This window comes from Mizugakiibacter sp. (assembly GCF_039680435.1).
GTDB lineage: Bacteria > Pseudomonadota > Gammaproteobacteria > Xanthomonadales > Rhodanobacteraceae > Mizugakiibacter.
Genome location: NZ_JBDKSX010000093.1, coordinates 1 through 55,621, shown reverse-complemented (window position 1 = coordinate 55,621; position 55,621 = coordinate 1). Strand labels below are relative to the sequence as shown.

The 55,621-nt window shown below is 71.1% G+C and carries 56 protein-coding genes (1 of these 56 cut by a window edge); 24 read left to right on the top strand and 32 right to left on the bottom strand.

Features of this window, described 5'->3' with window-relative positions; all coding sequences use genetic code 11:
* The 4 genes from ABFC67_RS10160 to ABFC67_RS10145 form a co-directional block, all read left to right on the top strand.
* A protein-coding gene (locus ABFC67_RS10160) for a transporter (RefSeq protein ID WP_346737911.1) crosses the window boundary here: on the top strand, positions 1-164 show its 3' portion. 814 nt of this gene lie to the left of the window's left edge; the window shows 164 of its 978 coding nt (coding positions 815-978); its start codon lies off the left edge, out of view; its stop codon occupies positions 162-164.
* 544 nt (positions 165-708) lie between these two features.
* Entirely contained in the window at positions 709-1,548 is an 840-nt protein-coding gene (locus ABFC67_RS10155; protein WP_346737910.1) for a DUF2092 domain-containing protein, read from the top strand.
* Positions 1,549-1,566: 18 nt separating this feature from the next.
* On the top strand, positions 1,567-1,947 hold the full coding sequence (locus ABFC67_RS10150) for a hypothetical protein (protein ID WP_346737909.1): 381 nt from the start codon (positions 1,567-1,569) through the stop codon (positions 1,945-1,947).
* A 389-nt stretch (positions 1,948-2,336) separates the two neighbouring features.
* Positions 2,337-4,541 (top strand): patatin-like phospholipase family protein, encoded by a 2,205-nt coding sequence (locus ABFC67_RS10145; RefSeq protein ID WP_346737908.1) that lies wholly within the window; start codon positions 2,337-2,339, stop codon positions 4,539-4,541.
* An 89-nt stretch (positions 4,542-4,630) separates the two neighbouring features.
* Here the strand turns inward: ABFC67_RS10145 and ABFC67_RS10140 are convergent, their stop codons facing one another.
* The 6 genes from ABFC67_RS10140 to ABFC67_RS10115 form a co-directional block, all read right to left on the bottom strand.
* Complete coding sequence (locus ABFC67_RS10140; protein WP_346737907.1) at positions 4,631-5,734, bottom strand: hypothetical protein; 1,104 nt, start codon at positions 5,732-5,734, stop codon at positions 4,631-4,633.
* A 570-nt stretch (positions 5,735-6,304) separates the two neighbouring features.
* Positions 6,305-6,967 carry a ribonuclease T gene (rnt, locus tag ABFC67_RS10135; protein ID WP_346737905.1) on the bottom strand — a complete coding sequence of 221 codons (663 nt, stop codon included), beginning with the start codon at positions 6,965-6,967 and terminating at the stop codon, positions 6,305-6,307.
* A gap of 85 nt (positions 6,968-7,052) precedes the next feature.
* Complete coding sequence (locus ABFC67_RS10130; protein ID WP_346737904.1) at positions 7,053-7,724, bottom strand: DoxX family protein; 672 nt, start codon at positions 7,722-7,724, stop codon at positions 7,053-7,055.
* Positions 7,725-7,738: 14 nt separating this feature from the next.
* Entirely contained in the window at positions 7,739-8,506 is a 768-nt protein-coding gene (locus ABFC67_RS10125) for a putative DNA-binding domain-containing protein (protein ID WP_346737903.1), read from the bottom strand.
* The gene (locus ABFC67_RS10120) at positions 8,490-9,344 is read right to left on the bottom strand and encodes a DUF692 domain-containing protein (RefSeq protein WP_346737902.1); all 855 of its coding nucleotides are present in this window, start codon (positions 9,342-9,344) and stop codon (positions 8,490-8,492) included. The genes ABFC67_RS10125 and ABFC67_RS10120 overlap by 17 nt, the downstream gene beginning before the upstream one ends.
* 8 nt (positions 9,345-9,352) lie before the next feature.
* Positions 9,353-9,745, bottom strand: coding sequence for a hypothetical protein (locus ABFC67_RS10115; protein WP_346737901.1), 393 nt, complete (start codon positions 9,743-9,745; stop codon positions 9,353-9,355).
* 421 nt (positions 9,746-10,166) lie between these two features.
* Between ABFC67_RS10115 and ABFC67_RS10110 the strand changes: the two genes are divergently transcribed.
* Entirely contained in the window at positions 10,167-11,174 is a 1,008-nt protein-coding gene (locus tag ABFC67_RS10110) for a porin (protein WP_346737900.1), read from the top strand.
* A gap of 126 nt (positions 11,175-11,300) precedes the next feature.
* Here the strand turns inward: ABFC67_RS10110 and nth are convergent, their stop codons facing one another.
* Both nth and ABFC67_RS10100 read right to left on the bottom strand, forming a co-directional pair.
* Positions 11,301-11,936, bottom strand: a complete 636-nt coding sequence (gene nth, locus ABFC67_RS10105; protein WP_346737899.1) for an endonuclease III — start codon at positions 11,934-11,936, stop codon at positions 11,301-11,303.
* The gene (locus tag ABFC67_RS10100; RefSeq protein ID WP_346737898.1) at positions 11,933-12,613 is read right to left on the bottom strand and encodes an Rnf-Nqr domain containing protein; all 681 of its coding nucleotides are present in this window, start codon (positions 12,611-12,613) and stop codon (positions 11,933-11,935) included. The genes nth and ABFC67_RS10100 overlap by 4 nt, the downstream gene beginning before the upstream one ends.
* Positions 12,614-12,758: 145 nt before the next feature.
* Between ABFC67_RS10100 and ABFC67_RS10095 the strand changes: the two genes are divergently transcribed.
* On the top strand, positions 12,759-13,055 hold the full coding sequence (locus ABFC67_RS10095) for a DUF3175 domain-containing protein (protein WP_346737897.1): 297 nt from the start codon (positions 12,759-12,761) through the stop codon (positions 13,053-13,055).
* A gap of 156 nt (positions 13,056-13,211) precedes the next feature.
* On the opposite strand, the gene rsxG is transcribed toward ABFC67_RS10095, so the two are convergent.
* From rsxG to rsxC, 3 genes are read right to left on the bottom strand one after another with little or no spacing between them, the layout of a single operon-like run.
* Entirely contained in the window at positions 13,212-13,838 is a 627-nt protein-coding gene (rsxG, locus tag ABFC67_RS10090; protein WP_346737896.1) for an electron transport complex subunit RsxG, read from the bottom strand.
* Entirely contained in the window at positions 13,831-14,868 is a 1,038-nt protein-coding gene (locus ABFC67_RS10085) for an RnfABCDGE type electron transport complex subunit D (protein ID WP_346737895.1), read from the bottom strand. Before ABFC67_RS10085 ends, rsxG begins: the two co-directional genes overlap by 8 nt.
* Entirely contained in the window at positions 14,865-16,418 is a 1,554-nt protein-coding gene (gene rsxC, locus ABFC67_RS10080) for an electron transport complex subunit RsxC (protein WP_346737894.1), read from the bottom strand. The genes ABFC67_RS10085 and rsxC overlap by 4 nt, the downstream gene beginning before the upstream one ends.
* Before the next feature lie 60 nt (positions 16,419-16,478).
* Here rsxC and ABFC67_RS10075 point away from each other — a divergent pair, with 60 nt between their 5' ends.
* Entirely contained in the window at positions 16,479-16,835 is a 357-nt protein-coding gene (locus ABFC67_RS10075; protein ID WP_346737893.1) for a hypothetical protein, read from the top strand.
* On the opposite strand, the gene rsxB is transcribed toward ABFC67_RS10075, so the two are convergent.
* On the bottom strand, positions 16,817-17,371 hold the full coding sequence (gene rsxB, locus ABFC67_RS10070; protein WP_346737892.1) for an electron transport complex subunit RsxB: 555 nt from the start codon (positions 17,369-17,371) through the stop codon (positions 16,817-16,819). The two genes, ABFC67_RS10075 and rsxB, sit on opposite strands and share 19 nt — an antisense overlap.
* Positions 17,371-17,949 carry an Rnf-Nqr domain containing protein gene (locus ABFC67_RS10065; RefSeq protein WP_346737891.1) on the bottom strand — a complete coding sequence of 193 codons (579 nt, stop codon included), beginning with the start codon at positions 17,947-17,949 and terminating at the stop codon, positions 17,371-17,373. Before ABFC67_RS10065 ends, rsxB begins: the two co-directional genes overlap by 1 nt.
* A gap of 146 nt (positions 17,950-18,095) precedes the next feature.
* Between ABFC67_RS10065 and ABFC67_RS10060 the strand changes: the two genes are divergently transcribed.
* Positions 18,096-18,698, top strand: coding sequence for an ATP-dependent Clp protease proteolytic subunit (locus tag ABFC67_RS10060; RefSeq protein ID WP_346737889.1), 603 nt, complete (start codon positions 18,096-18,098; stop codon positions 18,696-18,698).
* Between the two features lie 137 nt (positions 18,699-18,835).
* Here the strand turns inward: ABFC67_RS10060 and ABFC67_RS10055 are convergent, their stop codons facing one another.
* The 3 genes from ABFC67_RS10055 to ABFC67_RS10045 form a co-directional block, all read right to left on the bottom strand.
* Positions 18,836-20,770: a S9 family peptidase gene (locus tag ABFC67_RS10055; protein ID WP_346737888.1), complete on the bottom strand. Its 1,935-nt coding sequence runs from the start codon at positions 20,768-20,770 to the stop codon at positions 18,836-18,838.
* Between the two features lie 182 nt (positions 20,771-20,952).
* Positions 20,953-23,109, bottom strand: coding sequence for a methionine--tRNA ligase (gene metG, locus ABFC67_RS10050; RefSeq protein WP_346737887.1), 2,157 nt, complete (start codon positions 23,107-23,109; stop codon positions 20,953-20,955).
* 192 nt (positions 23,110-23,301) lie between these two features.
* The gene (locus ABFC67_RS10045) at positions 23,302-23,748 is read right to left on the bottom strand and encodes a DUF2147 domain-containing protein (RefSeq protein ID WP_346737886.1); all 447 of its coding nucleotides are present in this window, start codon (positions 23,746-23,748) and stop codon (positions 23,302-23,304) included.
* A 132-nt stretch (positions 23,749-23,880) separates the two neighbouring features.
* Here ABFC67_RS10045 and apbC point away from each other — a divergent pair, with 132 nt between their 5' ends.
* The 3 genes from apbC to ABFC67_RS10030 all read left to right on the top strand — a co-directional run bounded on the left by apbC (position 23,881) and on the right by ABFC67_RS10030 (position 26,259).
* Positions 23,881-24,972 (top strand): iron-sulfur cluster carrier protein ApbC, encoded by a 1,092-nt coding sequence (gene apbC / locus ABFC67_RS10040; protein WP_346737885.1) that lies wholly within the window; start codon positions 23,881-23,883, stop codon positions 24,970-24,972.
* Positions 24,973-25,169: 197 nt separating this feature from the next.
* Positions 25,170-25,736, top strand: a complete 567-nt coding sequence (dcd, locus tag ABFC67_RS10035) for a dCTP deaminase (RefSeq protein ID WP_346737884.1) — start codon at positions 25,170-25,172, stop codon at positions 25,734-25,736.
* A 112-nt stretch (positions 25,737-25,848) separates the two neighbouring features.
* Positions 25,849-26,259: a hypothetical protein gene (locus ABFC67_RS10030; RefSeq protein ID WP_346737883.1), complete on the top strand. Its 411-nt coding sequence runs from the start codon at positions 25,849-25,851 to the stop codon at positions 26,257-26,259.
* A gap of 63 nt (positions 26,260-26,322) precedes the next feature.
* Here ABFC67_RS10030 and pcp read toward each other — a convergent pair whose 3' ends face one another.
* From pcp to ABFC67_RS09985, 9 genes are read right to left on the bottom strand one after another with little or no spacing between them, the layout of a single operon-like run.
* Positions 26,323-26,979, bottom strand: coding sequence for a pyroglutamyl-peptidase I (gene pcp, locus ABFC67_RS10025; RefSeq protein ID WP_346737882.1), 657 nt, complete (start codon positions 26,977-26,979; stop codon positions 26,323-26,325).
* Complete coding sequence (locus ABFC67_RS10020) at positions 26,976-27,941, bottom strand: DUF979 family protein (protein ID WP_346737880.1); 966 nt, start codon at positions 27,939-27,941, stop codon at positions 26,976-26,978. Before ABFC67_RS10020 ends, pcp begins: the two co-directional genes overlap by 4 nt.
* The gene (locus ABFC67_RS10015; protein ID WP_346737879.1) at positions 27,928-28,629 is read right to left on the bottom strand and encodes a DUF969 domain-containing protein; all 702 of its coding nucleotides are present in this window, start codon (positions 28,627-28,629) and stop codon (positions 27,928-27,930) included. The genes ABFC67_RS10020 and ABFC67_RS10015 overlap by 14 nt, the downstream gene beginning before the upstream one ends.
* On the bottom strand, positions 28,626-29,393 hold the full coding sequence (locus ABFC67_RS10010; RefSeq protein WP_346737878.1) for a 5-oxoprolinase subunit PxpA: 768 nt from the start codon (positions 29,391-29,393) through the stop codon (positions 28,626-28,628). The genes ABFC67_RS10015 and ABFC67_RS10010 overlap by 4 nt, the downstream gene beginning before the upstream one ends.
* A gap of 28 nt (positions 29,394-29,421) precedes the next feature.
* The gene (locus ABFC67_RS10005) at positions 29,422-30,450 is read right to left on the bottom strand and encodes a biotin-dependent carboxyltransferase family protein (RefSeq protein WP_346737877.1); all 1,029 of its coding nucleotides are present in this window, start codon (positions 30,448-30,450) and stop codon (positions 29,422-29,424) included.
* Positions 30,447-31,172, bottom strand: coding sequence for a 5-oxoprolinase subunit PxpB (gene pxpB, locus ABFC67_RS10000; protein ID WP_346737876.1), 726 nt, complete (start codon positions 31,170-31,172; stop codon positions 30,447-30,449). The genes ABFC67_RS10005 and pxpB overlap by 4 nt, the downstream gene beginning before the upstream one ends.
* A gap of 8 nt (positions 31,173-31,180) precedes the next feature.
* Positions 31,181-31,591 carry an HIT family protein gene (locus ABFC67_RS09995; RefSeq protein ID WP_346737875.1) on the bottom strand — a complete coding sequence of 137 codons (411 nt, stop codon included), beginning with the start codon at positions 31,589-31,591 and terminating at the stop codon, positions 31,181-31,183.
* On the bottom strand, positions 31,588-32,259 hold the full coding sequence (locus ABFC67_RS09990; RefSeq protein ID WP_346737874.1) for a dienelactone hydrolase family protein: 672 nt from the start codon (positions 32,257-32,259) through the stop codon (positions 31,588-31,590). The genes ABFC67_RS09995 and ABFC67_RS09990 overlap by 4 nt, the downstream gene beginning before the upstream one ends.
* 52 nt (positions 32,260-32,311) lie before the next feature.
* The gene (locus ABFC67_RS09985) at positions 32,312-34,426 is read right to left on the bottom strand and encodes a diguanylate cyclase (RefSeq protein WP_346737873.1); all 2,115 of its coding nucleotides are present in this window, start codon (positions 34,424-34,426) and stop codon (positions 32,312-32,314) included.
* Positions 34,427-34,556: 130 nt separating this feature from the next.
* Here ABFC67_RS09985 and rimO point away from each other — a divergent pair, with 130 nt between their 5' ends.
* Entirely contained in the window at positions 34,557-35,876 is a 1,320-nt protein-coding gene (gene rimO, locus ABFC67_RS09980; RefSeq protein ID WP_346737872.1) for a 30S ribosomal protein S12 methylthiotransferase RimO, read from the top strand.
* A 26-nt stretch (positions 35,877-35,902) separates the two neighbouring features.
* Positions 35,903-36,454, top strand: a complete 552-nt coding sequence (locus tag ABFC67_RS09975) for a phosphoglycerate mutase family protein (RefSeq protein ID WP_346737871.1) — start codon at positions 35,903-35,905, stop codon at positions 36,452-36,454.
* On the opposite strand, the gene greB is transcribed toward ABFC67_RS09975, so the two are convergent.
* From greB to ABFC67_RS09955, 4 genes are all read right to left on the bottom strand, one after another.
* Positions 36,433-36,945, bottom strand: a complete 513-nt coding sequence (gene greB, locus ABFC67_RS09970; RefSeq protein ID WP_346737870.1) for a transcription elongation factor GreB — start codon at positions 36,943-36,945, stop codon at positions 36,433-36,435. The two genes, ABFC67_RS09975 and greB, sit on opposite strands and share 22 nt — an antisense overlap.
* 84 nt (positions 36,946-37,029) lie before the next feature.
* Positions 37,030-37,452, bottom strand: coding sequence for a hypothetical protein (locus tag ABFC67_RS09965; protein ID WP_346737869.1), 423 nt, complete (start codon positions 37,450-37,452; stop codon positions 37,030-37,032).
* 192 nt (positions 37,453-37,644) lie between these two features.
* The gene (locus tag ABFC67_RS09960) at positions 37,645-38,898 is read right to left on the bottom strand and encodes a hypothetical protein (RefSeq protein WP_346737868.1); all 1,254 of its coding nucleotides are present in this window, start codon (positions 38,896-38,898) and stop codon (positions 37,645-37,647) included.
* Between the two features lie 16 nt (positions 38,899-38,914).
* Positions 38,915-40,411 (bottom strand): helicase HerA-like domain-containing protein, encoded by a 1,497-nt coding sequence (locus ABFC67_RS09955; protein WP_346737867.1) that lies wholly within the window; start codon positions 40,409-40,411, stop codon positions 38,915-38,917.
* 109 nt (positions 40,412-40,520) lie between these two features.
* Here ABFC67_RS09955 and ABFC67_RS09950 point away from each other — a divergent pair, with 109 nt between their 5' ends.
* Positions 40,521-42,011 (top strand): transglycosylase SLT domain-containing protein, encoded by a 1,491-nt coding sequence (locus ABFC67_RS09950; protein WP_346737866.1) that lies wholly within the window; start codon positions 40,521-40,523, stop codon positions 42,009-42,011.
* Positions 42,012-42,178: 167 nt separating this feature from the next.
* Here the strand turns inward: ABFC67_RS09950 and ABFC67_RS09945 are convergent, their stop codons facing one another.
* The 3 genes from ABFC67_RS09945 to ABFC67_RS09935 form a co-directional block, all read right to left on the bottom strand.
* Positions 42,179-42,622, bottom strand: coding sequence for a hypothetical protein (locus ABFC67_RS09945; protein ID WP_346737865.1), 444 nt, complete (start codon positions 42,620-42,622; stop codon positions 42,179-42,181).
* Between the two features lie 172 nt (positions 42,623-42,794).
* A complete protein-coding gene (gene asd, locus ABFC67_RS09940) occupies positions 42,795-43,634 on the bottom strand; it encodes an archaetidylserine decarboxylase (RefSeq protein ID WP_346737864.1) in 840 nt (279 codons plus the stop codon).
* Position 43,635: 1 nt separating this feature from the next.
* The gene (locus tag ABFC67_RS09935; RefSeq protein WP_346737863.1) at positions 43,636-44,280 is read right to left on the bottom strand and encodes an SCO family protein; all 645 of its coding nucleotides are present in this window, start codon (positions 44,278-44,280) and stop codon (positions 43,636-43,638) included.
* A 63-nt stretch (positions 44,281-44,343) separates the two neighbouring features.
* On the opposite strand from ABFC67_RS09935, the gene prmB reads away from it, so the two are divergent.
* From prmB to accD, 10 genes are all read left to right on the top strand, one after another.
* Positions 44,344-45,270: a 50S ribosomal protein L3 N(5)-glutamine methyltransferase gene (gene prmB / locus ABFC67_RS09930; RefSeq protein WP_346737862.1), complete on the top strand. Its 927-nt coding sequence runs from the start codon at positions 44,344-44,346 to the stop codon at positions 45,268-45,270.
* A gap of 14 nt (positions 45,271-45,284) precedes the next feature.
* Positions 45,285-45,836: a GNAT family protein gene (locus ABFC67_RS09925; protein ID WP_346737861.1), complete on the top strand. Its 552-nt coding sequence runs from the start codon at positions 45,285-45,287 to the stop codon at positions 45,834-45,836.
* Between the two features lie 56 nt (positions 45,837-45,892).
* On the top strand, positions 45,893-46,981 hold the full coding sequence (aroC, locus tag ABFC67_RS09920; RefSeq protein ID WP_346737860.1) for a chorismate synthase: 1,089 nt from the start codon (positions 45,893-45,895) through the stop codon (positions 46,979-46,981).
* A 146-nt stretch (positions 46,982-47,127) separates the two neighbouring features.
* On the top strand, positions 47,128-48,156 hold the full coding sequence (locus ABFC67_RS09915) for an aspartate-semialdehyde dehydrogenase (protein ID WP_346737859.1): 1,029 nt from the start codon (positions 47,128-47,130) through the stop codon (positions 48,154-48,156).
* Between the two features lie 84 nt (positions 48,157-48,240).
* Positions 48,241-50,688 (top strand): FimV/HubP family polar landmark protein, encoded by a 2,448-nt coding sequence (locus ABFC67_RS09910; protein WP_346737858.1) that lies wholly within the window; start codon positions 48,241-48,243, stop codon positions 50,686-50,688.
* A 127-nt stretch (positions 50,689-50,815) separates the two neighbouring features.
* A complete protein-coding gene (gene truA / locus ABFC67_RS09905) occupies positions 50,816-51,583 on the top strand; it encodes a tRNA pseudouridine(38-40) synthase TruA (RefSeq protein WP_346737857.1) in 768 nt (255 codons plus the stop codon).
* A gap of 7 nt (positions 51,584-51,590) precedes the next feature.
* Positions 51,591-52,235: a phosphoribosylanthranilate isomerase gene (locus ABFC67_RS09900; RefSeq protein ID WP_346737856.1), complete on the top strand. Its 645-nt coding sequence runs from the start codon at positions 51,591-51,593 to the stop codon at positions 52,233-52,235.
* Entirely contained in the window at positions 52,222-53,433 is a 1,212-nt protein-coding gene (gene trpB, locus ABFC67_RS09895) for a tryptophan synthase subunit beta (RefSeq protein ID WP_346737935.1), read from the top strand. Before ABFC67_RS09900 ends, trpB begins: the two co-directional genes overlap by 14 nt.
* Positions 53,434-53,620: 187 nt before the next feature.
* Entirely contained in the window at positions 53,621-54,436 is an 816-nt protein-coding gene (gene trpA / locus ABFC67_RS09890) for a tryptophan synthase subunit alpha (protein WP_346737855.1), read from the top strand.
* 70 nt (positions 54,437-54,506) lie between these two features.
* Positions 54,507-55,373 (top strand): acetyl-CoA carboxylase, carboxyltransferase subunit beta, encoded by an 867-nt coding sequence (gene accD, locus ABFC67_RS09885; RefSeq protein WP_346737934.1) that lies wholly within the window; start codon positions 54,507-54,509, stop codon positions 55,371-55,373.
* The last annotated feature ends 248 nt before the right edge of the window (positions 55,374-55,621 follow it).

Below are 55,621 nucleotides of genomic sequence, written 5' to 3'. Positions count from 1 at the left end.
CGCTCGGATACCAGGTCAACGACAACTTGAATCTGACCTTCGGCTACAAATCGACGGTGAACGACAGCGCGCCTGACGACCTGCGCATGGACGGCTTCATGATTTCGCTCGTGTACGGATGGCATCCGATCATCGAGGGTGCAAAACGGCTCGAGGGCGAATAGGAGTGACGTAGAGATTCACGATAGCCACGTTGACGTTCGAGCATGTCGTCGCCGACCGACGTGACCCGGGTGTAGCTGCCTTCGGTCAACTGCTTGACAACTTCCTCGCGCACGAGAGCCGACGATCTTTCCTTGATCCGTTGCGAGTCGCTCGCGCTGATCCGCATCGTCGCAGCCTTGGGTCCACCCATTGGGTTCGGGTGTCCGAGGCTCTGCCGCGGCGACGCATGCGTACGTGGACGCGCAGGCAAGCCACCTGACAATCGACAGCGTCTGCTTGGTGCTCCTCCGGTCCTCCGGGGCGACGAACTGAAATCCGCCCGGTGCCCGCTGACGTGAGCTCCTGCACGGGTGCGCTCGAGCAGACGCGGATCTGCGGAAGGCGTCGTTCCTCGCTCCGGCGCGCGATGACGCGACGCTGGCGTGCGGTGGCACGCGACGACAGGTGGTGCCAAGGTCCAATAGCGCAACCCTGCAGCGTCCCCGATCATGGGCATCGTTCAATGCGTCAGCGCGTAGGTATTGCGGCAAGCGATCTGAGGCTTTGACCTGGCAGGTCGCGCCGGTGCAGTCGACCGGCGCCGATCCGACGTCTTTCGTTTCACTCCGGTTGCGAGGACTGCCCATGACACGCACGAATCCTCGAGTTCTATTCGCCGCCGCGACGCTTTTCGCCGCATGCATCCCGTGTGCAGTGTCTGCACCGCCGGCCAATGTCGATGCCAATGCCGACGAGATTCTGCGCTCGATGACGAATTACATGGCCGGACTCAAGCAGTTCAGCGTGCAGACGGAAAACACGATCGAGAGGGTGACGACCGAAGGGCAGACCATCCAGTTCGTGTCACCCGGGAAGGTCACGGTGTCGCGACCCGACAAGCTGTTGGCCGAACGGCGCGATAACGTCGCAGACCAGATCTTCTATTACGACGGCAAGTCGTTGACGCTCTACAACCCGGGCACGGGTTACTACGCGACCGCGAGCGTCCCCGGAACGATCGATGCGATGCTCGATTTTGCGCAGGAGAAGCTGGATGTGACGGCTCCTGCCGGCGACCTCATCGACTCCCGTTCCTACGACCTGCTCATGCAGGACGTCAAGTCGGGCATCTACGTCGGACTGGAGACCGTCGCAGGACAGCGGTGCCATCACCTCGCATACCGCGCCGGCGATGTCGACTGGCAGGTATGGGTCCACGATGGCGAGCGACCCTACCCGTGCCGCTACGTGATCACCTCGAAGGACATGGCCGGGGAACCGCAGTTCGCCGTGGAGATCACGAAGTTCGACCCTGCGCCCAGGATCGACAAGGCCATGTTCCACTTCGTCCCGCCGGCCAATGCGATAGCGGTCGAATTCCAGCCAACCAGTCAAGCGCGCTAACGTCGTGAGGAGCTGGCCATGAAGATTTCCGCCACCGCTTTAGTCGTTGGGTCGGCCATTGCACTGGCTGCGATGGACATGGTTTCGTCCGTGCATATCGGCATCATCAGCAGCGCGCATGCCGTCGTCGGCAGACCATTGACGCCAGTGAGCTACGCAGGTGTCGCACGACGCACCACACGGCGCGCGGTTGCGGCCACGAGCACGCATACCACCACGGTGATCGTGTCGACACCGCCGTCGACTACCGTGGTTGCCGTCGGCACGGTTGTTTACGTACTGCCGAAGGACTGCGCGCGAACCAAGATCGGCGGCGACAGCTATTACCATTGTGGTGCCACCTATTATCACGCCACATATCAAGGCAATGATCTGGTGTACGTCGTAGTGCAGCCGTAGCGCGAGATAGGGGTCGAAGGAAGCGCGTCGAAACGCCTGATTTCCACACGCCACGCCCTTGTGGCTATCTGACGCGCCGTGCACGCGCAGATGCTTCGATTTGTCGATTTTGCTTCGGACCTGATACACCTGTCTCGAGCAGACGCGCCATGTTGCGACTTCCTCCAGCGACGCGTCTGCCTGGCGATCCGGTGAAGGCTACCGGATCCCGCATCCGATCCGCCCCGGGTCCGACGGCTCTTCTTCCAAGGAAACCGGGTCCTGAATCGGCAGCCATTCCGCGTCTCCGCAGCCTCGCCAGATGGCTGCGGGAGCTGATGGCCTCGCCGAATCCATCGCCCGCTGCCCGCTCCGCTTCTCGATGCGGAAGAACTCGCTCGAGAACTCGGGTGCTCGAGATTCTTGTCATCGCGTTCTTCGTCGTGGGGGTTGCCGTCGAACGCGATTCATGGGCAGCGGATTGCATTGGTCTCGTGCTCGGTGGCGGCGGCGCACGTGGCGCCGCGCATATCGGTGTGCTCAAGGTGCTCGAACGCGAACATATTCCGATCTGCAAGATCGCCGGCACCAGCATGGGCGCGATCATCGGCGGCATGTACGCGTCGGGCTACAGTCCGGAGGACATCGAACGGATACTCGGCGAGATCGACTGGAAAGACGTGCTCGGCGACGATCCGCCGCGCGAGAAACTCAGCATGCGGCGCAAGAACCAGGATCTGGAATTCCTGCTCGGCTACGAGATCGGCTACCGCAACGGTCGTATCACGGCGCCGCAGGGATTGATCCAGGGCCAGAAACTGCTGGTGCTGTTGCGCGAAATCCTGGCGTCGACCTGGAAGATCGACAACTTCGACGATCTGCCGATACCGTTCCGTGCGGTCGCGGCGGACCTCGTGAGCGGACAACCGGTCGTCTGGAGCCAGGGCGATCTCGTGCTGGCGATACGTTCGAGCATGTCCGTGCCCGGCGCGTTCGCGCCGCTTACGGTGGACGACTACCTGCTGGTCGACGGCGGCATCTACGACAACGATCCTGTCGACGTCGCGCGCGCGATGGGTGCCAACCGCCTGATCGTCGTGGATGTCGGCACCCCGATCATGAAGCGCGAGGACTTGACGACGCCAGTGGCGATACTCAACCAGGTCGTCTCCACGCTCTCGCAGGACCGCATCAATCGCGAGCTCGCTTCGCTCGGGCCGCGCGATGTGCTGATCAGTCCGGAGCTCGGCGACTTCAGCGCGGCCGCGTTCGACAAGGCCGCCACTGTGATTCCGATCGGCGAGCGCGCAGCCGAAAAGGTGCTCGACCGCCTGCAGCCCTTCAAGGCCGACGCACGTACTTACGCCGAGTTCACCGCGCGCCATCGGCTGATCGCCTTTACGCCGCCGGTGGTCCGGTTCGTGAAGGTCGATTCCGCCAATGCCGGAGCGGTGCGACTCCTCGAGCGCGAGATGCGGGTTCTTGTCGGCAAGCCGCTGGACGCCACGCAAGTCGATCGCCTGATCGAGGCTGCATACGGCTCGGGCCGTTACCAGACCATCCGCTACCGGGTCGTGGATCGCGACGGCGAGGCGGGGCTGGAGATTACTGCCGTCGACAAACCCTGGGGGCCGAACGTCGCGGAGTTCGGATTCCAGCTGAGCAGCGATTTCAGCGGCAACAACGACTACCAGATCAAGACCGACGTGACGTTCCAGAATGTCAACGATGCGGGCGGCGAATTGCGCAATCGCTTGCGCCTGGGCGGAGTGAGCGGAATCGAATCGGAGTTCTACCAGCCATTCGGTCTCGGCGCGCGCTTCTTCGCGACCAGCCAGGTCGGCTACGCGGCGGAGAATATCCCGCGGTTCGACGGCACCGAGCAAATTGCCGATTATCGTCTGCGCCGGGCCGGGTTGAGAGTCGGAATCGGAATGTATCTGTCGAACAATCTCGCCGTGGCCGTCGGGCTGAAATATGGTCATGACTGGCTGGGCCGCCATATCGGCGCCACGGATGCGATTGCGGACTCCGATGCGGCGTTCGGCGCGGCTTCGGCCAAGGTCGAGTACGACACGCTGGACGACGCGATTTTCCCCGCGCATGGCATGCGCCTGGATTTCAATGCCGATTACTATCGCGATCAGCTCGGCAGCAGCGCGAACGCGGACTCCTACAAGATGGTGTGGGATGGCGTGCTCAGCGGCGGCGAAAACCACTTCCTGTTGGGCACGCGCCTGGCCAGTTCAACCAACTCGAGCGTCGTCGAGGTCAACGACGCGCTCGGCGGATTCTTGAACCTGTCGGGCTATCCGGAGCGCGGCATCGTCGCGCCGAATGTCGCATTCGGACGCGTCGTGTACTACCGCCAGCTCGGCGATCCGCAGGCATTGTTCACGGTGCCGGTGTACTTCGGTGCCAGCGTCGAAGGCGGCCACGTCTGGGGCCAGCAGCAGGCGACCAATCTGAATCTCGACGCGGTCGTGTACGCGGGCAGCATCTTTGCCGGGGTCAAGACGCCGTTCGGCCCGCTGTTCCTCGGCTATGGTCAGACGAGCAACGGGCATTCGTCGGTGTATCTGACCTTCGGCACGCTGATCCGGCCGCGATTCTGATTTCGTGCGTTGCGCCCACCTTGCGGCGGCAACCCGTGTCCGCGGGCATTCGGTCGCCGGGCATTTCCCGAGCCTTCAGGCCGGCGCCGCTACTGCGCCGGGATCGTGATCAGTGGGATGTTTTCGCTGCCGCCGGTTTCGGCCAGCGTGAAGCAGAAGACGATGGATGACATTGCGCGCTTCGTCCGCAGGTCGTCATCGTCGATCCAGAACCAGTGCTCGCGATACCTGACCGCGGCATAGGCCCTGGCCGGCTTCTGCGTGCCGCTGTGAATGCGCATCGCGTCAAGCTGGCCTTCGTTCCCTGGGCTCTGGATTGCCGGTGTAGCGCTGTGGTCCTTCAGGTGTGCTTCCGGTATCTCCACATAGCTTGCGAAGGCGTTCAGGATCTGCAGCATGGAACGGCTGGCGACTGCCAGTACGCCCGGCGACCCGCGCACGGGCGAATAGCTGAGCACGTATTTCGCCTGGTCTGGGAGGTTGAGCAGCTGGCGGATTTCAGCTTGCTTCTGGATTATGTCGGCGGGGACGTTGTCGCGCCTGAACAGGAGTACGGCCGTTTGGCCCTTGCCTTTTTCTCCCTCGACGCGCATGCCAACGGCGCCTGCAGCCTGCACCTCACGCAGCAACTCCAGCACGCGCAGGAACTCGGGGTCTGCTTCCCTCACCACGCCCGCCGCGGCCGACCGGTTGCGCACGCCGTTAAGCGACTCGACCGTCAGGGCCAGGATGAAATCCGCCGGGTAGCCGGATTGCAGCAGGGCAAAGATGTTCTTCGGATCGATCGGCGTAAGAAGACCGCGCATGAACTTCTCGCCGGTCAAGGGCGAATAGGTGATGGTGGGACGATCGGTATAGATCGCCAGCCCGTTTGCCGACAGATAGTTGCCCTGGACTGCCCGGTCCGAAGAAGCGACGCCGGTGATGTTGACGCCGGCCTGCAAGGAATATCCGGCGACGATCGAGGATACGTCGACGAACACCGGCAGATCCATGTAGCGCAGCTTGACGATATTCAGCAGCGTCTGTTCCTTCCACGACTCGGCGATGGCGGTGCTGTAGTCGAAACGATCCGCCACGACGGAACCCGGTCCCAGGTGCGCGCAACCAGCCACGGCGAGCGTGCCGAGCAGCGCTGCGGCGAAAACCCTCTGATTCCGGTTCGCATGCATCGTGTATTGCTTTTTTTCCACGCTGCTCGACTTCCGATCCATGCGAGCGGGGCCACGAACTGGATGATCTGCCTGTGTTCGGTGCTGGCGTGCGCTAGGACGCATAGTGGTGCACAAATCCGTGCACCGAGGGTAGCGATTGAGAGAGTCGGGCGGAATTGGACCAAGTGCCCATGTGTCACAGGGCGCGGATTCAACAACGAGGTGCAGCACTGACCCGCTGGAGCGGCCCAGGCGCAGTAGCCTGCGCAGCTTCACCGCCAAGTGGAATCGCACATGGGCTACACGCGCCTGGGCGAGCACGAACGCTGCCTGATTCAGCGCCGTACTTCATCGAGGCCGGGCGCGCGGCGCTGGCGCTGATCGAGGCGATGACCCGCATCGCCGATCGGGGCGACGCGGTGCCCGACGAGGTCTGGAACGAGGCCCGGCGTCGCTACGACGACAAGGCGCTGGCCGGGCCGACGCCCGCGATCGCCATGATCAACGTGGGGAACCGCCTCGATGCCGCCATCCGCCGGCCGGCGGGAGCGTGGAAGGGCCGATGCGGTTGGCACGGCCGGCCCGTGCCGCGGGCCGGCCGCTTCCGGCTTACGGCGTGCCGAGCGTGGCGCGCTCGAATTCCTCGAGCTGCTTCCAGCGGTTGACGATGCGGCAGAACAGCTCGGCGGTGCGCTCGGCGTCGTAGATGGCGGCGTGCGCTTCGCGGCCGTCCCAGGGGATGCCGGCGGCGAGCGCGGCCTTGGACAGCACGGTCTGGCCGTAGGCGAGGCCGGCCAGGCTGACCGTGTCGAAGCAGCTGAAAGGATGGAACGGGCTGCGCTTGTGGCCGGTGCGGCGGATCGCGGCGTTGAGGAAGCCGAGGTCGAAGGCGGCGTTGTGGCCGACCAGGATCGCGCGCTGGCAGCCGGCCGCCTTGACCGCCTGGCGCACCGGCTTGAACACGTGTTCCAGCGCCTCGCGCTCGGCGAGCGCGGCGCGGAACGGGTGGTCGGGGTCGATGCCGGTGATCTCCAGCGAGCGCGGGTCGAGGTTGGCGCCGGGGAACGGCACCACGTTCGCGGCGACGGCGGGCTCGGGATAGACGCAGCCGTCGTCGCCCATGCGCACGACCACCGCGGCGATTTCCAGCAGCGCGTCGTGTTCGGCGTCGAAGCCGCCGGTTTCGACGTCCACCACCACCGGCAGGAAGCCACGGAATCGTTCGGCGAGCGGCAGCGCGCCGGTCGGCGCGCGTTCGGGCTGGGCATTCATGCCGGGATTATGGCTGATCGGATGCGCCGGCGGGAACGCGACGTGCGGCGCGGCGCGCCCGCGCCCCTGCCGCGCCGGCGGGGGCCTAGGTACGCAGCAGGCGCTCGGCGGCGAGCAGTACGGCCGCGATCGCCAGCAGCGCGATGCCGAACGTCGGCAGCAGCATCAGGAAGCACGCGCCCATCAGCGCCGCCGCCAGCGCCCAGGCGCGCGCGTCGAAGCGCGGCGCGGGCATGGCGTCGACGCGCAGCAGGCGCGCCAGCAGCGCGTCCAGGCTGAGCCAGCCGGGGCCCTGGAACAGCAGCGGCAGCAGCATCACCACGAACAGCAGCGGCAGCTTGAAGTTGCCGTAGCCCATGTCGGTGATCGCGTAGCCCTTCGCCAGGTCGCCCCACATGCTGAGCATGTCCGGCCAATGCACCGCGGCGGTGGCGACGAAGGTGACGAACAGCAGCGCGAACGCGGCGAAGCGCGTGCCGAGGCCGAGCCACAGCAGCACCGCGCCGGCCAGCTCGGTCCAGGTCGAGAGCTGCCAACTGAAGCCGGTCGGGACGTGATCGAACGGGAACGGGAAGCGGTCCTGGATCTCGGCGAACCAGTTGTCGCCGTACAGCTTCTCGCGGCCCGATTCGAAGAATTCCCAGCCCATCACCAGGCGCAGCACCAGCGGCGGCAGCCACTGGCCGACGCCGCGCAGGCGCGCGGTAAGCCCTTCCCAGGCGCCGAGCGCGCCCGCGATCGCGGTGTTCATGTGCATCCCCTCGCGTGTGGTCAGTGCGGGCGCGTGCCGAGGATGGCGCCGCGTTCCCGCAGTGCGCGCAGCAAGGCGATGCCGGCTTCGCGCAGTCCCGGCGCGGCGCCGGCGTGTTCGGCCAGCAGCGCGTCCAGGCATTCAAGACCGGAGGCGTGCGCGTTCGCTTGCAGGCGCGCGAACAGCAGCGCGCCGAGCGGGTCCAGCGCGTGGAATTCCACGCGGTCGTCGGCGTTGCGCAGCAGCAGGATCAGGGTCGGTTCGGCGGGCGGCGCGTCGGGGCGGAAGTCCGGGCCGATGCGCTGCACCGGCCAGCGGTATTGCAGCAGCCAGGCCAGCGGCGAGGGCACCGGCACGCCGGTCAGCGGATCGCCGGCGGGATCGTGCGGCGCGTCGGCGGCTTCGCGCTCGTCCAGCGCGAGGCGTGTCTCGGCGTATTCGTAGTGGGCCAGTTCGGGCAGGAACGGCGCGTCTTCGGCGCCGCGTTCGGCGCGCGCTTCGAGGTAGGCGACGAACTCGGCGCCGATCTCGTGGAACAACGGCGTGCGCGCGGGGTGTTCGCGGTAGAAGTCGCGCACCAGGCGCCGCCACGTCGCCTCGTCGTGGAGCCGGCGGATCACCGGGAAATTGGCGGCCAGCAGCGAGGCGATGTTGTTGAAGAACAGCTCGCGGTAGACCTGCAGGCGGCGATCCTCGATGCCGTCCGGCGCCGGGATGTTCTCCGGATCGCGCAGGTGCGCGGCGAAGCGGTACTGCAGCGCGCGCGTGGCGTCAGGCGACAGCGGCATGCGGCGCCTCCGCGGCGATCGCGCGCTGCAGCGCGCGCACGCGCGCGACCTCGTCCAGCAGCTCGGCCAGCGGCGGGAAGTTGAAGTCGCGCTCGAGCAGGGTCGGTACCGGGCCGAGGCGCCGGTAGGTGCGCTCGAGCAGCGCCCACACCGGGTCGGCCACCGCCGCGCCATGGGTGTCGACGATCAGGTCGGGTGCCTCGACGTAGTGGCCGGCGACGTGCAGGTAGGCGACGCGCTCGAGCGGCAACCCGGCGATGTAGGCGTCGGGGTCGTAGCCGTGGTTGATGCTGTTGACGTAGACGTTGTTGACGTCCAGCAGCAGGTCGCAGTCGGCCTCCGCCAGCACGGCGTTGACGAATTCGAGCTCGCTCATGTCCGCGCCGGGGATGGCGTAGTAGGACACGTTCTCCACCGCGATGCGGCGGCCGACGATGTCCTGCGCGCGGCGGATGCGCGCGGCGACGCGCTGCACCGCGGCCTCGGTGAATGGAATCGGCATCAGGTCGTAGAGCTGCGCGTCGTCGGCGCAGTAGGACAGGTGTTCGCTGTAGCAGCGCACCCGGTGCGCGTCGAGAAAATCGCGCACGCGATGCAGCAGCGCTTCATCCAGCGGCGCCGGACCGCCCAGCGACAGCGACAGGCCGTGGCAGACGAACGGATGGCGCTCGGTCAGCGCGCGCAACGCGCGGCCGGGCTGGCCGCCGACGCCGATCCAGTTCTCCGGCGCGATCTCGAAGAAGTCGACCGCGGGCGGCGCAGGCAGATCCTGCAGCGGGCCCAGCAGGGCCCGCCGCAGGCCGAGTCCGGAGCCTTCGACGGGAAAGCGCGGACTCATGGCGCGACTCAGCGCATGCCGCCGCAGGCACCTTCCTTCGCCTTCATCTTGGCCTTGTCGGCGCCGCACGCGCCTTCCTTGCCCTTGGCCTTGCCGCCGGCCTTGTCGCTGGAGACCTTGTCGCCGCCGCAGTGACCCTCGTGGGCCTTGCGCCGCGCGCCGCACTTGCCTTCGCCGCACTTGCCTTCTTCGTGCTTCATGGTCTTGTCGCCCGCCTTCGGCGCCGGGTTCGGGGCCGCTTCCTTGGCGGGCTCCTGGCTGCCGGTCGCCTGGGCGAGCATGTAGCCGCTGCCGAGCGAGCCGAGCTGGAAGGCGCTGGCGGCCGTGGCTTGCATGGACAGGCCGCCGACCAGGGCGGCGCCGAGGGCGATGCTGAGCGGTTTCACGAACGACTTCGACATGGTGGACTCCTCCGGTTAGCGGGTCCGCGCCCGCGGGTTGCCGTCGCATGCACGGCAGATGATGTTTGCCGCCCTCGCATCCCGGTTTGCCGATCACGAGTCTCGGCGCTTGCGTCGGGGGCGACGGCGGTCCAGGCGAGCCGGCATGCGGCGGGGTCGCTCCTCCCGCAGGCCGCATGCTGGATCGGCTGACTAGACCGGGTCGACAAGCTACGCCTTACGCATGCCGGCGAACAGTTCCGGAAGGCACGCCCGCGCCGGACCGCGAGACGGCTGTAACCGTTCCGTCATCGCGCCCCAACCGGACTGTCAAGAAGTTGCTGCATTCTGCGCACCGTTCACGAATACTTAACCGTTTTCGCTACACCCACGGTCGCGCGGCGTCCCGCGCGACCGCAAACCCAACCGGAGCGGAGTCACCATGAGCAAGACACTTCTGGCTGCGGCGATCGCCGTGGTGTTCGGTACGGCCAGCCTGGGTGCCAAGGCCGACGTCAACACCGTCGTCGGCGGCAAGATGTTCTTCGACCTGACCGACATCAGCCAGAAGAACAACGACGTCAAGACCGGCAACGACGGCACCGGCTTCGACGTCAAGCGCTTCTACCTGACCGTCGACCACAAGTTCGACGATGTCTGGTCGGCCAACCTGACCACCGACTTCAACTATGTCGGCAACGACGGCGAGACCAATCTGTTCGTCAAGAAGGCCTACCTGCAGGGCAAGTTCGATCCGCTGTTCATCGTGCGCGCCGGCTCGGCGGACCTGCCGTGGATCCCGTACGCCGAGAACGTGTACGGCTACCGCTTCGTCGAGAACACCCTGATCGACCGCCTGAAGTTCGGCACCTCCGCCGACTGGGGCGTGCACGTGCTGGGCGGCAACGGCAGCTTCAACTACCAGGCCGCGGTGGTGAACGGCGCCGGCTACAAGAACCCGTCGCGCAGCAAGAGCATGGACTTCGAAGGCCGCGCCGGCGTGCAGTTCGGCGACTTCCTCGCGACGGTCGGCGGCTATTCCGGCAAGCTCGGCAAGGACACCGAGACGACGCCGGCGCTGCATACCGCCAACCGCGCCGATGCGCTGCTCGCCTACAAGGCCAGCGCGTTCACCGTCGGCGGCGAGTGGTTCCAGGCCAGGAACTGGAACAACGTCGTCACCGCCGCCACCGACAAGGCCGACGGCTGGTCGCTGTTCGGCAACGTCAACCTCAATCCGGACTGGGCGGTGTTCGCCCGCTACGACAAGGCGAAGCCGAGCAAGGACCTCAATCCCAGCCTCGAGGACAAGTACTGGAACGTCGGCCTCGGCTACAACGTGCGCAAGGGCGTGCGCCTGGCCTTCGTCTACAAGAACGACAAGCTGGAAAGCGATACCACCAAGCTGGACACCAAGGAGTTCGGCATCTGGGGCGAAGTCGCCTTCTGATCGCACCGGCCGCACGATCGGCTATCGCAACGGAGCACGCTCCCGGGACGGGCGAACGGCAGGCGCAAGCCTGCCGTTCTTGTTTCCATACCCGCGGGCCTCTGCGCGCGGAGACGGGACGTGCCGCTATTCGCGCGTCTTCGCCTTGTACGCGCACAGGTCGCGGATGGCGCAGTGCGGGCAGTCCGGCTTGCGCGCCTTGCACACGTAGCGGCCGTGCAGGATCAGCCAATGATGGGCGTCGCGGCGGAATTCGGCCGGCACCGCCTTCAGCAGCTTGTCCTCGACCGCGCGCACGGTCTTGCCCGGCGCGAGGCCGGTGCGGTTGGCGACGCGGAAGATGTGCGTGTCGACGGCGATGGTCGGCTCGCCGAACGCGGTGTTCAGCACCACGTTGGCGGTCTTGCGGCCGACCCCGGGCAGCGCCTCCAGCGCGGCGCGCTCGCGCGGCACTTCGCCGCGGTGGCGCTCGATGAGGATGCGGCAGGTCTCGAGGATGTTCTTCGCCTTGCCGTTGAACAGGCCGATCGTGCTGATGTAGCGCTTCAGCCCGTCCTCGCCCAGCGCCAGGATCCGCTGCGGCGTGTTGGCGACCGGGAACAGCTTGCGCGTCGCCTTGTTGACGCCGACGTCGGTGGCCTGCGCGGACAGGATCACCGCCACCAGCAGCTCGAACGGCGTGGCGTATTCGAGTTCGGTGGTCGGCTTGGGATTCAGCTCGCGCAGGCGGCGGAACAGCTCGGCGACGTGCTCGCGCTTCATGCGGCCTCCGCCGTCGCGGCACGCGCCGCTGCGCGCAATGCGCGCTTCCGCTTCAGCGCGAGCAGCAGCGCCAGCGCGACGAACGCGCCCGGCGTGAGCGCCGCCAGCCGCAGCCCGTGCGCGGCGCCGAACGGATGCAGCGCCAGCGCGCCGGACACGGCGCCCGGCAGCGCACCCGCGCCGGCGAACAGCGTGCCCTGGCCGGCCAGTTCGCGCGCCGCGCCGAGCGCCAGCAGCAGCGCCGCGAGGCCGAGGCCGTCGCGCAGGCCGCGGCGCACCCGTGCGAGCGCGGGCAGGTCCGCCGCCGTCGCGCTGCGCCGCAGGCCGCCGTGCGCGACGATCAGCGGCACGAACAGCGCCAGCGCGGGAGCGAGCGCGGGCACCCATGCGTCCAGCAAGCGCTGCGCCGCCGTCGCCGCGGCGGCGAGCGCCAGCACCGCGACCAGCGCGCGCGTGCCGCCCGTCAGTGCGCGCCGCGGCAGCGGCGCCAGCACCAGCGCGCCGGCGACCGGGACGACTGCCACCGCGACGCCGAGCGCCAGCCCGCGCGTCGCATCGACGCACGCCGGCAGCAGCGGACACAGGCCGAGCACGGCGATCTGCCGGAAGTGCGCGTCGGGCGGGGCGTCGTCGGTGCGCATGAGGGCGCCGGGCGGCGCGCTGGCGGGCGTGTGCATGCGGCCGATTCTAGGCGATGCGGGCGCTCGGGACGCGTCCGTTCGGACCGCTCGGCTGTCCCCGCGAGGCCGCTTGATGCGACGCGGGGCACGGCGGAGACTGCGATGCGGCAGGCGCGATCGCCGCGGCTTGCGGAATTCCATCATGGGCGCGGACGCGCGCAAGCGCTGGTCGCAGCAGGTGACCGAAACCAGCAACGCGCTCGATCTCGAGCCCGGCGTGTTCGCCTGGGACGACCCGCGCCGCATCGCGCTGTCGCTGCGCCGCTCCGCCGAGCGCAGCCGGCGCCGCAAGAGCGCGCCGTTCCGTTCGGCGATGTCGATGCTCGTCTTCTACATCAACCGCGCCGGCAGCAAGCTGCCGGCCGGGCGGCGCGCCTGCCTGGAAGCGGCCAAGGACGAGCTGCGCGCGCTGTACGGCCGGCCGCGCCGGCTGAAGTAGGGTGGGCCTTGGCCCACCGATCCCCAAGGCATGGCTGGCGATGGTGGGCTGCAGCCTATCCTGCGCCCTGCGCCCGGAGCGCGTTCTGGATGCGGATCGGGCTTTGGCTCCATCCGCGCACATCCGCGCCAAAAAATGCTCCGGCGAGCAGTCGCCTCACGACGGCTGCGACACAAACAGCGCCTCGCGGTTCGCGGCGTACCACGCCAGCACCTTGCGCACCGCCTCGACCACCGCGCGCGGGGTGACGGTGGCGCCGGAGAACTGGTCGAAGTCGCCGCCGTCCTTGCGCACCTTCCAGCGCGCGGGCGGCGGATCGCGCAGCGATTTGCCGGCGAAGCGCGCGATCCAGTCGCTCTTGTCCGCGTCGATCTGGCCGCCGAGCCCCGGCGTTTCGCGGTGTTCGAGCACGCGCACGCCGGTGAGCGTGCCGTCCCGCGCGATGCCGATGCGCAGCCGGATCGGGCCGTTGTAGCCGTTCGGCGCGATTGCCTCGACGACCAGCGCGGCCGGCTGGCCGTGCAGGCGCGCGCGATAGACCGGCATGGCGTCCGCGCCGCCGAGCGCGGGATCGCGCACCTCGATGCGGTCGGCCAGCGGGTCGTTGTCGTACAGCGCCGCAGGCAGCACGTCGGCCAGCGCGGCGATGTGCGCGGCGCGCGTGTCGGCGGCGATGCGATCGCGGGTCAGCCACCAGGTGCCGGCGATCAGCGCGGCGCACGCGGCGAGCGCGAGCGTCAGCGCGACGACGGGTTTCGCGGCGGCGCGCGGCGTCTCAGGCATGGCCGTGCCCGTAGGCGCGCGGCGGCGTCAGCCTGTCGATCAGCGGCGCCGCGCCGTTCATGATCAGCACGGCGAAGGCGACGCCGTCGGGATACGCGCCCCAGCGGCGGATCGCCAGGGTCAGCACGGCGACGCCCGCGCCGAACAGCAGCCGGCCGCGCGGCGTGGTGCAGCCGGTCACCGGATCGGTGGCGACGAACCACGCGCCCAGCATCAGCCCGCCGCTGAACACGTGCTGCAGCGGGAACGGATGCAGGTCCGGATCGGCCAGCCAGAACGGCAGGGTCAGCAGGATCGTGGTGCCCAGCACCGCCACCGGCACCTGCCAGCCGATCACGCGCCGCCACCACAGTGCGAGGCCGCCCAGCGCGTAGGCGTTGGCGATCCACTCCCAGCCTTTGCCGCCGAAGTCGCCGAACATGGGATTGGCGCGGATCTCCGGCATCGTCATGCCCTGCCTGGCGAGCGTGCGCACGGCGTCGAGCGGCGTGGCCTGCGCCAGCGTGTCCAGGTCCAGACCCGGGGGCAGGTGGCCGAGGAAGATCGCCGACAGCGTGTCGCCGAAAGCCAGCGCGTGCGTCGCCAGCGGCGCCGGCGCCAGCCATTGCGACAGCGCGTGCGGAAAGCACACCAGCGCCGTCGCGTAGCCGGCCATCGCCGGATTGAACAGGTTGCGGCCGAGCCCGCCGTACAGGTGCTTGGCCAGCACGATCGCCGTGGCCATCGCCAGCAGGGTGATCCACCAGGGCGTCAGCGGCGGGATGCACAGCGCGTACAGCACCGCGGTGACCGGCGCGGACAGGTCGCCGAGGAACGGCGCCGCCGGCACGCCGCGCACGCGCAGCATCATCGCCTCGAAGCCGAGCGCGAACGCGGTCGCCAGCGCGATCTGCACGACGATGCCGGGGCCGAAGTACCACGCGTGCGCGGCGATGCCGGGCAGCAGTGCCAGCAGCACGGTCGCCATCACGCCGCGCACGCGGGTCGGCGGCGGCAGGTGCGGCGCGCCTGCGGTGGGGAAGCGTCTCATGCGCCGTCCTTGGGCGCGCCGCCGGCCGGCGGCGGGCGCTTCTTCGCCCGCGCGCGCGCGATCGCGGCCAGCACCGCGTCCTTGCTGATCGGTGACGTCGGCGCGCCCGGCTGCGCCGACGCGGCGGCATCCGCGCGCTTCGCCGCGGAGCGCTGCAGGCGCTCGGCGCGCTCGCGCGCCAGCCGCGATTCGCGCGCGAGGAAGCGCCCGCGCGCGGCGTCGGCGCGCGCGCGCGCGTCGCCCTGCGCGCGCAGTTCGGCCTTGCCCCAGCGATACCAGTCCAGCAGCGGGATGTGCGAAGGGCAGGCGTAGGCGCACAGCCCGCACTCGATGCAGTCGGCCAGCGCGTGCGCCTGCGCTCCGGCGAGATCGTCGGCGCACAGGTCGGCGAGCAACTGCTGCGGCAGCAGTTGCGCCGGGCACACGCGCGCGCACTCGCCGCAGCGGATGCAGGGCAGCTCGGGTGCGTCGTCGTGCAGGTCGTGGTCGGCCAGCACCAGCACGCAGTGGGTCGCGGCGCTCACCGGCACGCCGTCGTGCGGCAGCGCGATCCCCATCATGGGTCCGCCGGCCAGCAGCCGCGCCGCCCGCGCGGTGTAGCCGCCGGCCTGCGCGACCAGCCATTCCAGCGACGTGCCGATGCGCGCCTCGAAGTTGCCCGGTTCGGCGACGCCGGCGCCGGTGACGGTGACGATGCGCGAGGTCAGCGCCTCGCCGCGCGCGACCGCGCGCCAGGCCGCCGCCGCGGTGGCGACGTTGTGGCAGACGATGCCGATGTCCTGCGGCAGGCCGCCCGACGGCACCTCGCGGCCGGTCAGCGCCCGGATCAACTGGCGCTCGCCGCCCTCGGGGTAGCGCGTCGGCACCGCGGCGAGCGCGGCGCCCGCGAACGGCGCGTCGTGCAGCGCGATTTCCAGCGCGGCCAGCGCCTCGGGCATTGCATCCTCCACGGCGATGAAGGTGCGCGCCGCGCCGAGCACGTGCGCCAGCAGCGCGGCGCCGGCGACGACTTCCTCGGCGCGCTCGCGCAGCAGCGCCTCGTCGCAGGCGACGTAGGGCTCGCATTCGGCGCCGTTGACGATCAGCGTCGGCTGCGCCGCGGCGAGCTTGATCGCGCTGGGAAACGCGCCGCCGCCGAGGCCGACCGTGCCGGCGTCGCGCAGGCGTTCGAGCAGCAGTTCGCGCGGCGCCGCGCGCCAGTCGGCGATGGGCGGCAGGCGCAGCCATTCGTCGGCGCCGTCCGGTTCGATCACCACGCAGAGGCCTTCGCGCACCTCGGCGTCGGCCAGCGGACGCGGCTCGACCGCGACCACCGTGCCCGAGGTCGAGGCGTGCAGCGTCGTGCCGTGCGCGTCCCCGGCGCGGCCGATCGCCTCGCCGCGGCGCACGCGCTGGCCGTGCGCGACCAGCGCGCGTGCCGGCGCCTCGCCGCGCGTCGCCAGCGGAATCGCCAGTTCCGGCGGCAGCGGACAGGCGCGGATCGGCCGCGCCAGCGCGGCCTGCTTGCGCAGGTCGAGCCGCATGCCGCCGTGGAAGCGATGGATGCGCATGGACGGCGATTCTCGCAGGTTTACCGCCATGTTCATCCAGCCGGGGCACGGCGGCGTAGGATGGCCGAGCCGGCGCTGCCGGCATCGGTGCGCTGCAATCGATGGGAGGACCATCCGATGATGTCCAAACCTCTGCGTTTCGCTTCGTGGGGCGTCGCTGCGGCGCTCGGCTTCGGCATCGGCATGGCCGTCGGCCACGCGCCGAGCGCGCGTGCCGCCGACCCGGTGGGGGCGCCGGATACGGTTACCGTGTTCGTGGGCGCCCACTTCGGCATGCGCGAGGATGGCGCCGCCAAGGCGCTCACTCGCAGCCACAGCGATTTCGCGGCGAGAGGCTATCGCTTCGCGTCGCTGGCGCCGTACGACGAGAACGGCGACCTGCAGGGCTTTTTCGTGACCTACACGCGTTCGCCCTGAGCGCTGCCCGGTCGCGCCGGGCGCTGTTCGCGGGCGGCGCCCGGCGCCGCCACCATCGCGATGCAGTCGACCGGACAGGCCGGCACGCACAGCTCGCAGCCGGTGCACAGCTCGTCCACCACGGTGTGCATCTGCTTCGAGGCGCCGACGATGGCGTCGACCGGGCAGGCCTGGATGCACTTGGTGCAGCCGATGCAGACGTCCTCGTCGATCAGCGCCACGGCCGGCGCCTTCTCGCGGCCGCACGCGGGATCGATCGGCCTGGGCTCGCGGCCGAGCAGGTTCGCCAGCGCGCGCACGCCGGCCATGCCGCCGGGCGGGCAGCGGTTGAGCTCGGCTTCGCCGCGCGCCAGCGCTTCCGCGTAGGGCCGGCAGCCGCCGTAGCCGCACTGGCCGCACTGCGTCTGCGGCAGCAACGCGTCGATGGCGTCGACGGTGATTGCGCGGCGCGCCGCGCGCAGGCGCCGCTCGGCATGGCGCAACGCCAGCGCGAACGCGGCGCCGAGCGCCAGCGTCGTCAGCAGCGCGGCGAACATCAGCGGCCCATGCCGGCGAAGCCGAGGAAGGCCAGCGCCATCAGCGCGGCGGTGATCAGCCCGATCGGCGCGCCGCGGAACGGCGCCGGCACGGCGGCTGCGGCCAGCCGCCCCCGCATCGCCGCGAACATCAGCAGCACCAGGCCGAAGCCCAGTCCCGCGCCGAGGCCCAGCGCCGTCGCGCCGACGAAGCCGTCGGGGCGCGTCGCGGCCAGCAGCGCGGCGGCGAGCACGGTGCTGTCGACGCCGAGCAGCGCCGGCCGCAGGTCCGCGCCGGCCGCCAGTGCGGGCGTCCAGCGGCACAGCGCGCGCGCCACCACCTGCGACAGGCCGACCGCCAGCAGGATCAGCGCGAACGGGCGCAGGAACTCCGCCTGCAGCGGATGCAGCAGCGCATGCTCGACCAGCCAGCCGGCCGCGGCGGCGAGGGTCAGCGTCAGCGCGGCGACCAGCGCCCGCGCGGCCACCGGCGCCAGCCGCGGCGGCGCGTCCAGCCACGGCTCGACGCCGAGCATGCGCGCCAGCACGAGGTTGTCGGCCAGCGCGGCGCCGATCAGGATCAGGCCGAAGTCGGTCATGCGGACGGCGGAGCGGTTGCGGTGGGACGAATTATAGGCGCCGCCGTCGCGCTCCCCCGCGCACGGCGCCGTGCGGCGTTGCCGTCCGCGACTTGCGTGGCGACAATGGCGCCCCCATCCAGACAGCCCCGACCGAGGACGATCCCATGGACAGCTACCTGCACAGCCTCGACGAGGGCGCAACCGCCGAGACGCCGGAAAAGAAGTCGCCCGACATCGAGCAGCGCCTGTTCAAGGCGCGCACCATCCTGATCTACGGCGGCATCAACCAGAAGCTGGCGGAGCGCGTCACCGCGCGCCTGCTGGCGATGCAGGCCGAGAGCGACGCGCCGATCACCGTCTTCATCAACAGCCAGGGCGGCCACGTCGAATCCGGCGACACGATCTACGACATGATCAAGTTCGTGAAGCCGGAAGTGCGCATCGTCGGCACCGGCTGGGTGGCCAGCGCCGGCGCGCTGATCTACTCGGCGGCGCAGCGCAAGAACCGCTACAGCCTGCCGAACACGCGCTTCATGCTGCACCAGCCGTCCGGCGGCGCCGGCGGCACCGCCAGCGACATCGAGATCCACGCCCGCGAGATCCTGCGCATGCGCGAGCGCCTCGACCAGATCTTCGCCCGCGAGACCGGCCAGCCGCTGGAGCGCGTCTCCCGCGACACCGAGCGCGACCACTGGATGACCGCCGCCGAGGCCAAGGAATACGGCCTGGTCGGCAACATCATCGCCAGCGCCGGCGAGCTGCCGTAACGACAGGCCTCCCCGCCCCGACCCGCTCTCCCGGGCACGGCTTGGGGGAGCGGGAGCCGCGGGGCGCCCTGCGCGCTTTCGGGCGTCCGGAAACCGGGGCGGCCCATGCCGGCCCCTTTCCCCTCGGGCGTCCCGCCTTATTTGGCCTTGGCGCCGCCGATGTTGCGGCTGAGGAAGTCGAGCAGCTTCACGTAGAACGCGCGGCGATGTTCTTCGGTGTAGAAACCGTGACCCTCGGTGGGGAAGTACAGGGTTTCCGGCGCATTGCCGGCCGCCTCCAGCGCCCGCTCCATGCGCCGGCTGTGCTCGATCGGCGCGCGCGTGTCCTGGCCGCCCGCCGCCAGCAGGACCGGATGCTTGATCCGCGCGGCCAACTGCGTGGGTGAAACCGCAGCCAGGGTGTCCGGGTCGCCCACCCAGTCGCGAAACCAGGTTTCCAGGTCGGCGCCCTTGGCGGCGTCGTCCCGATACATCATCGGCAGGTCGTAGACGCCCACGTAACCCACGCCGCACCTGTACAGGTCCGGTTCGCGCGCCATCCCCATCATCGCCGCATAGCCGCCGTAACTGGCGCCGTAGATGCAGATGCGCTGCGGGTCGGCGATCTTCTGCGCGATGGCCCAGCGCGTGGCGTCGGTCACGTCGTCCTGCATGCGCGCGCCCCATTGCCTGGCGCCGAGGCTCTCGAAAGCGCGGCCGTAGTTGCCGGAGCCGCGGAAGTTGACGCGCAGCACGGCGTAGCCGGCGTCGGCCAGCAGTTGCACCTCCTCGTCGAACCCGGGCGAGTCCGCGATGCCGAACGGCCCGCCGTGCGGAAGCACCACCATCGGCAGCCCCGTCCCCGCGCCCTTGGGCAGGGTGAGGTAGCCGTGCAGCACGACGCCGTCGCGCGCCTGCAGTTCCACGCCGCGGGTCGCCGCCATTTGCGCCGGGTCGAGCCAGAGGCGGCGGCTGAACACGCCGACGGCCGCCTTGGTTTTCCGGTCGTAGAGGTAGAAGTCGCCCGGATTCCTGTCGCTGGATACCGCGAACAGCACAAGCTGGCCGTCGGCCGTGCGCGAGGTGATGGTGACGCTCTGGCCGGGAAACGCGGCTTCCAGGCTGCGTTGCACGACCGCGTCCCGGGAATTGACGTCGAAGAACGCGGTGCGTGGCGGATCCGACATGAATGCCGCGCCCACCGGAACGTAGTCGCTGCCCGAATACAGGATGTGGTCTGGATCGACCCGCTGGTCGCGCAGCACCTCGGTGCGCTGGCCGGTCGCGGTGTCGAACGCGACGATGGCATCCGGACCGGCAGCCTGCTCGACCTCCAGGAAGGCCGTGCGGCCGTCGGCGGAAAATCCCACGGGCCGCTCCGCGTGGCCGCTGGTTCTCTCGTCGTTGAGCGTGCGCCACGCCGCCTTGTCGTCGGCGCGATACAGCAACTGGCTGAAGTTGCCCTTGACCTCGCCCTCGGCGAGGCGGACCACGCCCTCGGCGTCGGCGGCAAAGCGGGCGCGCCTCAGCGGCGCGCTGGCGACGGTCGTGAGCCTGCCGCTGTTCACATCCATGCGCGCGACGCGCGTGATCGGATTGATGCTGTAGGAGCTGATCGCGACCAGCACATGCTCGGCGTCGCGCGGCAGCGTGTCGATCAGCTCGGCGAACTGCAGGCTGCTGTCGTTGAGCAGGACCACGAAGTCGCCCTGCACGGATGGGTCGAGGTTGCCGACCAGTTTCCTGGCGCCGCTGCCGTCGGCGTTGAGCCCGAACAGTTCGCCCGTGGCCACCGGTTTTTCGAGCGGTCCGTCCTTCCTGGCCCAGGCGATGATGACGCGCTGGTCGCCGACCCACCTGAAATCGGCGACGGCCGAATGCGGCCCGGCCGTCGCCTTGGCGGTGACCTTGCCGTCCGCGCGGCGCGAGATCCACAGCACCGTGCGATCGGGCAGTTCCACGGTGGCGGCGTAATAGGCGCCCGTGGGCGAAATCCTGATCTGGTCGTAGGTGTCCGGCTGCAGGTAGCGATCCACATCGACCTGCGCACGCGCCGACGCCGCCCAGCCCATGGCCAGGCATGCGAGCCACATCCCTGCTGTTCGCATGGGTTGCCCCTGTTTGAACCACCCTTCCGGCATTACAGCACAGCCGAACCGGGTCGCGGCACCGCTCGGCGGAGCTTGCGCGCGGGCAAATGTCCGCGGTGCCGAACGTTGGGAGGCGGGCGGGGCCGGTCCGAAACGGCCGCGCCGGTTCCGAGCAAGGCGCCCGGTTATTTCACCGGCATGCCCGGCGCGGCGCCGCCGTCGACGTCGAGCAGGAACAGCTCGCTGCCGCCGCTGCCGGCGGACAGGATCATCCCTTCCGAGACGCCGAAGCGCATCTTGCGCGGCGCCAGGTTGGCGACGAACACGACGTGGCGGCCGACCAGCTTCGCCGGTTCGCCATAGGCCGCGCGGATGCCGGAGAAGATCTGGCGCTTGCCCAGTTCGCCGGCGTCAAGCTCGAAGCGCAGCAGCTTGTCCGAGCCTTCCACGAACTCGCAGGCCAGCACCTTGCCGATGCGCAGGTCGAGCTTGGCGAAGTCGTCGATGCCGATCGTGGCGGGGGTTTCGGCGGCGGACGGGGCAGCGGGCTTGGCGGTGTCGTTCATCGGCTTCTTGTCGTCTTTGCTCCCTCTCCCGCTGGCGGGAGAGGGCTGGCGTGAGGGGGTTGGCGCTGCGTTCTGCAGCGACTCCTTGGAGGCTTCGACCATCGCTTCGATCTGCCTGGGGTCGATGCGGGAGAGCAGGTGCTCGTACGGACGGATACGCGTCGGCAGCGCGAGCGCCAATTCAAAACTCAAACGCTCGCTCACTTCGAATAGCGCCATGGCTCGCGCAGCCAGCGCTGGCATGACGGGCGCCAGATAGACGCTCAAAACGTAGAAGGCGCGCAGACAGTCCGAACAGACTTTGTGCAGCGCGACGCGTTGCGATTCGTCTTTGGCCAGCAGCCAGGGCTTTGCTTCATCCCACTGCTTGTTGACGCGATCTGCCCCTTCCATCGCCAAGCGCACGACGCGAGCGAAGTCGCCTTGTTGGTAGCCGTCGATGATCTCTTCCAGCGATGACTGATGCAGCAGCGTCTCGATATCGGTATCCGCATCCGAGAGGTCGAAGACCGGCTCGTTCAGTGCTCCGTCGAAATGCTTGGTGATGAACCCCGCCGCTCGGCTGGCGATATTGACGAACTTGCCCACCAGGTCCGCGTTGACGCGCGCGGTGAAGTCCTCGAGGTTGAGGTCGACGTCCTCGACGCCGCCGGAGCTCTTCGCCGCGAAGTAGTAGCGCAGGCACTCCGGATTGAGGCCGGCGTCGAGGTAGGTGCGCGCCTGGATGAAGGTGCCGCGCGACTTCGACATCTTCGTGCCGTTGACGGTCAGGTAGCCGTTGACGTGCAGCGCGGTCGGCACGCGGTGGCCGGAGCCGTGCAGCATGGCCGGCCAGAACAGGCCGTGGAAGTTGATGATGTCCTTGCCGATGAAGTGGTGCAGCTCGGCGTCGCTGCCGGCGCGCAGGAAGTCGTCGAAACTGGCCGGCGAGAGGCCGTGCTGCCGGCCTTTCTCGCTGTTGCACAGCGCCTTGAAGCTGGCGAGGTAGCCGATCGGCGCGTCCAGCCAGACGTAGAAGAACTTTCCTGGCGCGTCCGGGATGGGGAAGCCGAAGTAGGGCGCGTCGCGCGAGATGTCCCAGTCGCGCAGGCCGCCGTCCAGCCACTCGCGCAGCTTGGCGGCCACGCCGGCGTGCGCCACCGCCCGCCCGCCGGTGAGCCGTCCCTCCAGCCAGTCGCGCAGCAGCGCCTCGAATTTCGGCAGCTCGAAGAAGTAGTGCTCCGAGTCGCGCAGTTCGGGCGTGGCGCCGGAGACCACCGAGTAGGGATTGATCAGGTCGGTCGGCGCGTAGGCCTTGCCGCACACCTCGCAGTTGTCGCCGTACTGGTCGGGCGAGCCGCAGTGCGGGCAGGTGCCCTTGATGTAGCGGTCGGGCAGGAACATCTGCCGCGCCGGATCGTACATCTGCTGGATGGTGCGCCGGGCGATGTAGCCGCCATCGCGCAGGCGCGTGTAGATCAGCGTCGCCAGCGCGCGGTTCTCGGCGCTGTGCGTGGTGTGGTACCAGTCGAAGTCGACGCCGAACGCCGCGAAGTCGCGCTCGTGGCTGGCCTGGATGTCGCGGATGAAATCCTCGGGCGCGACGCCGGCTTTCTCGGCGGCCAGCATGATCGGCGTGCCGTGCGCGTCGTCGGCGCAGACGAAGTGCGTCTCGTGGCCCATCATGCGCCGCGCGCGCACCCAGATGTCGCCCTGGATGTAGCCCACCAGGTGGCCGAGATGCAGGTGGCCGTTGGCGTAGGGCAGGGCGCAGGTGACGAGGGTGCGGCGGCTCATGCGAAGTCCAGAGCGACAACGAATCGCGGATTATCGCACGCCGCGGCGCGGCAGAGGGCCGGCGCCGGCGCCCCCTCGCCATTCCGGCTTGCGCCGGAATGACGTTTTTTTCTTACGCTTTTCCCGAGTCCCGAGTCCCGAGTCCCGAGTCCCGAGTCCCGAGTCCCGAGTCCCGAGTCCCGAGTCCCGCCGCTACTGCTGCCGTTCCCACACCTGCGTGCGGCCGATCAGCGCGAAGCCGATGAAGCCGCGCACCTTCAGCTTGGCGCCGTTCTCGATCAGGGTGATCTTGCAGCCGTAGGTCTTGCCGTTCTTCGGATCGAGGATGTGGCCGCCGGTCCAGACGCCGTCGTCGTTCTGCATGTCCCAGATGATGGTCATGCCCTCGACCGGCTTGTTGTGGCGCTCGCCCGCGCACTTGTCGCAGATCGGGTGCGGGCCCTGGTCGGACTGCAGCACCTGCAGCACCTTGCCCTGCAACACGCCGTTGTGTTCGGTGATCTCGACCAGCGATTTCGGCTTGCCGGTGACGTCGTCGATGGTCTTCCACACGCCGACCGGCGAGTCGGACGCGGCGAAAGCGTAGCTGGCGACGAACAGACAGGCGGCGACGAGGCCGCCGCGAAGCAGGTTGCGCATGACCTTTCCTCCCGTACGGTGGCGCATGTCGAGCCTGCCGTTGCCGGCGACGGGCGTCAAGCCTGACCGGGATCAGGGCGCGGAACCCGCATTGCTGCTGGCATAATGCGAGGTTGCAACGGAGCACGACGCATGACGCAGATGAACGAAACGCGGGTCCGCGAGCTGCTGGCCGGGGTGATCGATCCGCACACCGGGCAGGATCTGGTGGCGATGGGCGCGGTGCGCGCCGTCGGCGTGGACGGCGGGCGCGTCTCGGTGGATCTGCTGCTCGGCTACCCCGCGCACAGCGTGCATGCCGACATGGCTGCGCAGGTCAAGGCGGCGCTGGAGGCCGATCCGGCGGTCGAGGCGGCCAGCGTGTCGGTCGGCTCGCGCGTGCAGGCGCACAAGGTGCAGGGCAAGCTGGCGCCGATGCCGGGCATCAAGAACATCATCGCGGTGGCGTCCGGCAAGGGCGGCGTCGGCAAGTCCACGGTGGCCGCCAACCTGGCGCTGGCGCTGGCCGCCGAGGGCGCTGCGGTGGGCGTGATGGACGCCGACATCTACGGCCCCAGCCAGCCGCGCATGCTTGGCGTCGAGGGCAAGCCGACCTCGCCGGACGGCAAGAGCATCGAGCCGATGCGCAACCACGGCCTGCAGGTGATGTCGATCGGCTTCATGGTCGGCGAGGACACGCCGATGATCTGGCGCGGGCCGATGGTCACCCAGGCGCTGACGCAACTGCTGAACGACACGCGCTGGCAGGACCTCGACTACCTGGTGATCGACCTGCCGCCCGGCACCGGCGACATCCACCTCACCCTGTGCCAGCGCGTGCCGGTGTCCGGCGCGGTGATCGTGACCACGCCGCAGGACATCGCGCTGCTCGACGCGAAGAAGGCACTGAAGATGTTCGAGAAGGTGGCGGTGCCGGTACTCGGCATCATCGAGAACATGTCCACCCACGTCTGCTCGAACTGCGGCCACGAGGAGCACGTGTTCGGCGAGGGCGGCGGCGAGCGCATGGCCGCGCAGTACGGCGTGCCGCTGCTGGGATCGCTGCCGCTGGACATCCGCATCCGCGAGCAGGCCGATGGCGGCACGCCGACGGTGGCGGCGATGCCGGAGTCCGACGTGGCCGCGCGCTACCGCGAGATCGCCCGCAAGACCGCCGCGCAGCTTTCGCTGCAGGCGCGCAACAAGGCGATCCAGTTCCCCAAGATCGTCATCGCCAACACGTAGGCCGGGGCGGGACCCATCGCCGCGCCGGCCGGTTTCGCCGTCGGTGCGACGCGGGCCTGAGCAGAGGCCGACGGAAAACGGCGGGCCGGGGCCCGCCCTACCAAAATCGCGGCGGTTTGCGCCACAATCGCCCGCGGCCGACCCCGGCCGCATCCCACGAAGCCACTGCCGGCGGCCGCGGCCGTCCCTGAGGGCGCATGAGCATCAAATCCGACAAGTGGATCCGCCGCATGGCGGAGCAGCACGGCATGATCGAGCCGTTCGAGCACGGCCAGGTCCGGCACAACGGCGGCGACAAGCTGATCTCGTACGGCACTTCCAGCTACGGCTACGACGTGCGCTGCGCCGACGAGTTCAAGGTATTCACCAACATCAATTCCACGATCGTCGACCCCAAGGCGTTCGACAGCCGCAGCTTCGTCGACATCAAGGCGGACGTGTGCATCATCCCGCCCAACTCGTTCGCGCTGGCGCGCACCGTCGAGTACTTCCGCATCCCGCGCAAGGTGCTGACGATCTGCCTCGGCAAGAGCACCTACGCGCGCTGCGGCATCATCGTCAACGTGACCCCGCTGGAACCCGAGTGGGAGGGCCACGTGACGCTGGAGTTCTCCAACACCACGCCGCTGCCGGCGAAGATCTACGCCAACGAGGGCGTGGCGCAGATGCTGTTCCTCGAATCCGACGAGGAGTGCGAGACCAGCTACAAGGACCGCGGCGGCAAGTACATGGGCCAGCGCGGCGTGACCCTGCCGCGCACGTGAGGCGCGCGCCGCGCGCCCGACCGCCGGGCGCGCATGTACACTTCCGGCCTACGCAACCGGGCCCGCCGCCCGCTGCCGCGGCACGATGAATCCAGATGCAGGAGCCTTCGCGATGAATTCCCTGAACCGATTCGCCCGCCTGTTCGCCGCTGCCGCCGCCTGCGGCCTGCTGCTGGCGCTCGCCGCCTGCGGCCCGATCCGCCGTGGCGGCAAGGAAACCGTGGCCGTGCCCGCGAAGTACGACATGGTCATCGCGGCCGCCAAGGACAACCAGTTCAACCTCGGCGGCGCGATCCTCAATATCGACGACCTGATCGGCCACTTCCGCTACCTGGAGGACCAGAAGCAGCTGCCGAAGAGCGTGCTGCTGAAGGACGGCGACGACGCCAAGGTGAAGGACGCGCACATCAACGCCTTCGCCAGCCTGCAGGTCACCTTCCACTTCACCGGCTACATCGAGCACAAGGGCAAGCTGACCCTGCTCAAGGCCGTGGAGACCCCGGACGACAAGGCGCAGAAGTGAGTTGAGGCCGCCGGGCGCGCGCGAAGGCGCCCGGGGTCTCCCGACGCTTCCGTCTCCCGCTTCTCAGTCGATGGCGCCGGCGGCGATGCGCGCGTCCCCGCGCGTGGCCAGCGCCGTGCGCAGCAGCAGGCGCAGCGCCCGCACCACGTCGTCGCGCGCCATGCTGGGCGCGCCGGCGTGGCGCGCCGCCTGCTCGGGCAGGTAGGGAATGTGCACGAAGCCGGCGCGCACGCCGCGGCGTTTCGCGGTCGCGTGCATCAGTCCGTAGAACACGTGGTTGCAGACGTAGGTGCCGGCGCTCTGCGAGATTTCCGCGGGAATGCCCGCGCGCTGCAGCGCGGCCAGCATGGCCTTGATCGGCAGCGTGGCGAAGTAGGCGGCCGGGCCGTCCGCGACCACCGGTACGTCCACCGGCTGCGCGCCGGCGTTGTCGGCGATGCGCGCGTCGTCGACGTTGATGGCGACGCGCTCCAGCGAGATGCGCGCGCGCCCGCCGGCCTGGCCGACCGCCAGCACCAGCGCCGGCCGGTGCGCGGTGAGCGCGCGGCGCAGCGCGGCCAGCGAAAGGCCGAACGCGGTCGGCAGTTGCGCCGCGACCACGCGATGGCCGGCGATGCGCGCGCCGTGCAGCGCGCCGACCGCCTCCCATGACGGATTGACCGGTTCGCCGCCGAACGCGTCGAAGCCGGTCAGCAGCACGCAGGGCGTCGTTCGATTCATCGGAACACCAGCACGTACATCAGCACCAGGTTGACCGCCAGCAGCGCCAGCGCGGTCGGTACCTGCATGCGGATCACGCCGTTCTGGTCGTCCAGCTCCAGCAGCGCCGCGGGGACGATGTTGAAGTTGGCCGCCATCGGCGTCAGCAGCGTACCGCAGTAGCCGGTCAGCATGCCGAGCGCGCCCAGCACCGCGGGATCGGCGCCGTGCCTGAGGATCAGCAGCGGCAGGCCGATGCCGGCGGTCAGCACCGGAAACGCGGCGAAGGCGTTGCCCATGATCACGGTGAACAGCACCATGCCGAGGCCGTAGGCGAGCACGCAGGCGAGGCGGCTGTCGACCGGGATCGCCGCCGAGGTGAGCGCGGCGATGGCGTCGCCGACGCCGGTGGCGGCGAACACGCCGCCCAGCGCGGCCAGCACCAGCGGCAGCAGCGCCGCCCAGCCCATCGTGTCGAGCAGGCGCCGGCCCTCGCCGAGCGCGGCGCGCGGCGGCGCGCGCGTCGCCGCCAGCGCGGCGAGCAGCGCGATCGCGCAGGAGAGCGCGAGGCCGGTCAGCGTCATCTGCGCCGTGGCGAACAGACGCGTGCCGCCGAAGGCGATCCGTTCACCGGCGAGCGCGACCGCGGCGGTGATCAGTGGAATCAGTAGCGCCGGCCCGAACAGGCGGTGGCCGAGCCGCGCGGCGCTGGCGCTGCGTGCCGCCGCATCGCGCTCGGGCAGGTGGCCGCGGCGCATGCGCGGCGCCAGCAGCGCGAGTGCGATCACGCCGAGGCCGGCGAGCTGCGCGGGGCGCTCGTCGCCGGCGTGCGCCGCCGCCAGCACCGCGTCGCCGCCGGCGAACAGCGCCGCCAGCACCGCCCAGAACGCCGCCGCCCACGCGCGGCGCTCGCGCAGGTTCAGCACCGCGGCGGCGGTAAGGAACAGCGCCAGCAGCCAGTAGGCGTGCTCAATCCGCAGCATCGGCGGCCTCCGCGGGCGCTCGCACGGCGCGCTGCATGCGGCGCTGGAATGCGACGATGCGCACGCCGTGGATCAGGAACGCCGCGATCGCGGTCGGCAGCGCCCACAGCGCGATGTGCAGCGGGGTCAGCTCGATGCCGTGCTGCGCGTAGAAGCCCTGGATCAGAAGCACGCCGCCGAGCGCGACGAACACGTCCTCGCCGAAGAACAGGCCGACGTTGTCGGTGGCCGCGGCCAGCGCGCGCACGCGCTGGCGCTCGGCGTGGTCGAGCGCGCCGTGGCGTTTCTCCGCCGCGGCCTCGCTCATCGGCGCCAGCAGCGGGCGCACCGTCTGCGCATGGCCGGCGACGTTGGTCAGGCCGAGCATGCTCAGCACCTGCCGCAATCCGAGGTAGGCGATCAGCAGCCTGGCGAGGGTGAGCCCGCGCAGGCTCTCGATCCACGCGCGCGCGTGCTCGCGCAGCCCGGCGCGCTCCAGCACGCCGATCACCGGCAGGGTCAACGCGAACAGCAGCAGCGCGCGATTGGAGACGAAGCTGGTGCCCAGCAGGGCGAGGATGTCGCCGACCGATTTGCCGGCGGCGAAGCCGCTGACCAGTCCGGCCGCGACCACCACCAGCACCGGATTGCGGCGCAGCGCGAAGCCGGCGACGACCACGGCGACGCCGAGCAGCGGCCAGTAGTTCATGCGCCGCGCCCCAAAGCGGCGATGCGCACGCCGGCGCTCTCCAGCGCCTCGCGCAGCCGGCGCGCGAAGGTCGCCGCGTCGGCGCGATCGCCGTGCACGCACAGCGTGTCGGCCTCGATGGCGACGCGTGCGCCGTCGCCGGCGAGGGCCTCGCCGCGGGTGGCGATGGACAGCGCCTGCGCCACGGCGGCATCGACATCGTCGATCACCGCACCGGCCTCGGAGCGCGGCGTCAGCGAACCGTCGGCGCGATAGCGACGGTCGGCGAACGCCTCGCGGGCGACGGCGAGGCCGGCCGCGCGTCCGGCCTCGAGCAGCGCGCTGCCGGCCAGGCCGACCAGCACCAGGCCGGCGTCGAAGTCGCGCACCGCGGCGGCGATCGCGTCGGCCAGCGCGCGATCCTTCGCCGCCATGTTGTACAGCGCGCCGTGCGGCTTGACGTGGTGCAGGCGCGCGCCGGCGGCGCGCGCGAACGCGGCCAGCGCGCCGGTCTGGTAGAGCGTCAGCGCGTACGCCTCGTCGGGCGCGATCGCCATCGCGCGCCGGCCGAAACCCTGCAGGTCCGGCAGCGACGGGTGCGCGCCGATGGCGACGCCGCGGCGCGCGGCCGCTGCGACGGTGCGGCGCATCGTGTCGGGATCGCCGGCGTGGAAGCCGCAGGCGATGTTGGCGGAGCTGACGTGCGCGAGCACGGCCTCGTCCTGGCCCATGTGCCAGGCGCCGTAGGATTCGCCCATGTCGCAGTTGAGGTCGAGGGTCCGCATGCTCGTTCCAATCGGCGTCAGGTGCTCTTTATCGCGCACCACCATGTACCTCGTTCGCCAGCCGCGTCGCGATGGCGGCCTCGAGCCGCTGCAGGCGGTGCTCGCGTTCGGCAAGGCGGCGGCGCGCTTCCTCCAGTGTCGTTGCGGCGAAGCGTACCGCATCGCCTGGCCGGCGCTGCGCGAGGCGCGGCAGATCCACCGCGGCGACGTGGCCGATGCGCGGATAGCCGCCGCTGACCGGATGCTCGGCCATCAGCACGATGGCCTGGCCCGACGGCGGCAGTTGCACGGTGCCGGCGACGCTCGCTTCCGAAACGAGTTCCAGCGGCGCGGTCAGCGCGAGCCGCGGGCCGTCGAGACGGTAGCCGACGCGGTTGGAGTCGACGGCGACACGGAACGTGCCCTCGAACAGCGCGGCGCGCGAGGCGGCGTCGAGGTTGCACGTGTGCGTGGCCGGCAGCACGCGCAGCGGGCGCTGCGCCTCGCCGTCGAACCACGGCCTGAAGTCGAGGCTCCAGTCGGGCGAGATCGCTTGCGGCGGCGAGGGCGCGTCGTCGCGTCGCGACGACGCGGGGTGCGGGTCGTCCGCATTCGTGCCGACCGGCAGCACGTCGCCCGCGCGCAGCGCGCGTCCGTCGAGCGGGCCCAGCGCGGCGTTGACGTCGACGCCGCGACTGCCCAGCACCGGCGCCAGCGCGATGCCGCCGCGCACGGCAAGGTAGCTGCGGCAGCCGTGGCGCATGCCGCCGAGCGCCAGCACCGCGCCGGCGCGCACGCGGACCGGCGCCCACAGCGGCGCGCGCGCGCCGTCGATGCGCGCGTCGATCGGCGCGCCGGTCAGCGCGATCACGGCGTCGGCGCGGAAACGCAGGGTCGGGCCGAGCAGGGTGATTTCCAGCGCGCAGGCATCCGCCGGATTGCCGGCCAGCGCGTTGGCGAGGCGCAGCGCCGGCGCGTCCATCGCGCCGGCACGGCCGATGCCGAGCTGCGCGTAGCCGGGGCGGCCGCGGTCCTGCGGCGTGGTCAGCAGGCCGGGCTTGAGCACCTCGATGCTCACGGCGCCGCTCCGGCGAGCCGCGCGAACTCGGCGGCGTCGATCGCGCGGAAGCGCACGCGGTCGCCGGGCGCGAGCAGGCACGGCGGCTCGCGCGCTGCGTCGAACAGCACCAGCGGCGTGCGCCCGACGATGCGCCAGCCGCCCGGCAGCTCGCGCGGATAGATGCCGGCCTGCGCGCCGCCGATCGCCACCGATCCGGCCGGCACGCGCGTGCGCGGCGTCGCCAGGCGCGGCGCGTGCAGCGCCGGATCGAGACCGAGCAGGTAGGGGAAACCCGGGGCGAAGCCGAGCATGGCGACGCGGTAGTCGCCGGCGGCGTGGCGCGCGATCAGCGTGCTCGCGTCGATCCCGGCGTGCGCCGCGACGGCTTCGAGGTCGGGGCCGCAGTCGCCGCCGTAGCAGACCGGGATCTCGACCACGCGCGCTGGCGCGTCGCCTGCGATGGGTTGCGCGGCGGCGCCGGCCGCGGCGAGCGCGGCGCGCACGCGCCGCTCGACCTCGCGCATGCGCGCGGCGTCGGCGGCGGCCGCCGCGTCGAAGCGCAGCAGCAGGCTGGCGTAGGTCGGCACCAGGTCCTCGAGGCCGGGCAGGGCAGCGTCGCGCAGCACGCGCGCCGCGGCGTGCACGCGGGCGTTCAGCGCGGCGTCGATGCGCTCGCCGAAGCGCAGCAGCAGCCCGCTTTCGCCCATCGCCTCCAGCGCGAATGCGGGCGATGCGGCCACGGCGCGCCTCAGCCGAGCAGCGCGCGCAGGCGCGCGAGCAGCGCCTCGCGCGCGTCGGCCGCATAGCGTTCGGCGCGACCGGCACCCCACACCGGGCCGGGCCAGGCGGCGTCGCCGGCGCGGCGCGCCACCACGTGCACGTGCAGCTGGCGCACGACGTTGCCGAGCGCGCCGACGTTGAGCTTGTCGCATGGCGCTGCCGCGCGCAGCGCCGCGCCGGCGCGCTGCACCTCGTCGAGCAGCGCGTGCTGCGCGGCGCGGTCGAGGTCGGCCAGCTCGACCAGGCCGGGCCGGCGCGGCACCAGGATCAACCACGGAAAGCGCGCGTCGTCCATCAGCAGCAGCCGCGACAGCGGCAGCTCGGCGACCGACGCGGTGTCCGCGGCGAGGCGCGGGTCGAGCGCGAAGCCTTCGTTCATGCGCGGGCCAGGTGCCGGTCGAAGAAGGCGAGCGTGCGCGTGAGCGCCAGCTCCGCGCTGGCGCGGTCGTAGACGTGCGCATCGACCTCGCGGTTGAAGGCGTGGCCGGCGGGGTAGGTGTACACCTCGGCCTGCGGATACGCCTTGCGGTGCTGCTCGATCGCCGCGGCCGGGATCGAGCCGTCGCGCTCGCCGAAGTGGAACATCGCCGGCGCGCGCAGCGGCTGGTCGAGGAAGCGCACGTTGCGCGCACCGTAGTAGCTGACCGCCGGCATGCCGAGGCGCTGCGCGGCGAGCAGGGCGACGCTGCCGCCCCAGCAGTAGCCGACCACGCCGATGCGGCCGCTGGAGGCGATCGCCTCGGCGGCGCTGGCGACGTCCTCGACCGGGCGCTCGAACTCGAGCTCCTCGACCAGTTGCCTGCCGCGGGCGATGCCCGCTTCGTCGTAGCCGAGTTCGGCGCCCGATTCGAGATGGTCGAAGAAGGCCGGCGCGATCGCCGTATAGCCGTGCGCGGCGAAGGTGTCGGCGACGTGGCGGATGTGCGCGTTGACGCCGAAGATCTCCTGCGCCACCACGATGCCGCCCTTGGGGACACCCTCCGGCTTGGCCAGATAGGCGGTGATGCACTGCATGCGGGTGGTGTTGAGATGGATGGTCTGGGTCACGGCGCGCTCCTGGCGCGGGGAAAGCGCCAGCGTAGGCCGCCGCGCGACGATGTCAATTGCGCGCGTAGCGCGCCGCGGCGACGCGGTTGCGGCCGGCGGTCTTGGCGCTGTACACGGCCGCGTCGGCGGCGCCGAGCAGGCCGCGCAGGTTGGGCGCGTCGCAGGTGCGCAGGCTGGCCACGCCGATGCTGATCGTGTAGGCCGTGCCGGAAGGCGCGAACCGCGCCAGCGCCGCGGCGACGTGCCCGCGCAGGCGCTCGGCCAGGGCGAGCGCGGCGGCTTCGTCGCGGCCGTCCAGCACCACCAGGAATTCCTCGCCGCCGAGCCGGCCGAGCAGGTCGCCGGGCTCCAGCCACTGCCGCACCGCCTGCGTGCCGGCGGTCAGCACGGTGTCGCCGAACAGGTGGCCGTGCTCGTCGTTGATGCGCTTGAAGTGGTCGAAGTCGATCATCAGCACGCTGAATTCGCCGCCGTCGCGGATGCGCCGCGCGATCTGCAGTTCGGCCTGGCGCAGCACGTGGCCGCGGTTGTAGACGCCGGTCAGCGCGTCGCTGATCGCGGCCTGGTAGAGCTCGGTGGCCTGCGCGCTGAGCTGCGCGTTGGCGGCGCTCAGCGTGCCGCGCTGCCGCTCCACCTCGGCGTGCTTCAGCGCCAGGTCGCGGTGCAGCCGGCGGGTGGCGCGATAGCGGCCGGCCAGGGCCAGCGCCAGCAGCGCCAGCAGCAGCGCGCCGAGCAGGCTGAGGTTGCGCACCAGCGCCTGCTCGCGCAACTTCAGCGCCTTGACCTCGTTGTCCAGCGTGAGCACGCGGATGCGCTGCGCGGCGGCGTCGCTCTCGTAGCGCGCGCGCAGCGTGGCCAGGCGCTGGCCCGAGCGCACGCCGAGCAGATCCTGGCGCAGCTCGTCGTAGCGGCGCTCGAAGACCAGCGCGAGCCGGTAGTCGCCGCGCGCCTCGGCGAGCGCGCTGCGCAGCCGGCAGGCCTCGATCAGCGGCGGCATCAGGCGCGCGGCATCGAGCAGCCCGATCGCGCGGTCGAGTTCGGCGGCGGCCGCGTCCAGCCGGCCGGCACGGTGGTCGAGCGTGCCCTGCAGCAGCAGGGCGCTGCCGAGGATTTCGTGCTGCCGCAGCGCGTCGCCGAGCGCGAGCGCCTCGCGCACTTCGGCCTGCGCCTCGTCGACGCGGCCGAGGCCGATCAGCGCGCGCGCGATCTGCACGCGCTCGAGGCCGACGTGCGGGCGGTTGCCGAGCATGGTGTCGAGGGCCAGCGCCTGGCGCGCCATCGTCAGCGCACGCTCGGCCTCGCCGCGGTCGTTGAGCAGGACGGCGTAGCTGCCGAGGGTGGAGGCGAGCGAGATCGGATCGGGGCGCGCGCGCTCGGCGTCCAGCGCGCGACGGAAGAACGCGTCGGCCTGCTCGCGGTCGTCGACCTCGCGGTAGAGCAGGGCGATGCTGCGGTAGGTGCCGGCGTCGACCCCGTCGTCGCGGGTCTCGCCGAGGTGCATCGCTTCGAGGTACAGGGCGAGCGCGCCGGCGAAGTCGCCCTGGTCGCGGCGGACCATGCCGAGGTTGGTCAGCGAGCGCTCGATCGCCGCGGGGTCGGCGCGCTCGCGCCGCAGCGCCAGGGCCTGCTGCTGCAGTTGCGCCGCGCGCTGAAGGTCGCCGCGCCGCCGCGCCAGCACCGCGGCGTAGTCGGTCGCGCTGGCGCGGAATCCGCCGTCGGCGGTCGCCTGCGCGTAGTCCAGCAGGTGCCGCACCTGCGCTTCCACCTGCGGATAGCGGCCGAGGATCATCGCGAACTCGGCCTGCTGCTGGCGCGCGGCGTGCGCGCGGCGGTCGTCGCCGCGGCGCTCGGCTTCGGCCTGCACGCGCGACCAGGCGACGGCGGCATCGTCGGGCGCGCCGCAGGCGATTTCCAGCCAGGCGACCAGTTGCAGCAGGGCGAGCCGCGAACCCGGCGGGGCGGAGCCATCGAGCATGCGCTGCAGCGTCGTGGCGGCCGCGGCGATGTGGGGAGCCCACGCGTGCAGGGTGAGGCTGGCGCGGCCGATGGCGTCGGCGGCGGGCGGCGTGGCCGCGCCCGCCGCGCACGGCAGCAGGGCCAGGCTCGCGAGCAGGCCCGGCACGATGCGGCAGAGCGCATGGTGCAGGCGGCCGGTTGCCGTCGCCATCCTCCGGTCCGACACGATCACCTCCGGCCCGTAGCCGGTGCCTATCCTAGCCGTTCCCGCGCCCGCGCGCGTGCGCGCGGGGCCTGGGCGCAGACGCTATAATCCGCGCCCTTTCACGCGGTCGCGGCGCATGTCCAGCCAGCCCCCCAAGATCGGTTTCGTCAGCCTCGGCTGCCCCAAGGCGCTGGTGGATTCCGAGCGCATCCTCACCCAGCTCAAGGTCGAGGGCTACGAGATCGTGCCGCGCTACGACACCGCGGACGCGGTGGTGGTCAACACCTGCGGCTTCATCGACGCCGCCGTGCAGGAATCGCTGGACGCGATCGGCGAGGCGCTGCACGAGAACGGCAAGGTGATCGTCACCGGCTGCCTCGGCAAGCGCGCCGAACTGATCCGCGAGGCCTACCCGGACGTGCTGGCGATCACCGGCCCGCAGGACTACGCCAGCGTGATGGGCGCGGTGCACGAGGCGCTGCCGCCGGCGCACGACCCGTTCGTCGACCTGGTGCCGCCGACCGGCGTCAAGCTGACGCCGAAGCACTACGCCTACCTGAAGATTTCCGAAGGCTGCAATCATCGCTGCAGCTTCTGCATCATCCCGTCGATGCGCGGCGACCTGGTCAGCCGGCCGGTGGACGAGGTGCTGGTCGAGGCGGAGAACCTGGTCAAGGGCGGGGTCAAGGAGCTGCTGGTGATCAGCCAGGACACCAGCGCCTACGGCGTGGACCTCAAGTACGCCGCGCGCGAGTGGCGCGGCAAGGCCTACCGCACGCGCATGACCGAGCTGTGCGAAGGCCTGGCGGAACTCGGCGCGTGGGTGCGCCTGCATTACGTCTACCCGTATCCGCACGTGGACGAGGTGGTGCCGCTGATGGCCGGGGGGAAAATCCTTCCCTATCTCGACATCCCGTTCCAGCACGCCAGTCCGCGCATCCTCAAGCTGATGAAGCGGCCGGGCAACATCGAGAAGACGCTGGAGCGCATCCGCGCCTGGCGCGCGGTGGTGCCGGACCTGACCCTCCGCAGCACCTTCATCGTCGGCTTCCCGGGCGAGACCGATGCCGAGTTCGAGGAGCTGCTGGACTTCCTGCGCGAGGCCGAGCTGGACCGCGTCGGCGCCTTCGCCTACTCGCCGGTCGAGGGCGCCAAGGCCAACGCGCTGCCCGACCCGGTGCCGGAGGAGCTGAAGGAAGACCGCCTCGAGCGCTTCATGGAAGTGCAGGCGGAGGTGAGCGCGGCGAAGCTCCAGCGCAAGATCGGCCGCACGCTCACCGTGCTGGTCGATGAAGCCGGCGCCGACGGCGCGATCGCCCGCTCCAGCGCCGACGCGCCGGAGATCGACGGCGTCGTGCGCATCGTCGATGGCCGCAAGCTGAAGCCCGGCCAGTTCGCCGAGGTCGTGGTCGAGTATGCCGACGCGCACGACCTGACGGCGCGGCTGCGCGGCTGATCGCGGGCACATCGGGAGCTGACGACATGCGAAGGTTCGTGCGAGGGATTCGCCGTATCGCCGCCGCGCTGGCGCTGCTGGCGGCGTCGGCGATACCGGTGGCGCAGGCGGCCGGGACGGCGACGGTGGTCGTCGTGGTGCGCCACGCCGAAAAGGTCGCCGACGGCAGCCGCGATCCGGCGCTCACCGCGGTCGGCCGGGCGCGCGCCGCGGCGCTGGCGGACGCGCTGGCATCGCTTCACGTGGCGCATGTCTATGCGACGCCGTATCGGCGCACGCGCGATACCGCCGCGCCGACCGCGGCCGTGCGCGGCCTGCCTGTCGACGTGCGCGCGATCGCGGACGGCGACGTCGATGCCTATGTGCAGGCGTTGCGCGCGGACATCCTCGCGCATCACCGCGGCGAGACCGTGCTGGTGGTCGGCCACAGCAACACCGTGCCGCAGACGGTCGCCGCCCTGTGCCGCTGCGTCGCCGCGCCGATGGACGAACGCGAATACGACCGCCTGTCGATGGTCGTGCTGGACGGCGACGCGGCGCGCCTCGTCGTGGCGCGCTACGGCGCGCCCTCGCCGTAGACCACCGCGACGATCGCGAAGCGCACGCGTCCACCCGGCAGCTCGGCCTCGAACTCGTCGTCGATGCGCCGCTTCAGCGCGGCGCGCGCCAGCGGGGAATCGACGCTGATCCAGCCCTGGCGCGCATCGGTTTCGTCGGGCCCGACGATGCGGTAGCGCAGGCTCTCGCCGCTGCCGAGGTTCTCGATCTCGATCCAGGCGCCGAAGTACACCGCCTCGCGGTCGGCCGGCACGCCCTCGGCGACCTTCAGCGCGGGGATGCGCTTCGACAGGTAGCGCACGCGGCGGTCGATCTCGCCGAGCTGCTTCTTGCGGTAGGTGTACTCGGCGTTCTCCGAGCGGTCGCCTTCCGCGGCGGCGGCGGCCAGCGCCTTGACGACCTCGGGCCGCACCTGGTGCCAGAGGCGGTCGAGTTCGGCCTTGAGCCGCTCGAAGCCGTCGCGGGTGATGATCGCGGTGGAGCGCGGTGCGGGCGGACGCCAACGGCCCATCGGTATCGTGCAGGCAAGCGGGCCTGGCGTTATGCCAGAGGCGCCGGCCCGGCTCAAGCGCCGGGCCGGCGCCGCGCCCTTGCGTCATTGCCCCATCTTGACCAGATCGGCGGCCGAAACCGGCCCGATCGTCGCGGTGTCGGTATGCCAGGCGATCATGCCGCGGAATTCCAGCGAGGCCTTCATGCCGGTGGTGAGGCCGCGCTTGGTCGAGAGCTCGTCGACCTTCCTGTCCTGTTCCGGCGTGGTCGACGGGCCGACCGCGAGGTAGTCCCAGGCGTCGCCGTTCAGGTGCGCGTACCAGTGCGTGGGCGGCAGGCCGGCGTCGTGCGCCACCTGTTCGCGCGCGGCCATCCATTTGAGAAATTCCAGGTGTATGCCCGGCGCGACGCGATACAGCGAAACCAAGGCGTACGGTTGCTTGCCCGCGGCGGCGGTCTGCGCGTGCGCGGACGGCAGGGCAAAGGCGATGGCGAACAGCGCGAGTACGAGGATGCGACGTTTCATGGTGCGCTCCCTGCGGGCACATGAAGGCCCGACATGCCGGATCAGGGGCATGACCGGGAGCGCCGGCGTCGCTCTGCGGCCAGGCCGCACGGACGGAGGGCGGGGAGGGGCCGGCCACGCGACACCGGGGCCCTGCCCCGGTCAAACGCCGCCGCGGCGCCGCACGCCGCGCGGCGTTTCGGTCCCCGCGCTTCAGGGCGCGCCGAGGCGTGCAGCGAGGGCGCGCAGGGCGGGCGCCGCGGCGTGCCCGGGAAAGCGCGCCAGCGCGGCGGCGATGCGCGCGCGCGCTTCGGCGAGCCGGTCGAGCCGCTCGCCCAGCAGCCGTGCCGCCACCAGCTCGGTATCCGGCAGCAGCGGATGCGTCGGGCTGCGTCGCGCGAAGGCATCCGCCAGTTGCACCGCCAGCCGCGGCATGTCGAGGGTTTCGGCCTTGCTCACCAGCGTCGCCACCTGCTCGGGCGATCCGGGCAGGAATGCGGGGTCGCAGGCGAGGCATTCCTGCGCGATGCTCAACGCCCGGCGCGGTTCGCCGCGCGCGAGCAGGGCGCCGATCCAGGCGCGGCCGTGGGCCAGCAGCGCGGCCGTGTCGCCGGCCTTCCGCAGCAGGCGACGGTAGGCCGCGTGGACCGTATCGGGCGCGTCGCGTTCGCGCAGCCGCCGTGCGAGCAGGTCGAGGGCAAGGCGCGGCTCGCCCTGTGCGACGTGCGCCTGCGCCTGCTCGATCAGCTCGGCGTCGGCGTACCGCCCGACGGCTGTGTCCAGTTGCCACGCCGCGGGGCGATGGCCGATCTCGGCGTGGCGCGCATAGACCAGATAACCCGCCAGGTGGAATTGGAGCACCAGCGCATAGTTGCCGAGCGCGTAGCCGAGCGGGTCGGACAGCAGCACGGGAAGCGCCCCGCCGATCGCACGCTGCAGCACGTGCCGCGCCAGCCCTACCACCAGCCAGATCGCGACCAGCGCAACGTATGCGCCGCCGAACCGCCGCGCGACCGACGCCCAGGTCGCGGGGTTGAGCGCGAGCAGCACGTTGCCGTCCATGGTCAGCGACATGCAGATCGCCGGCAGGATCGCCGCGATGCACACGCGCAGCGCCAGCGCCGCGCCGGCGTGCGCGTGGCCGAGGTGGGCCAGCAGCACCAGCGCGGCCATCTGGATGACGACCAGCGTCCAGGCGACGCGATCCTCGGCGTGCAGCGTGGCCTCGGGCGGATCCGCGTAGCCGTCCGCCGTGCTGCGCAGGCATTCGGCGGCGTACTTGAACATCGCGACCCACACGCCCACCTCGATCACCCAGCCGAGCACCGGCAGGCGATTGGCGAGATGGGCGACGGCGAGCACCGCAATGATCGTCAGCGCCGCCGGCTGCAGCGGATAGCGCAACGCTTCCGCCAGGTGCCGCCCGAAGGGTGCGATCGCGTCGCCTTGGCGGTGGGCGGTGCGCATGCGTCTGGCCAGGCGCTCAGCGCCCGCGGAAGATCGAGCCGAGCACACCGCGCATGATCTGCCGGCCGAGCTGGCTGCCGACCGAGCGCACCGCGGACTTGCCCATCGCCTCGATCAGGCCCTGGCGGCGCTTGGTGCCGAGCAGGGCGTCGCGCACGGCGCCGCTCCAGTCGCCGCCGCCGGCGGGTTGTTGCGTGGCGGCATCGCCGCCGACGGGTGCCGCCTTGCCGGCTTCCTGCGCGCGCCTGGCCAGCATCTCGGCGGCGGATTCGCGCTCGACCGGCGTGTCGTACTTGCCGCCGACCGGCGAGCGCGCGCGCACCGTGGCGCGTTCCGCGTCGGTGATCGCGCCGATGCGGCAGCACGGTGGCACCACCAGCACGCGCTCCACCGGCGACGGCACGCCGCCTTCGCGCAGCGTCGAGGCCAGCGCCTCGCCGACGCCGAGCTGGCCGATCACCTCGGCGACCTTCAGCTTCGGGTTGGGCACGAAGGTCTCCGCCGCGGCCTTGACCGCCTTCTGGTCGCGCGGCGTGAACGCGCGCAGCGCGTGCTGGATGCGGTTGCCGAGCTGGCCGAGGATCTCGTCCGGCACGTCGTCGGGGTTCTGCGAGCAGAAGTACACGCCGACGCCCTTGGAGCGGATCAGGCGCACCACCTGCTCGACGCGCTGGCGCAGCGCCGGCGGGCAGTCGTCGAACAGCAGGTGCGCCTCGTCGAAGAAGAACACCAGCTTCGGCTGCTCGAGGTCGCCGACCTCGGGCAGGCGCTCGAACAGTTCGGACAGCAGCCACAGCAGGAAGCTCGAGTACAGGCGCGGCTTCAGGATCAACTGGTCGGCGGCGAGCACGTTGATCACGCCGCGGCCGGACATGTCCTGGCGCATGAAGTCGGCGAGGTCGAGCGCGGGCTCGCCGAAGAACTGTTCGGCGCCGGCCTGCTCCAGCTTCAGCACGGCGCGCTGGATCGCCGCCACCGACTGCGTGCTGACCAGGCCGTAGCGCTCGGAGATTTCCTTCGCGTGCTCGGCGGCGAACTGCAGCAGCGCGCGCAGGTCGGCGAGGTCGAGCAGCAGCCAGCCGTTGTCGTCGGCCGCCTTGAACAGGACCTCCAGCACGCCCTCCTGGATTTCGTTCAGTTCCATCACCCGCGCCAGCAGGGTCGGGCCCATCTCCGAGACGGTGGTGCGCACGGGGTGGCCGAGCTTGCCGTAGATGTCCCAGAACACCACCGGATCGGCAGCCGGCGCCCAGCCGGCCAGGCCGAGCCGGTCGATGCGCGCCTTCAGCTTGTCGCCGGGCGCGCCGGCGGCCTGCGACAGGCCGGCCAGGTCGCCCTTCACGTCGGCCAGGAACACCGGCACGCCGAGCTTCGAGAAGCCTTCGGCCAGCACCATCAGCGACACCGATTTGCCGGTGCCGGTGGCGCCCGCGATCATGCCGTGGCGATTGCCGTAGCGCGCTTCCAGCACGACCGCGGCGCTGTCGTTCTTGCCGATCAGGATTTCGCTCACCGGACGCCCTCCCTGCAGGCAGGCTGGATTGTATGCCGCGTCACGGACGCTTGAGCGAACGCGGTGCGATGGTTACTTTGTCGCTTTTTGCACGTCCGGAAACCGTCGCATGCCCGCAAGCCGCCGCCTTCTTCCCGCACTCGCCGTCGCCCTCGTCACCGCGCTTGCCGGTTGCACGGCGGCCCCGGCCAGACACGACGGCGCGCCCGGCAAGGTGGACGACAAGGCGGTGGACGCGCTGTACGCCAAGCTCGACGAGGGCAGCCGCACCTACGAGGACGCGCTGCGCCTGCAGCGCGGCGGCAACGCCGGCGCCGATGCAACCATGCACAAGGCGCTCGACGAACTGCTGCGTGCCGCCGCGCAGTGCGGCACCACGGCCGGATGCGATGCGCAGCGTTTCTTCTCCACCTTCGATCGCCTGCTGCGGCTGCAGGACGGCGGCGAGCTGGCCGGAGAGCCGGTCGAGCAGACCTTGCCGGATGCCCAGGCCGACGAGAGTACCTCCGGAGAGCAGTCGCCGGTGCTGCAGGCGGTGCCGCAGGCGCAGCGCACGGTGACCCTGCTGCGCGGTCACAAGCTGTCCGACCTGATCGCGATGAACGGGCCGGTCAAGGCCGCGCTGGAGGAATGGCTGACGCAGATGCGTCCGAACCTGATGGACGCCTGGGTCAACTACCAGTACCTGCGTTACCGGATGTGGCCGGAATACCGCCAGGCGGACCTGCCGGAGGCGCTGCTGTTCGGCATCCTCGCCAAGGAGTCCGGCGGCAAGGTGCACGCGATGTCGCGCTCGGGCGCGGCCGGGCCGCTGCAGTTCATGTACACCACCGGCCTGCGCTTCGGCCTGTCCACGGTCGACGGCTTCGACCAGCGCTTCGACCCGGCCAAGGCGGCGCGCGCCAACGCGGCCTACCTGGACGAGCAGTTGAAGGCGCTGAACGACAACCTCGAACTGGTGCTGGCCGCCTACAACGGCGGCGAGGGCCGCATGCGCCGGCTGGCCGCGGCCAATCCCGACGCCAGCTTCTGGGATCCGAAGATCTACTTCACGCTGTCGCCGGAAACCCGCGAGTACGTGCCGATGGTGCTGGCCGCGGCCTGGCTGTTCCTGCACCCGGAACGCTACAACCTCGAATTCCCGCAGGTCGACGGCGCGCCCGGCCAGATCGAGCTGGCGCAGCCGGCGTCGCTGGCCGAACTGACGGTGTGCCTCGGTCAGGCCGGTGGCATGCGCGACGGCTGGTTCCGTACGCTGCGCAACCTCAATCCGCAGTTGAACCCGCAGGCGCAGCAGCCGGCCGGCACGCGCCTGCAGGTGCCGAAGGTGCTGGAAGCCGCCTATCGGCAGTCCTGCGGCGCCGGCCCCTGGCAGACGTTGGCGGCCGATCTGCACAACGCGGTGGCGCCGGCCCCGCCGCCGGAAGCCGAGCGCCCGCGCACGTATGTCGTGCGCCGCGGTGACACGCTCAGTTCGATCGTGCGCAAGCTCGGCTGCTCGAACCTGCACGCGGTGGCGGAGCTGAACCGCCTGCGCGCGCCGCTGTATTCGCTGCGGCCGGGGCAGTCGCTGCGGCTGCCGTCATGCGCGCGCGACTGAGCCGCGCGCGCCGAACCCCGGGACGATCGGGGGCGTTTCGGGTAGCCGCCGTGGCGTGCGCTGCGCGCACGCCGCGTCGCACGCGCAACTGCGCCGGCCGTCGAAACGCGAAACGCCCGGGACCGGCCGCGGGCGTTTCGTCGGGGTGCGGCGACGGCTGCGGGCGGTCAGGCGGCCGCTTCGCGCGCGGCCCATTCGGCCATCGCGGCATCGCTGCTGCCGGCCGCGCTTTCCTTCAGCGTACGCAGCACGCGCAGCAGCTGGCGGTGCAGCGCCTGCAGGTCGGCGTAGGGCGTGTCCTTGGTTTCGTGGTAAGCCACCGCCAGCCACATCGCCGCTCCGCGCAGGCGCACCTGCAGGTTCTCCGAGCGCGCGCGCTCGAAGCCGATGTCGGTGCCGGCGCCCCACGGCAGGTAGCGCTGGTCCGGCGGCGTGCCGTACAGGTGCGGGAATTCGCTCTTCGCCGCGCAGGCGAATTCCTTCATGGCCAGCAGCGCGAGCTGCTTGCGCGCCGGCACGGACAACTCGCCGATGCCGCGCTCGATGTCGCGGAACTGGCGGCCCAGCCGCACGGCGCGGCTCATGGCGATGATGCGTGTAAGAAAGCGCATGACCCTTCCTCGGACGACCGATACGGACATTGGAGTCCGCCCCTCACCGGACGGCGACTTGAGCATACCGGCAGGAACCCCCGTTTCTGCGCGCGCCGCGTCACAAATTGACGAAGCGCGTCACATTCTGGGGCAAACCCGCCGTAGCGGGAAGGGGGGCACCGCCTGGCGGTCAGAGCGTGCCCAGACGCTCGCCGACGCGCACCGGCCGTTCCGGCGCGAGGCCAGGGGCCAGCGTGCCGCCGTCGGCGGGCAGCAGCACGATCACCGTCGAGCCCATCTCGAAGCGCGCCATCTCGGCGAAGCGCTCGAGGCGCACGCCCTTGCCGCGCCAGTCCTTGCGCACGATGCGCGAGGCGTAGGGCGGGATCTCCGCGCCGCCCCACACGGTGGCCACGCCCGAGACCAGCAGCGCGCCGACCATCACCACCGCGAACGGCCCGCGCTCGCCGCGGAAGTGGCAGACCAGGCGCTCGTTGCGCGCGAACAGCCGCGGCACGCCTTCGACCGCGAACGGCGCCACGCTGAACAGGCGGCCGGGCACGTGCACGGTTTCCAGCAGTTCGCCGGCCAGCGGCATGTGCACGCGGTGGTAGTCGCGCGGCGACAGGTACACGGTGACGAAATGGCCGTCACGGAAGGGCGCGGCGGCCTCGGCGTCGGCGAGCAGTTCGGTCGCGGTGAAGCTCCGGCCCTTGGCCTGGAAGATGCGGCCGGCCTCGATGCGGCCGGCCTGGCTGATGCGGCCGTCGGCGGGGCAGAGCAGGGCCGCCGGGTCGGGCTCGGCGCGGCGCGCGCCCGGTTTCAGCGCGCGGGTGAAGAAGGCGTTGAAGTGCGGGTACGCGCGCGGCGAGGGCTCCGCGGCCTCGGCCATAGCGACGTCGAAGCGCCGCACCACGGCGCCGATCAGGAAGTCCTTCCACGGTCGCCACGTCCAGCGCGTCGCCCAGCGCACGAGCCGGGACAGCGCGCGATGCGGCAGCGCGTACTGCAACCACAGCCTGGCCGACATCTCAGCCGTTCCAGCCGAGCAGGCGTTCGAGATCGCCGGCGATGCTTTCCGCCACCAGCGGTGGGCGGAACAGGCCGAGCTCGCGGCCCTGCGGGTCGATGATCACCGCCGAGGCGCTGTGGTCCACGGTGTAGCCGCCGTGGCCGTCCGGCTCGCGTGCGTACACCAGGCCCAGTGCGCGCGAGAGCCTGGTCAACTCCGCGTCGCTGCCGGTGGCGGCGACGAAGTCGGGGCTGAAGTAGTGCACGTAGTCGCCGAGCCGCTGCGGCGTATCGCGCTGCGGGTCCACCGAGATGAAGTCGATGCGTACCTTGTCGGCGAGGCCCTTGCGCTTGAGTTCCTCGCGCGCCTGCTTGAGCACCTGCAGGGTGGTCGGACAGACGTCGGGGCAACTGGTGTAGCCGAAGAACACCACGGTGTAGCGGCCCTTCCAGTCGGCCGCGGTGAGCGTGCCGCCGTCGGCGCGGGCGAGGCTGAAGTCGGGGATCGCGCGCGGGGCGGGATACAGCACCGCCGCGGTCAGCGCCGGCGGCGTCGGCGCGGCGAAATGGCGCGCGCCCAGCCACAGGCCGAAGGCGGCGGCGAAGGCGGCGACGACGATGACGGTGGTGAGCGATGCGCGGCCGCGCGAATGGAGAGCGTTCATCCGGCGATTATAAGCGGTGCCCGCCGTTATACTGAGCGGCCCTTCGCCGCAGCGCGCCGAGCCGTGACCGCCGAACTCGCCAGCATCGTCGATTTCATCCGCTACGCCGCCAGCCGCTTCGCCGCCGCCGGCCTGACCTTCGGCCACAGCCACGACAACGCCATCGACGAGGCGGCGCACCTGGTGCTGGCGAGCCTGCACCTGCCGCCGGACCTGCCGCCCGCCTACGGCCAGGGCCGGCTGACCGCGGACGAGCGCGCGCGCGTGCTGGCGCTGGTCGAGCGCCGCATCGCCGAGCGTACGCCGGTCGCCTACCTGGTCGGCGAGGCCTGGTTCGCGGGGCTGAAGTTCAAGAGCGATCCGCGCGCGCTGGTGCCGCGTTCGCCGATCGCCGAGCTGATCGAGAGCGACTTCTCGCCCTGGCTGGACGACCGCCACGTCGAGCGCGCGCTGGACCTGTGCACCGGTTCCGGCTGCATCGGCATCGCCATGGCCGAGCGCAATCCCGACTGGCGCGTCGACCTGGTCGACCTCAGCGAGGAGGCGCTGGCGCTGGCGCGCGAGAACATCGCCTTCCAGCACGTCGGCGAGCGCGTGCGCGCGCTGCGCTCCGACCTGTTCGCCGGCATTCCCGGCGAGCGCTACGACCTGATCGTGTCCAACCCGCCGTACGTCACCGAGCAGGAATACGCCGCGATGCCGCCCGAGTACGGCCACGAGCCGCGGCTAGGCTTGACCGCGGGCGACGACGGGCTGGACATCGCGCTGCGCATCCTCGACGAAGCGGCCGAGCATCTCACCGAGGACGGCCTGCTGATCGTCGAGGTGGGCGAGAGCGAGCGCGCCCTGGTCGAGCTGCTGCCGCAGGTGCCGTTCGTGTGGATCGAGTTCAAGGTCGGGCCGATGGGCGTGTTCGCGCTGGAACGCCGCGACCTGGTCGAGCACGCGGGCGCGATCCGCGCGGCGGCGGCGGCCCGCCGCCCGGCCTGAGCGGCAGGCGCCGGTTGGAACTGCACACGCCGCGGCTGCTGATCGACGCGCTGCGCGCGGACGACGCCGAGGCGCTGTTCGGCTACCGCGCCGAGGCGGACGTGGCGCGCTACCAGGGCTGGCGGCCGGCCGACGTCGCCGAGGCGCGCGCGTTCATCCGTGCCCAGGACGGTGCGTCGCCGGCGGTGCCGGGCCGCTGGTGCCAGCGCGCGATCCGCCTGCGCGAAGACGGCCGGCTGATCGGCGACCTGGGCGTGTGCCTGCCGGATTCCGCCGAAGGCTCGGTCGAGTTCGGCATCAGCGTCGCCCCCGCCTGCCAGGGCCGCGGTTATGCCGGCGAGGCGCTGTCGGCGCTGTTCGGGCACGGTTTCGGCACGCTCGGCTGGCACCGCGTCCATGCCTCGGTCGATCCGCGCAATCGCGCCTGCATCGCCCTGCTGCACGCGCTGGGCATGCGCCAGGAAGCGCATTTCCGCGAAAGCCTGTGGCTGCACGGCGCCTGGGTCGACGACGCGGTTTTCGCCCTGTTGGCGCGGGAGTGGCGGCGTGCGCATGCGGCCGGCTGACCCGGCCGGCCGGCCGTCGCGTTAAGCTGCGGCGCTACCCGGCCGTGCAGACATCCATGTCCAGCAACTCCTTCGGCAAGCTGTTCACCGTCACCACCTTCGGCGAAAGCCACGGGCCGGCGATCGGCTGCGTGGTCGACGGCTGCCCGCCGGGCCTGGCGCTGGCGGCGGACGACTTCGCCGCCGATCTCGCGCGTCGCGCCACCGGCCGCTCGCGCTACACCTCGCAGCGCCACGAGGCCGACGCGATCGAGATCCTCTCCGGCGTGTACGCGGGGCGCACCACCGGCACGCCGATCGCGCTGCTGGTCCGCAACGTCGACGCGCGCCCGAAGGACTACGCGGCGCTGGCCGACACCTTCCGCCCCGGCCACGCCGACTACACCTACTGGCACAAGTACGGCATCCGCGATCCGCGCGGCGGCGGGCGCAGCTCCGCGCGCGAGACGACGATGCGCGTGGCCGCGGCGGCGATCGCGAAGAAATGGCTGGCCGAGCGTCATGGCGTGCGCGTGCGCGGCCACCTCGCGCAGATTGGTGAACTGCTGCCGCGCGCGTTCGATTGGGACGCAGTCGAGCGCAACCCATTCTTCTGGCCGGACGCGGCGATGGTGCCGCAACTGGAGACCTACATGGACGCGCTGCGCAAGGCCGGCGACTCGGTCGGCGCGCGCGTGACCGTGGTCGCCGACGGCGTGCCGCCCGGCTGGGGCGAGCCGGTGTACGGCAAGCTCGATGCGGAGCTGGCCGCGGCGCTGATGTCGATCAACGCGGTCAAGGGCGTCGAGATCGGCGCCGGCTTCGCCGCGGTCGCGCAGAAAGGCAGCGCGCATCGCGACGAGATCACCCCCGAGGGCTTCCTCTCCAACCACGCCGGCGGCATCCTCCGCGGCATCTCGAGCGGCCAGCCGGTGGTCGCCTCGATCGCGCTGAAGCCGACCTCCAGCATCCTCGTGCCGGGGCGCAGCGTGAACCTCGCCGGCGAGCCGGCCGAGGTGGTGACGAAAGGGCGCCACGATCCCTGCGTCGGCATCCGCGCCACGCCGATCGCCGAGGCGATGGTGGCGCTGGTGCTGATGGACCAGGCGCTGCGCCACCGCGCGCAGTGCGGCGACGTCGGGCCCGTGGCGCCGCGCGTCGCCTGAGCGGTGGGCATGCGCGGGCCTCGGGATTTTCGACACGGGCGGATGAGGATGGGCGCGGACTGGGCGACAAACACGGTTTCCGGCGCGCTGCCCGCCTCGATCGGCATGCATCCGCATCCGGACCTCTTTTCGGCAAATACTCTCCCATGACGAAGAAGACGAGCTACAAGGTAGCGATGGTCGGCGCCACCGGCGCCGTGGGCGAAGCGCTGCTGTCGATCCTGGCCGAGCGCAAGTTTCCGGTCGGCGAACTGGTGCCGCTGGCCAGCGCGCGCTCGGCCGGCGAGAAGGTGGAGTTCGGCAGCAAGCGCGTCACCGTGCGCAACCTGGCGGAGTACGACTTCGCCGGCGTCGACATCGCATTCTTCTCCGCCGGCGGCAAGGTCAGCCGCGAGCACGCGCCGCGCGCCGCCGCGGCCGGCGCGGTGGTGATCGACAACACCTCCGAGTTCCGCTACCAGGACGACATCCCGCTGGTGGTCAGCGAGGTCAATCCGCACGCGATCGCGCACCACGTGCATCGCGGCATCATCGCCAATCCGAACTGCTCGACGATGCAGATGCTGGTCGCGCTGGCGCCGATCCACCGCGCCGTCGGCATCGAGCGCATCAACGTCGCCACCTACCAGTCGGTGTCCGGCGCGGGGCGTTCCGGGCTGGAGGAACTCGGCCGGCAGACCGCGGCGCTGCTCAATTTCCAGGACGTGAAGCCGTCGAAGTTCCAGGCGCAGATCGCCTTCAACCTGATCCCGCAGATCGACGATTTCCAGGACAACGGCTACACGCGCGAGGAAATGAAGATGGTGTGGGAGACGCGCAAGATCCTCGAGGACGAGGCGATCGGCGTGAACCCGACCGCGGTGCGCGTGCCGGTGTTCTACGGCCACGCCGAGGCCGTGCACATCGAGACCCGCGACAGGATCACGGCCGGGCAGGCGCGCGCGCTGCTGGAGAAGGCTCCCGGCGTGGTCGTGGTCGACGAGCGTCGGCCGGGCGGCTATCCGACGCCGGTGTCGCACGCCGCGGGCAAGGATCCGGTCTACGTGGGGCGCATCCGCGACGACCTCTCCCACCCGCGCGGCCTCGATTTGTGGGTCGTAGCCGACAATATCCGCAAGGGGGCCGCCCTGAATGCTGTTCAGGTGGCCGAACTCTTGGTAAAAACCTTTTCGTAAACTAAAGTTGCGACACCGTCGTGAGGTCGCGTCGAGTTTCGTGGCCGGCGCGGCGGTTGCAGAAGCCTTTGGGGGGCTAGAACCATGAAGCGTTCATACAAGCTGCCGATGGCCGTCGCGTTCGCGCTGACCCTCGGCAGCACGCAGGCCCTGGCCCTCGGCCTCGGGCAAATCCAGGTCAAGTCCGCGCTGAACCAGCCGCTGGTCGCCGAGATCCCGGTGATCGTGGACAGCCCGGCCGAAGCGGAAGGCCTGCAGGTGGCGCTGGCTTCCGACGAGGATTTCAGCCGCATCGGCCTGAGCCGCGGCAACCTCAACGTGCCGATCGATTTCGCGGTGGGCACCGACGCGCAGGGCCGCGCGGTGATCCGCGTCACCAGCAAGGACGCGGTGCGCGATCCCTACCTCGACTTCCTGGTCCAGGTGAACTGGGCCAAGGGCAGGCTGCTGCGCGAATACACCGTGCTGCTCGACCCGGTCGTCGCGCCGAGCCGCGGCGTGGTCGCCGCGCCTGCGCGCAGCGCCGCTGCGGCCAGCCGCCCTGCGCCCGAAGCGGCGCCCGCGGCAGCTGCGCCCGCACCTGCACCTGCAGCCGAACGCGCCGCCGCCTCCGCTGCGCCGTCCACCGTCGGCGCGGCCTCGCCGGGCGCGGGTGCGCCGAGCGCGGCCGGCAGCGGCAGCTACGAGGTCAAGGCCGGCGACACCCTCTGGGAGATCGCCAACACGCACCGGCCGGGCAGCGGCATCGACGTCAACCAGATGATGCTGGCCCTGCTCAAGGCCAACCCGGACGCGTTCTACAAGGACAACGTCAACACGATGAAGCGGGGCGCGATCCTGCGCATCCCCGGTCGCGACCAGATCGCCGAGGCGGGTTCGGCCGAGGCCGCGGCGGCGGAGATCCACCGCCAGTTCGAGGATTGGCGCGGCAGCACGGCGCAGAAGCCCACCGTGGTCGCCGCCGAAGCCGGTACCGCGGCTTCCCGGCCGGCGCCCGCTGTCGCGAAGCCGGCTGCGGGCGACCGCCTGCGACTGGTGCCGCCGGAGGAAGGCGGCACCAGTGCGAACACCCGCGCCGGCGTCGCCGGCGGCACCGAGGCCGCGGCGGTGAACGGCCTCAGGCAGGGTCTGGCGCGCGCCAAGGAAACCCTGGCCGCGCAGCAGCAGGAAGCCGACGAGCTGAAGGCTCGGCTGAAGGAAAGCGAGGACCTCAACAGCAAGAACCAGCGCCTGCTGAGCCTCAAGGACGCCGAAATCGCCGAGCTGCAGCGCAAGCTGGCCGAGGTGCAGAAGCAGGCCGGAGCGCCGGCCGCGGCGCCCAGGCCGGTGCAGCCGGTACCTGCGCCGGTGGCCGCGGCACCCAAGCCCGCCGCCACGGTTGCGACCGCGTCCGCCGCGGCGTCCACGGCCGCCAAGCCGGCGTCCGCGAGCAGCGTCGCCGGGGCCACGCCTGCGGCCGCCGCCAGTGCGGCTGCCCGGAAGCCTGTCGAATCCGTGCCGACCCAGGCCAAGCCGGTCAGCACCACCAAGCCGCTGCCGCCGGCGGCGGCGCCCCGCACCGAGCCGCTCGGCGAGGAAATCCCGTGGTGGAACCGGCAAGACTTGCTGCTGCCGGCCGGCGGCGTGGTCGCGGTGGGCCTGGTCCTGTTCGGTCTGCTGCGCCTGCGGCGTCGTCCCAAGCCGGAGCCGGCCGCGAGCGGCATCTCCAGCCGGTTCGGCGATTCGCCGCTGGCGGACGAGCAGCCAGTCGATACCGCCTACGGCGAGGAAGAGGACTCCCTGCTCTCCCAGCTCGCAGAGCATCCGGACGACATCGGCCTGCACCTGGAGCTGGCCAGCCTGTACTACGCGCACCGCGACGTCGAGCGCTTCGAGGCCGCCGCGGAGGCGATGCACGCGCACGTCGCCGATCCCGGCCAGCCGGAATGGCAGGAAGTGCACGCGATGGGCGAGGAACTCGCACCGCAGCACCCGCTGTTCGCGCCGGCGGGCGCGCCGCATGCCGACGAGGCGCCGGCGTCCGCGCACGATGACGAGAGTGGCGCGCTGGAAAGCTTCGATCTCGGCCAGTACGCGGACGAGGCGCCGGCCGCGGCCGCGGCCGCGCGCAGCAGCGAGTACAGCTTCGATTTCGACCTGACGCCGCACGCGTCCCCGGCCGAGCCGGCGGCGCAGGCGCCGGTCGGCGGCGAGGAGGCGGACTTCGGACTGCCGGCGCTCGATCTCGGCGACGAACTGCCCGCGGCCGCGCCGCCCGCCGAGCCGTCGCACGCGGCGCCCGGCGAGTTGGAGGCGCTGCCTGCGTTCGATCTTGGCGATCTCGGCCAGGCGCCGGCGCCGCAGGGCGCGGCGGCCGCGGCGCCGTCCGCCGGGTACGGCGACGATCCGGTCGACACCAAGCTGGACCTGGCGCGCGCCTACCTCGACATGGGCGATCCGGACGGCGCCCGCGCGATGCTCGAGGAGGTGCTGGCCGAAGGCAGCGCGAAGCAGAAATCCGAGGCGCAGAAGCTGCTCGGCGAGATCGGCTGAGCCGCCGCGCGCGCGATCCGGGCCGCGGCCTGCGGGTCGCGGCCCGCGCTTTTTGCGCCGTGTCCCGCTTGGTCCCCCCGCACCGACGCGATTAGCCTTCCCGTCCCCTGTCTCCCGTCTCCCGCGCATGCGCATCGCCCTCGGCATCGAATACGACGGCACCGATTTCTTCGGCTGGCAGCGGCTGTCGCACGGGCGCAGCGTGCAGGCCGCGGTGGAAGCGGCGCTGTCGTTCGTGGCCGCGCATCCGGTCGAGGTGACCTGCGCCGGCCGCACCGACGCCGGCGTGCACGCGCGCTGCCAGGTGGTGCACTTCGACAGCGCGGCCGAACGCAGCCTGCGCGGCTGGGCGCTGGGCGCCAACTCGCGGCTGCCGCCGGCGGTCGCGGTGCGCTGGGCCTGTCCCGTGGCCGACGATTTCCACGCCCGCTACGCGGCGCGCGCGCGGCGCTATCGCTACGTGATCCTCAACCGCCAGGCGCGGCCGGCGCTGGAGGCGCGCTACGTCGCCTGGGAGCGGTTGCCGCTGGACGCGGCGGCGATGCACGCGGCGGCGCAGGCGCTGGTGGGCGAGCGCGATTTTTCGGCGTTCCGCACGGTCGCCTGCCAGGCGCGCTCGCCGATGCGCAATCTGCGCGAGATCGGCGTCGTGCGCGAGGGCGACAAGGTGATCGTCGAGGTCGAGGCCAACGCCTTCCTGCACCACATGGTGCGCAACATCGTCGGCTCGCTGCTGGTGGTCGGACGCGGCGAGCGGCCGACGCGCTGGATCGCGGAGCTGCTGGCGGGGCGCGACCGCAGCGTGGCCGGCCCGACCGCGCCCGCGGCCGGGCTGACCTTCATCGGACCGCGATATCCGGCACAATGGGGGCTTCCCGACGAGGTCAGCCGCTGAGGCCAAGGTGCGCGTACGCGTCAAATGCTGCGGAATCACGCGCGTCGAGGATGCGCTGGCGGCGGCGCACCTTGGCGCCGACGCGGTCGGCCTGGTCTTCGCGCGGCGCAGCCCGCGCCATGTCGAGCCGCGCCAGGCGGCGGCGATCCGCGCGGCGCTGCCGCCGTTCGTGACCGTGGTGGCGCTGTTCATGGACGACGACGTGGCCTGGGTGGCCCAGGTGCTGAACGCGGTCAAGCCGGACCTGCTGCAGTTCCATGGCGCGGAGCCGGCGGCGTTCTGCGGGATCTTCGGCCGGCCGTACCTGAAGGCCGTGCCGATGGCCTCGGTGACCGACGTCGAAGCCTACGCCGCGGCGCACCCGCTCGCCTGCGGCTTCCTGCTCGACGCGCACGCGGCGGGCGAGGCCGGCGGCAGCGGACGCGCGTTCGACTGGACGCGCGCGCCGCGGGATTTCGCGCGGCCGCTGGTGCTGGCCGGCGGACTGACGCCCGATAACGTCGGCGGCGCGGTGCGCACGGCGCGGCCATGGGGCGTGGACGTGTCCAGCGGCGTGGAGAGCGCGCCGGGCGTCAAGGATGCCGCGAAGCTGCGGCGCTTCATCGAAGAAGTCGAGCGAGCCGGACGTGACATCGAAGATCGCACCACCTGAGGATTTCCACGCCTATCCGGACGCGCGCGGCCGCTTCGGGCCGTACGGCGGCGTGTACGTCGCCGAAACGCTGATGGCGCCGCTGGAGGCGCTGGCGGAAACGTACCTGCGCCTGCGCGACGACCCGCAGTTTCGCGCCGAGCTCGATCGCGACCTCGCGCATTACGTCGGCCGGCCCAGTCCGATCTACCACGCCGAGCGGCTGTCCGCCGAGGTCGGCGGCGCGCAGATCCTGCTCAAGCGCGAGGACCTCAACCACACCGGCGCGCACAAGATCAACAACACGGTCGGCCAGGCGCTGGTGGCCAGGCGCATGGGCAAGACGCGCATCATCGCCGAGACCGGCGCCGGCCAGCACGGCGTGGCCAGCGCCACCGTGGCCGCGCGCCTGGGGCTGAAGTGCGTGGTGTACATGGGCGCGGTCGACATCGAGCGCCAGGCGATCAACGTCTACCGCATGAAGCTGCTCGGCGCCGAAGTGGTGCCGGTCACCTCCGGCTCGAAGACGCTGAAGGACGCGCTGAACGAGGCGCTGCGCGACTGGGTCACCAATGTCGCCGACACCTTCTACATCATCGGCACCGTCGCCGGCCCGCACCCGTACCCGATGATGGTGCGCGATTTCAACGCCATCGTCGGCCGCGAGGCGCGCGCGCAGATGCTTGCGCAGTACGGCCGCCTGCCGGATGCGATCACCGCCTGCGTCGGCGGCGGCTCCAACGCGATCGGACTGTTCCACGCCTTCCTCAACGATCGCCGCGTGCGCATCGTCGGCGCGGAAGCGGCTGGCGAGGGGCTGGCGACGGGCCGTCACGCCGCATCGCTGGCCGCGGGCCGCCCCGGCGTGCTGCACGGCAACCGCACCTACGTGATCTGCGACGACAACGGCCAGATCGGCGAGACGCACTCGATCTCGGCCGGCCTCGACTATCCCGGCGTCGGCCCCGAACACGCCTTCCTCAAGGACACCGGCCGCGCCGAGTACGTCGGCGTCAGCGACGACGAGGCGCTCGCGGCGTTCCACCGGCTGGCGCGTACCGAAGGCATCCTCGCCGCGCTGGAATCCAGCCACGCCGTCGCGCAGGCGATCAAGCTGGCGCGCGAATACCCGAAAGACGCCATCGTGCTGTGCAACCTGTCGGGGCGCGGCGACAAGGATGTGCATACGATCGCGCAGCGCGAGGGGATCACCTTGTGAAGGCCGGACTGGTTAGGGGCGGGTTCGGGACTCGGGACCCGGGACTCGGGACTCGGGAAAGAGCCCGAGCAATGGTCGGTTGTGCCCAGGCCGGGCGTTTCGACATTCGTTGGCTGCGAGAAAGCGAGAATCCTCGCGTTGCGACGTTTTGCCGAGTCCCGAGCCCCGAGTCGCGAGTCCCGCGGTCATGAACCGCATCGACCAACGTTTCGCCGAACTCAAGGCCGCCGGCCGCACCGGGCTGATCCCGTTCGTCACCGCCGGCGATCCCTCGCCCGAGGGCGTGGTGCCGCTGCTGCACGCGCTGGTCGCGGCCGGCGCCGACCTGATCGAGCTGGGCGTGCCGTTCTCCGATCCGATGGCCGACGGCCCGGTGATCCAGCATGCCGGCGAGCGCGCGCTGGCGAAGGGCGTGGGTCTGGATGCGATCCTCGCTTGGGTGCGCGCGTTCCGCGCCACGGATATGGCTACGCCCGTCGTGCTGATGGGCTATCTCAATCCCATCGAGGTCCACGGCTACGAACGCTTCGCCCGGGAGGCGGCGCAGGCGGGCGTGGACGGCGTGCTGCTGGTGGACTGCCCGCTGGAAGAGGCCGACACCGGTGCGGCGATCCGCGCCGCCGGCCTGTGCCGGATCCAGCTCGCCGCGCCGACCACTTCGGCGGCCCGGCTGGAGCGCCTGTGCGGGGCCGCGGAGGGTTTCCTGTACTATGTCTCGTTCGCCGGCATCACCGGCGCGGCGAGGCTGAGCGTGGCCGAGATCGAGTCGCGGGTGGGCGCGATCCGCGCGCGGGCACAGGCGCCCGTGGCGGTCGGCTTCGGCGTGCGCGACGCGGCCAGCGCCGCGGCGATCGCCGCGTTCGCGGACGCGGTGGTGATCGGCAGTGCGCTGGTGCAGCGCCTGGCCGGCAGCGCGGACGCCGCCGAGACGTGCGCGCGGGCGCAGGCGTTCCTGGCGCCGATCCGGGGTGCGCTCGATGCGCGCGCCGCGCATGCCGCGTGAAGGCGGCGACAAACGCGATACCGACGCGGCGCCGTCCGGGCCGCCGCGGCCGACGGGAGAGGTCAACGACGTGAGCTGGCTGCAGAAACTGGTGTCATCGCGCATCCGCACGCAGAGCAACGGCGGCAAGGGCAAGGTGCCGGAAGGCGTGTGGGAGAAGTGCGGCGGCTGCGGCACCGTGCTGTACCGGCCGGAGCTGGAGCGCAGCCTGATGGTGTGCCCGAAGTGCGGCCACCACCACGCCATCGGCGCGCGCGCGCGGTTGGCGGCATTCCTCGACGAAGGCAGCGGCGCCGAGATCGCGGCCGACCTCGCGCCGGTCGACGCGCTCAGGTTCAAGGACTCCAAGAAATACCGCGACCGCATCGCCGCCGCCGAGAAGAACACCGGCGAAAAGGACGCGCTGATCGCGATGCGCGGCACGCTCAAGCAGCGGCCGCTGGCGGCGTGCGCGTTCGAGTTCGGCTACATGGGCGGCTCGATGGGTTCGGTGGTCGGCGAGAAGTTCACCCGCGCCGCCGAACTGGCGCTGCGAGAGCGCATGCCGCTGGTGTGCTTCGCCGCCACCGGCGGCGCGCGCATGCAGGAAGGCCTGCTGTCGCTGATGCAGATGGCCAAGACCTCGGCCGCGCTGGCGCGCATGCGCGACGCCGGCGTGCCGTACGTCTCCGTGTTGACCCATCCGACCACCGGCGGCGTCTCCGCCAGCCTCGGCATGCTCGGCGACATCAACATCGGCGAGCCGAAGGCGCTGATCGGCTTCGCCGGCCCGCGCGTGATCGAGCAGACCGTGCGCGAAACCCTGCCGGCCGGCTTCCAGCGCTCGGAATTCCTGCTCGAGCACGGCGCCATCGACCTGATCGTCGACCGCCGCGAGATGCGCGACAAGCTCGCCGACCTGCTGGCGATCCTGACCCGGCAGCCGAAGGTTGCCTGACGTTCGGGGCGCGGGGATTCGCAATCCCCGCCTCGGATACTGCTCGCGAGTGTTCCTGCGGCGGGCGGCTCGGCAGGCGAGCATCGCAGCGGCCTTCGACTCTTGTCTCCCTCGCCCGCCTCCGGCGGGAGAGGGCCGGGGTGAGGGTGGCGGCGCCGCAAGGCGCCTGCTCGTGCGTGCGTCGCGACCCGCCTCGTTCCGCTCGCTGCCGCGAGCGGGTGTCTTTCTCTTGCTTGTCCAAGAGAAAG

Coding starts and splice junctions, on each gene's coding strand:
- ABFC67_RS09945 (WP_346737865.1), bottom strand. CDS start 42,622: ATGCGCTTTCTTACACGCATCATCGCCATGAGCCGCGCCGTGCGGCTG.
- ABFC67_RS09950 (WP_346737866.1), top strand. CDS start 40,521: ATGCCCGCAAGCCGCCGCCTTCTTCCCGCACTCGCCGTCGCCCTCGTC.
- ABFC67_RS09935 (WP_346737863.1), bottom strand. CDS start 44,280: ATGAACGCTCTCCATTCGCGCGGCCGCGCATCGCTCACCACCGTCATC.
- ABFC67_RS10065 (WP_346737891.1), bottom strand. CDS start 17,949: ATGACCGACTTCGGCCTGATCCTGATCGGCGCCGCGCTGGCCGACAAC.
- rsxC (WP_346737894.1), bottom strand. CDS start 16,418: ATGCGCATCCATCGCTTCCACGGCGGCATGCGGCTCGACCTGCGCAAG.
- nth (WP_346737899.1), bottom strand. CDS start 11,936: ATGAAGCGCGAGCACGTCGCCGAGCTGTTCCGCCGCCTGCGCGAGCTG.
- ABFC67_RS10055 (WP_346737888.1), bottom strand. CDS start 20,770: ATGTGGCTCGCATGCCTGGCCATGGGCTGGGCGGCGTCGGCGCGTGCG.
- ABFC67_RS10125 (WP_346737903.1), bottom strand. CDS start 8,506: ATGCCGCTGTCGCCTGACGCCACGCGCGCGCTGCAGTACCGCTTCGCC.
- ABFC67_RS10030 (WP_346737883.1), top strand. CDS start 25,849: ATGAATTCCCTGAACCGATTCGCCCGCCTGTTCGCCGCTGCCGCCGCC.
- ABFC67_RS09960 (WP_346737868.1), bottom strand. CDS start 38,898: ATGCGCACCGCCCACCGCCAAGGCGACGCGATCGCACCCTTCGGGCGG.
- ABFC67_RS10150 (WP_346737909.1), top strand. CDS start 1,567: ATGAAGATTTCCGCCACCGCTTTAGTCGTTGGGTCGGCCATTGCACTG.
- ABFC67_RS10060 (WP_346737889.1), top strand. CDS start 18,096: ATGGACAGCTACCTGCACAGCCTCGACGAGGGCGCAACCGCCGAGACG.
- ABFC67_RS09965 (WP_346737869.1), bottom strand. CDS start 37,452: ATGAAACGTCGCATCCTCGTACTCGCGCTGTTCGCCATCGCCTTTGCC.
- rsxG (WP_346737896.1), bottom strand. CDS start 13,838: ATGCCTGAGACGCCGCGCGCCGCCGCGAAACCCGTCGTCGCGCTGACG.
- ABFC67_RS10015 (WP_346737879.1), bottom strand. CDS start 28,629: ATGAACTACTGGCCGCTGCTCGGCGTCGCCGTGGTCGTCGCCGGCTTC.
- ABFC67_RS09910 (WP_346737858.1), top strand. CDS start 48,241: ATGAAGCGTTCATACAAGCTGCCGATGGCCGTCGCGTTCGCGCTGACC.
- rsxB (WP_346737892.1), bottom strand. CDS start 17,371: ATGTTCGCCGCGCTGCTGACGACGCTGGCGCTCGGCGCCGCGTTCGCG.
- rimO (WP_346737872.1), top strand. CDS start 34,557: ATGTCCAGCCAGCCCCCCAAGATCGGTTTCGTCAGCCTCGGCTGCCCC.
- ABFC67_RS09995 (WP_346737875.1), bottom strand. CDS start 31,591: ATGAACGAAGGCTTCGCGCTCGACCCGCGCCTCGCCGCGGACACCGCG.
- asd (WP_346737864.1), bottom strand. CDS start 43,634: ATGTCGGCCAGGCTGTGGTTGCAGTACGCGCTGCCGCATCGCGCGCTG.
- metG (WP_346737887.1), bottom strand. CDS start 23,109: ATGAGCCGCCGCACCCTCGTCACCTGCGCCCTGCCCTACGCCAACGGC.
- ABFC67_RS09985 (WP_346737873.1), bottom strand. CDS start 34,426: ATGGCGACGGCAACCGGCCGCCTGCACCATGCGCTCTGCCGCATCGTG.
- ABFC67_RS10010 (WP_346737878.1), bottom strand. CDS start 29,393: ATGCGGACCCTCGACCTCAACTGCGACATGGGCGAATCCTACGGCGCC.
- aroC (WP_346737860.1), top strand. CDS start 45,893: ATGTCCAGCAACTCCTTCGGCAAGCTGTTCACCGTCACCACCTTCGGC.
- ABFC67_RS09915 (WP_346737859.1), top strand. CDS start 47,128: ATGACGAAGAAGACGAGCTACAAGGTAGCGATGGTCGGCGCCACCGGC.
- trpA (WP_346737855.1), top strand. CDS start 53,621: ATGAACCGCATCGACCAACGTTTCGCCGAACTCAAGGCCGCCGGCCGC.
- ABFC67_RS10085 (WP_346737895.1), bottom strand. CDS start 14,868: ATGAGACGCTTCCCCACCGCAGGCGCGCCGCACCTGCCGCCGCCGACC.
- ABFC67_RS10110 (WP_346737900.1), top strand. CDS start 10,167: ATGAGCAAGACACTTCTGGCTGCGGCGATCGCCGTGGTGTTCGGTACG.
- ABFC67_RS10075 (WP_346737893.1), top strand. CDS start 16,479: ATGGCCGAGCCGGCGCTGCCGGCATCGGTGCGCTGCAATCGATGGGAG.
- ABFC67_RS10100 (WP_346737898.1), bottom strand. CDS start 12,613: ATGCACACGCCCGCCAGCGCGCCGCCCGGCGCCCTCATGCGCACCGAC.
- truA (WP_346737857.1), top strand. CDS start 50,816: ATGCGCATCGCCCTCGGCATCGAATACGACGGCACCGATTTCTTCGGC.
- ABFC67_RS10115 (WP_346737901.1), bottom strand. CDS start 9,745: ATGTCGAAGTCGTTCGTGAAACCGCTCAGCATCGCCCTCGGCGCCGCC.
- ABFC67_RS10020 (WP_346737880.1), bottom strand. CDS start 27,941: ATGCTGCGGATTGAGCACGCCTACTGGCTGCTGGCGCTGTTCCTTACC.
- ABFC67_RS10045 (WP_346737886.1), bottom strand. CDS start 23,748: ATGCGCAACCTGCTTCGCGGCGGCCTCGTCGCCGCCTGTCTGTTCGTC.
- pcp (WP_346737882.1), bottom strand. CDS start 26,979: ATGAATCGAACGACGCCCTGCGTGCTGCTGACCGGCTTCGACGCGTTC.
- ABFC67_RS10130 (WP_346737904.1), bottom strand. CDS start 7,724: ATGCACATGAACACCGCGATCGCGGGCGCGCTCGGCGCCTGGGAAGGG.
- rnt (WP_346737905.1), bottom strand. CDS start 6,967: ATGAATGCCCAGCCCGAACGCGCGCCGACCGGCGCGCTGCCGCTCGCC.
- dcd (WP_346737884.1), top strand. CDS start 25,170: ATGAGCATCAAATCCGACAAGTGGATCCGCCGCATGGCGGAGCAGCAC.
- ABFC67_RS09975 (WP_346737871.1), top strand. CDS start 35,903: ATGCGAAGGTTCGTGCGAGGGATTCGCCGTATCGCCGCCGCGCTGGCG.
- greB (WP_346737870.1), bottom strand. CDS start 36,945: ATGGGCCGTTGGCGTCCGCCCGCACCGCGCTCCACCGCGATCATCACC.
- apbC (WP_346737885.1), top strand. CDS start 23,881: ATGACGCAGATGAACGAAACGCGGGTCCGCGAGCTGCTGGCCGGGGTG.
- ABFC67_RS10120 (WP_346737902.1), bottom strand. CDS start 9,344: ATGAGTCCGCGCTTTCCCGTCGAAGGCTCCGGACTCGGCCTGCGGCGG.
- ABFC67_RS10095 (WP_346737897.1), top strand. CDS start 12,759: ATGGGCGCGGACGCGCGCAAGCGCTGGTCGCAGCAGGTGACCGAAACC.